Here is a 57671-nt window from a genome sequence, read left to right on the forward strand (position 1 = left end):
ACCACCCGCTACCTCATTCGCCGAGCCTGGACCCGCTACCGATGGGACACACGACCCCGCACACCCCGCATCCGATGACCTACTGGCGGACGCTCTAAGGTGACGGAGGTGTCGAGCGGCCTCGCTGCTCCGTTCCGGATCTTGCAGAGCTTCGCTCGCATCTCTGACGAGGCAGCCGACTCGATCGTCGCCTATGACACCTCCAAGTTCCCGGAGGAGCTCAAGCAGTTGGAGCAAGGGGTACGAGAGTTCCTCCAGCAAGCGAGCACGGCGCTGGATCGTGACGTCGACAGTTGACCGAGCGGTTGGCGAAGTCTCCATGACCCAGTCGAGCCTCATTGCCAGGGTCATGGAGCACCAGTTTGGAAGATCGCGTACGCGGATCCGGGCTGAGCTGGCGAGACGCTGACCTGTGCGTTTCCGTACTGATTGCCGTGACTCCCCGTCGTTCCCCGTCGAGCACCCGCTCTTCGGGCACGCGGGGGGCACGCGTGGCTCTCTGTTGCGTTCTCGGCCCTCTTGGGCCCCCAGCTGTCGCGCGTCCTGCTCGACCCTCACGTGGCACCCTGAGCCATCCCCGGCGCAAGTGCTGGTCGATCAGTAGCTGCAACCGCCGGGAGGCTGCATTACCGTGAGTGCTCGATCAAGCTCTTTCTGTTACGAGAGGGCGCGCCTTCGAGCACCGAGGAGTCAGATGGCCTCCCACCTGATCAAGCACTTGAGCGACGCGTCTTTTGACGCAGACGTACTAAAGTCTGAGGGTCCAGTGTTGGTCGACTTCTGGGCTGCCTGGTGTGGACCGTGCAAGATGATTTCTCCAATGCTGGACGACATCGCCTCGGCGTACGAGGGCAAGCTCACCGTGGGTAAGCTCAACATCGACGACCACCCGGAGACGGCGCCAAAGTACGGGATCCGAGGCATCCCTACCCTGTTGCTGTTCAAAGACGGCCAAGTCGCGGCCACCAGGGTCGGAGCGATCAGCAAGTCCCAACTGCAAGCATTCGTCGACGCGAATATCTAGCCCCACGGCCGCAGCTGTTCCTCAGCACACCACCCTCCCCAGCTCCCATCCCGTACGCCGTCGACCCACACACCGTGGAGCGGGCGTGGTTCATGGCGTCCAGGTGGAGCGCGCCACTGTACGAACGACCTGGACGCCATGGGCCGCGTCTGCTCGGCTCTGCCTGGGTCGATGGCGTACGGGATGGGAGCCTCCCGCGCACGCCCCTACGGATCCGCAGTCGGGAACGGCGCCCCCTCCATCCCGGTGCCGGCCGATCCCCCGCCGGAGGCACTGTTCTGACCGTCGCGCGGGGTAATCGACTCATGGCCCCTGGCCCTATCCACCAGTGGGCGCGCGTCGGCGCAGCGCGGGCGGAGCGGGCCGAAGGCAGGAGCGTCGCCCGGAGCGGAGCCGGGAAGCGCGCCCGGCGGAGCGGAGCGCAGCCGGGGCTTGATGAGGTAGAGAAACCTGTAACCAGCTAGGGGGCGGGATCGGGCCCCGAACGACTTGGGCAGGTCAGGCGGCTTCGAGAGCCTTCAAAACCGATTCAGGGTCGCCGTTGTAGACCATGTGCGGCTCGCCGGGCTCAGGAGGCACGAACCGGGTGCGGTAGCGCAGCAAGTCGCTTTCGGCGAAGTAGATCGAGTTCGGATCGGCTTCATGCTGAGCGTTCCGCTTGCTCACGCGCGACCACAGCTCATCGTGGCTGGCCTCCAGGTACACCAGGACCACGCTGGCGCCTGCTTCGGTCACGAGTGATCGCCAATATGCGCGGTCGTCCGGCGTCCAGAATCCATGGTCGACCACCACGTCTTGCCCGATTCTGAGCTGCTGCTGAAGCTCCACCGCGATCTCTTCGAGTACGGGTCGCTCAAGGGCTGGGAACGTTCCTCGCGGGAAGTCGACCCCGTAGACACCGTGGCGGCGATACATCTCCTCGTCCGGGCAAAGCCGCATGAAGCCTCGGGCCGTGAGCGCACGAGAAAGCGTGGTCTTACCCGAGCCGGGGAGCCCTGCCATCAGGACACAGAACGGTCGGCGGCTGTCGTCGGTGCTCGTCACTGGGCGACTTCCGATTCTGTCCGCCACGTGCGGCCGGGGCTTCCAAGGTCGACGCCGTACTCAACGGCTTCGCCCTCGCTGTCGATGAACTTCGCAGTCATCACGACTACAGGGTCTGTGAGCGGCCTCGACGGGTCGAGCTCCAGGAGCTCCGCGTCCTCTGGCGTCAACAGACGAGCCGACGCGGTGTCGATTCGATGGGTGATCGGTCGGCCGGTGGCCTGAGCGATGAGCTGAAGCGATGTTCCTCCGGTCAGACGCTCACTATTTGCCAGTTGAGCAATCAGCCGTCCGTATCGCGCGGGAATCCACGACGTGGAGTGCGCAACGATGCCGTGCCGGTCGCGGTATACACGACGTCGCCTGATCACCTCGGAAGCGGGTGCGATGTCCAGGGCTTCCGCCACGTCCGCGGGTGCCGGCACGACGGCGGCCTGGTGCGAGTCAGACCTTTCGCCAGAGCCCCAGCTCGACCCGGTGCGCCGTCCTCGGTCTAGGCGCTGCGACCCAGAAGACATAGGGGAGGGCCGGTCGAGAACCTCCGTGCCGATGCCGTGGATCCCTCTGACAAGCCCCTCGCCGCGCAGCTTCCGGATCGCCTTCTCGGCGGTCGCGGCGCTGACCTTCCAGTCTTTCGCCAGGCTCTTGATACTCGGCAAGAGCGTGCCTGGTCCCAGCTCGCCGGACGCGATCAGTTCCGCGTAGTGGGCGGCAATCTGCTCGTACGGCGCTCGATTGTCGGCCTGATCCGACATCCCGTCAGCTCCCTTGTCTCCGTTGGTACTTGCCTACTGTACCCCTTGACACCCTAAGGTGCCCTAGGGCACCTTAGGGATGTACCCGTCGATCGCAAGCGTCGACTGTGAACGGCGCCTCAGGTAGGGCGCTGATCGGCAAAAGTCCTGGTCAAACACAGCAAGGAGCGGCTTCCACCGCCAAGCAGATAGCCGCTCCCTGACCCTCGAAGGGCACATCCATCATGCCTGCTTCTCCTCTCGTCGTGACAATTACTCGCTTACGGGCCTGCCCCGCCTGCATGGACGCTCGGTGCGCCGACCCGGCCGAGTGTCTGTACTTCCTCACCTCGCGCCCCTGGGCCGACTGCACCATGTGCGAGGGGTCCGGCTGGGCAAGCGACGACGTCGACCCGATGCAGATCTTCTGCGACTACTGCGAGGGCTCGGGCCTGAACGAGTACGCGGTCGATCAGATCACTCCCGACCAGATCAGCACCCGAGCCAAGGAACGGCACGCCGCCTACGTCGCGGCCCTGCGCACCCGCATCGCATCCACCCCGAAGCGGGGGTTGCCCCGTTCGGCGTGCCCCGGCTGCGGCTCGGACCGCTTCCCCCTGTGGACCCGGGTCCCGGTCGACGGGCTGAAGATCCTCACTCACGACGGCGATGTGATCTGCCCCGGCGACCCGGTGTTCGGCGGCCTGACGGGTCCTCAGTCCCTGCCGGGTGTCGAGTCTGCGGGGGTGGCTGCGTGACGGTGTTCCCCCTCGCCCCGGAGGCCGTGGCTGGTGCTGCGGCCTCTTTGGGCACCGACCCGTTAACCCTCGCAGACCTGCTTCGGGTGGCGAACAGCCCTGGTTTCGACCGGTGGCAGGAACAGGTGCGCCGTACCGGTGGCTGCTCTCATCCGATCCGCCTGCGGGGCGAGACCGTCACCCGCGACGCCAAGTCCGGTGACATCCTCTACTCGTACAGCACCGCGAACGAGCCGGGTGGCATGCTCCGGGTGGCCTGCGGCAACCGCCGTGCGTCCCGCTGCCCGGCCTGCGCCTGGACCTATGCCGGGGACACCTACCACCTGATCCGGGCCGGGATCACGGGCGACGAACACAAGGACGTCCCGGCCACGGTGCGGGATCACCCCCGCGTCTTCGCCACCCTCACCGCTCCCTCGTTCGGCCCGGTCCACAACCGGCCCGACTCAGGCCACTGCCGCTGCGGTGCCCTGCACGCCGAGGATGACCCGGCCCTGGGCACGGCCCTCGACCCGGAGCGCTACGACTACGCGGGCGCGGTGCTGTTCAACAACTACGCCGGGGACCTGTGGCGGCGCTTCACCATCTACCTGCGCCGGGAGATCGCCGCCCGCGCGGGCCTGACTCAGGCAGAGCTGAAAGAGGTGTGCCGGGTCTCCTTCGGCAAGGTGGCCGAGTTCCAAAAGCGCGGTTCCGTCCACTTCCACGCGGTGGTGCGCCTCGACGGTCCCGACGGGCCGAACACGGCTCCGCTGGCGTGGGCCACCGTCGCTCTCCTGGACGATGCCATCAAGGCGGCTGCCGCTCGCGTCTCCGTCCCGGTGCCCGCCTCCGGTGACCGCCCGGCCCGTACCCTGCGCTGGGGTTCCCAGGTCGACGTCCAGCCCATCGGTGCCCTCGGACATGAGGAGCTGACGGAACAGGCCGTGGCCTCCTACGTGGCCAAGTACGCCACCAAGGCGGCTGAGACCACCGGCACCGTCGACCACCGCATCGGGGAGCTGTCCGAACTCGACAAGCTTCCTCTGCCCGCTCATACCCGGCGCCTGATCGAAGCCTGCTGGCACCTCGACAACGCCTACCCGGAACGGATGCTGGCCCGCTGGGCTCACATGCTCGGCTTCCGCGGCCACTTCTCCACCAAGTCCCGCCGCTACTCCACCACCCTCACCGCCCTGCGCCAGGTCCGCGCCGACTACCGCGCCCGGCAGGAACGCCGCGAACGCGGGCTCTCCGAAAACCTCGACGACACGGAGGGCTCCACGCTCGTGCTCGCCCACTGGACCTACGCCGGACAGGGCCACACCCCTGGTGAGTCCTGGCTCGCCGCAACGATCGCGAAGGAGATCCGACTGAACCGAGAGACAGCACGCGAAGCGCTCGCCGACATGCCGGATCCGGACGACTGGGAGGTGTGCGTATGAAGCGGCTACCTGACCAGTATCTGACCCCGGAAGACCTCGTCATCATGCTGCGTCTGCCTAGCGTCGAGACCGTGTACCAATGGCGTCGCAAGGGCACCGGGCCCCGTGGCTTCCGCGTCGGCCGGCATCTTCGCTTCGACCCGGATGACGTCCGTGCCTGGGTGCAGTCTCTGATGGAAGAGGCTGCCTGATGGCCGGACACATCCAAGACCGCTGGTACAAGACCGAGACCGGACCTGACGGCAAGACCGTCAGGGTCAAGACCGACCGACACGGCACCGGCATGCGCTACCGCGCCCGGTACATCGCGCCGGACGGCACGGAGAGGTCCAAGAGCTTTCCGGATCGCCGGAAGCGCGAGGCTGAGCAGTGGCTCGCCAACCTAGAGGCCGACATGGCTCGCGGAGCCTACGTCTCGCCCCAGGCTGGACGGATCACCTTCCAGCAGTTCGCCGAAGGGTGGATGGCGAGCCAGGACGCTGATCCGCTGACGCGTGAGTCCGTCGAGTCCCGGTTGCGTCTTCACGCCTTCCCACACCTCGGGCAGCGGCCGATGGCGTCATTCACTCCGTCGCACATGCGGTCCTGGTTGCGGACCCTAGAGGAGATCGGCCTTGCTGCCGCATATCGCAGGGTCATCTTTGCTCACGTCTCGACCGTGTTCACCGCTGCGGTGGAAGATCGAATCATCCATGAGAACCCCTGCCGCGCGCGTTCGGTGAAGGCACCGCGCCTTGCCCCACGGAAGGTTGTCCCCTGGTCGTACGAGCAGGTGCGGGCCGTGCGGACTGCGCTCGATGACCGCTACCGGGTGCTTGTCGATCTGACGGCCGGTTGTGGGCTTCGGCAGGGTGAAGCCTTCGGGCTCGGAGTGGATGATGTCGACTTCGAGAGTGGCACGCTGCACGTGGTGCGACAGGTGAAGCTCCTACGGGGGCGTCCGATCTTCTCCTTGCCTAAGGGCGGCAAGGCAAGAGACGTGCCCCTGCCGGATTCGGTGGCTGCGTCCTTGACGACCCACCTGACCCGGTGCCCTCCTGCGGACGCCAAACTGTCGTGGCGGACGCTGGATGGTCCGGTTGTTTCCGTACCGCTGATCTGCCGATCTCCGGCTGGTGCGGCAATCGATCGCAATTCGTTCAACAAGCAGTTTTGGCGACCGGCACTCGTGGCCGGCGGAATGACCCCTGGGCCTGGAAACGGCATGCACGCGCTACGGCACTTCTATGCGTCGGTCCTGCTCGACGCCGGGGAGAGCATCAAGGCCCTGAGCGAGTACCTCGGTCATGCCGACCCGGCATTCACGCTGCGCACGTACACACACCTCATGCCCAGCAGTGACAGCCGGACCCGGTCCGCCGTGGATGCTCTCTTCGGGGAGCCTTCCCGCCTTGACGGCCCGAGCACGGCCCCGGATGCCTCTGAAGGTCGGTGACCTGCTGCTGCACCAGAGGAACAAGTTCGCGAATGGCAGAGAATTACCGAGAAGCGAGCTGACGTATGGACAATTTCCGGATTCCGGACCTCTACATACCCGTACCGGCAGCGCTCAATCCGGAACTACAGGCAGCCACGACGGACGTTGAGGCGTGGCTGGACGAGTTCGGTCTGGTGCCCACCGAGGAGGCACGGCGGCACGTGCACCGCACCCGCGTGGACCGGCTCACCGCGTGGCTGTGCCCGAACGCCTCACGGGAGGCACTGACGCTGATCACCCATTGGAACGCATGGCTGTTCCAGCTGGACGACCAGTTCGACGACGACCCGGTGCGCGGTTACCAGCCCGAGCGGTGGCGGGAGGCGTTCGGGCCACTGTTCGCCGTCTTCGACGGAACCGTTGCGGCCGGGCGACTGGCGCGCTCCCTGGCCGATCTGTGGCGCCGTACGACGGCTGTCCGTTCTTCCACATGGCAGCGACGATTCATCCCGCACCTACTGTGGTATTTCGACAGCTACCGGGCCGATATGATCCATCGGGAGGAAGGGCGCGTACCCGGCCTGCAGCAATATCTCGCCCACCGCCGCGCCTCGTTCGCGTTCGACGCCGTTCTGGACCTGATGGAAATCGGTACCGGTGTCGACCTGTCCGACCAACTGCATGCGAACCCGGCCTTCGCGGACATGCGAGAGGCGGTGATCTACGCGAATGCCTGCATCAATGATCTCTACTCGCTACCCAAAGAACTCGCGCATGACTATGCGTTCAACGCCGTCACGGTGATCTGCCATCATCACCGGTGCAGCCTCCAGGAGGCGGTGGAGCGAGTGGCCGTGATGCAGGCCGGATACGTCCAGCGCATCCTCGATCTCGAACAGGTCCTGCCCGAACGGCTGCGTTCCGGCCTCCTCGACGACGTCGTCGATGAGGCACTGCGCTGCGTCAGGGACTTCCACGCGCTCACCGCCGGGAACGTCGCTTGGTCGAAGGAGACCGGGCGGTATGCCGAGATAGAGGCCAAACCGACCTACCTGGCGGACTTGTTCATTCCGTAGGCACGGTCACCCCGTGGCCGCTCCACAGGGCGCGCAGGGCGCGCCGCGCTGAGGCATCGGCCGGGTGGAAAGATTTCCGCGCACGCCTCTTGACCACTGATAACTACCGGTCAGTACGCTCACGCCACCCTCGATGACACCGGTGTCCTCTCCCCCGTGCGGCCACGCGAACCGGCCCCTCGACATGCCGCCGCACGCCTGTAGGCACAGCTCCCGCAACCCGGGAAGCGCCTCAGCGCTGTCCTTTGTCAGAACGCGCCTTCGAGCGCTGTCCCGAACCCCACCGGGAGTCCGTCGTGAACAAATCCCTTGCCAGTGCAGCCGTCGCCGCGACCGGCGCCCTTCTCGCCGTACAGGCCGCCCTTCCCGCCCAGGCGTCAAGCAGCCCCACCTTCAACTCGACCAGCAACCCCGTTTTGTTCGTCCACGGCTACACCGGTGACGCCAGCAACTGGAACACCATGGCAGGCCGCTTCAGAACCGACGGCTGGCCATCCACCTACCTCGACCAGTGGTCCTACGACTGGCACCAGTCGAATGCCACGACCGCCCAGCAGCTGTCCACCGAGGTCGACCGTCTTCTCACGGCCACCGGCGCCACCAAGGTCGACATCGTCAGCCACTCCATGGGAGGGCTCTCCTCGCGCTACTACCTCAAGAACCTCGGCGGGACCTCCAAGGTCGACTCCTGGGTGTCACTGGGCGGACCGAACCACGGCACCGACAGCGCCAACAGCTGCTTCGACACCTCCTGCACCGAGATGCGTATCGGCTCCAGCTTCCTCGCCGCCCTCAACTCCGGCAACGAAACGCCAGGCTCACCCCGTTACGCCACCTGGTGGTCGCCCTGCGACACGGTGATCAACCCCGACAGCTCCGTCTCCCTGTCCGGCGCCGCCAACACCAAGACCGCCTGCCTCAGCCACACGGGCCTGCTCACCGACGCGACGGTCTACGCCCAGACCCGGGACGTGATCAACAACTGACCGCTCCCCAACAGCTGGCAGGGGCCGCTCGCCGCGGCCCCTGTCACCGTCTCCAGTCCGGCCACAACAGTCCACCCGCGCCACGGTGACCGTGGACAGCTCGCGGTCTCCTCCCAAGGGCTCGCAGCCATCCCCAAGGTGATCCAGGCGGAGCGACTGTTGGGCACCCCCAACTACCTGCTGCGCGTGGTGACCGCAGATCTTCTGGCTGACAAGCCTGCAGCGGGTGGTCACGGCAATCCGCCGGACCTCGGACGCTCGGGCAGCGGCGCTTGGTTGACCACCGCGAAGATCGTCGCGCCGTCCTCACGGGCCATTGCCGGCCGAATGATCGTGCGAGCGCCGCGGTACTCGACCGTCGGCCGCAGGCGCTGCTCTGCGGCGTGTCGGGGACGCGGCAGGGCGCTTCATGCGTTGCGGATCGTGACTGAAGTGGGTTGGCCACCCAGCCTGGGCCGGTCGAGACGGCGTACCAGCTCGGTCAGCGCGATCCGGGCTTCGCGCCAGACGAGTGGGCCGCCAATGCAGAGGCGGATGCCGCTGCCGAACCGCCAATCAGTACTGCGCCTCCTCCCAAAGAAGAAAGGCGCGCTCAGACCCACTCCACCTCGGAGACGACCTGCGGGGCTTTTCCAGGAACCGGCAATGGCGTCCGGGATCGCGCCGCCAGCACCAGAGGACGAGGACGCGGAACAGCGAGCTCAGACAGCGCCGCAGCCACCGCGTCCTCGCCCGCCCCCGCCAGCGCCTCCATCACCCGATCGAGTGCCTCGCTCACCTCAGTGCGTGTGACCACTCGAAGTCGGCGTCGGGCCTGCGTTCTTGACCGTCAGAGGCAGCAGCTTCTTGCCGGTCGGGCCGATTTGTATGGCCGTGTCCATCTGCGGGCAGACGCCGCAGTCGAAGCACGGGGTCCAGCGGCAGTCCTCGACCTCGGTCTCGTCGAGGGAGTCCTGCCAGTCCTCCCAGAGCCAGTCCTTGTCGAGGCCGGAGTCGAGGTGGTCCCAGGGCAGGACCTCCTCGTAGGTGCGCTCGCGGGTGGTGTACCAGTCGACGTCGACGCCGAAAGGCTCCAGTGCCTTGTCGGCGCAGGCCATCCAGCGGTCGTACGAGAAGTGCTCGCGCCAGCCGTCGAAGCGGCCGCCGTCGTCGTACACCGCGCGGATGACCGCGCCGATGCGGCGGTCACCGCGGGAGAGCAGGCCCTCGACGATGCCGGGCTTGCCGTCGTGGTAGCGGAAGCCGATCGAGCGGCCGTACTTCTTGTCGCCGCGGATCTTGTCGCGCAGCTTCGCGAGACGGGAGTCCGTCTCCTCCGCCGACAGCTGCGGCGCCCACTGGAACGGGGTGTGCGGCTTGGGGACGAAGCCGCCGATCGAGACCGTGCAGCGGATGTCGTTCGAACCCGAGACCTCGCGGCCCTTCTGGATCACGTGCGTCGCCATGTCGGCGATCTGCAGGACGTCGTCGTCGGTCTCCGTCGGCAGGCCGCACATGAAGTACAGCTTCACCTGGCGCCAGCCGTTGCCGTAGGCGGTGGCGACGGTCCGGATCAGGTCCTCCTCGGAGACCATCTTGTTGATGACCTTCCGCATGCGCTCCGAGCCGCCCTCGGGGGCGAAGGTCAGGCCGGACCGGCGGCCGTTCCTGGTCAGCTCGTTCGCCAGGTCGACGTTGAAGGCGTCGACGCGGGTGGACGGCAGCGAGAGGCCGATCTTGTCGTCCGTGTAGCGGTCCGCCAGGCCCTTGGCGATGTCGCCGATCTCCGAGTGGTCCGCGGAGGACAGGGAGAGCAGGCCGACCTCCTCGAAGCCGGTCGCCTTCAGGCCCTTGTCGACCATGTCGCCGATGCCGGTGATCGAGCGCTCGCGCACCGGGCGGGTGATCATGCCTGCCTGGCAGAAGCGGCAGCCGCGGGTGCAGCCGCGGAAGATCTCGACCGACATCCGCTCGTGGACCGTCTCCGCCAGCGGCACCAGCGGCTGCTTCGGGTACGGCCACTCGTCCAGGTCCATCACCGTGTGCTTGGAGACGCGCCACGGGACACCGGACCTGTTGGGGACGACCCGGCCGATGCGGCCGTCCGGGAGGTACTCGACGTCGTAGAACGCCGGGATGTACACCGCGCCCGTCTTCGCCAGGCGGAGGAGGACCTCCTCGCGGCCGCCGGGGCGGCCCTCCGCCTTCCACTCGCGGATGATCCGGGTCATGTCGAGGACGGCCTGCTCGCCGTCGCCGATGATCGCCGCGTCGATGAAGTCGGCGATCGGCTCCGGGTTGAAGGCGGCGTGGCCGCCGGCCAGGACGATCGGGTCGTCGACGGTGCGGTCCTTGGACTCCAGCGGGATGCCCGCCAGGTCGAGGGCGGTGAGCATGTTGGTGTAGCCCAGCTCCGTGGAGAAGCTGAGGCCGAACACGTCGAAGGCCTTCACCGGGCGGTGGCTGTCCACCGTGAACTGCGGGACGTCGTGCTCACGCATCAGCGCCTCGAGGTCCGGCCACACGCTGTACGTGCGCTCGGCGAGGACGCCCTCCTGCTCGTTGAGGACCTCGTAGAGGATCATGACGCCCTGGTTGGGCAGTCCCACCTCGTAGGCGTCCGGGTACATGAGCGCCCAGCGGACGTCGCACTCGTCCCAGCGCTTGACGGTGGAGTTGAGCTCACCGCCGACGTACTGGATCGGCTTCTGCACGTGCGGGAGCAGAGCTTCGAGCTGCGGGAAAACCGACTCGACAGGCATCTCGCGAACCTTCATGAGCTGACAGGGGTGACCATTCAGCGTAACCCGCCCGACGGGCTCCCCCGTACGCTCAGCCGGGCACCGACGAACCGATCTTCTTCCACAGGCCGGGCAGGTCCTCCTCCGTCCTCGTCGCCCGGGCCTCCTGCCTGCCGTGCAGCAGGCCGTACGTGAACGTGTTCTCCCCCGCCGCGTGGGCCACCGCGGACAGCTCGCGGAGGGTGTGGCGGGCCATGACGCTGTCCTGGTGCTCCCCGAGGAGGCTGGTCAGGGACTTCATGGACTTGGCCAGGGAGCCGGCGGGGCCGCCAAGGGCGGGCGTGGCGGCCTCGGCCGCGTAGCGGGTGCGCTTGGCCTTCTTGCGGGCCTCGTGCAGGGCGTGGTCGCGGTCCTCGCCGGGCGACAGCTCCATCGACTGCTCCACCAGGGCGGAAACCTTCGCCAGATCCTTGCGTACGGCCTTGCCGAGCGCCTTGCGCGGCTTCTTGCCGGCCGCCTTACGCAGAGGCGGGTCGGCGAGGAGCCGGTCCAGGGTGTCCAGCAGGGTGAGGTAGCGGCGGGAGTCGAGGACCCCGGTGAGGTGGCTGTGGGCGCCGCGGTGGCGGGCTTCCGCCCAGCCGGTGATCCGCTCGCGGACCGGCCCGGTGACCAGGGCCGGGGGGACGTCGTCGAGGGCCTTGGTGAGGCGGTCGGCGAGCACCTCCTGGTCGCGGTCGATGCCCAGCTCGCCCGCGAGCCACTTCAGCTCGGCGACGAGGGGATCGGTGGCGCCGCGGTCGAGGACGTTGCGGAAGGTGCGCAGGGTGCTGCGGGCGCGGCGGGTGGCGACCCGCATGCGGTGCACGGAGTCGGGCACGTCGCGGCGGACGGCGGGGTCGAGCTCGACCACTACGTCCCGCTGGGCGCGGAGGTAGGCGAGGACGTGGTCGCCGGCGGTGACCGGCTGTGCGGGCTTCGTCCTCCGGCGGCGGCGGGGGGCGGTCTGTTCCAGGGCGCGGGCCAGTTTGGACGGTGACGTGGAGGGGCGCACGCCCGACTTGCGCAGTCGTTTCTCCACCCGGTCGAGGAAGGCGGGGTCTCCGTCGTCGGCGAGTTCCACCTCGATCTCGGTCCACTGGGCGGCTCCGCCCTTGCCGTTGAGCCGCTCGGCGGTGACGGTGTCGACGCTCGCCTCGGCGAGCAGGGTGCCGTCGGCGTCGACCAGGTGGCGCACGTCGCGGGCGGAGCGCAGCCGGACGAGGGGGATCAGCTCGTCGTCACGGACGCGGGAGCGGACGAGGGCGGCGATCTCGTCGGGGACGGTGTCGGAGAGGGGGGCCCGGATCTCGTCGCGGACCCCGGGTGCGACGGGGAACTTCAGGTGCCAGCCGGCGTCGGCGCCCCCGGTGCGGCGGCGCAGGGTGAGTGAGGCGGTGGCCAGGCGTTCGTCGACGGTGTCGTAGTAGGTGGCGTCGAGCTCGACCACGCCCTTGTCCAGGACGGACGCCACCCCGCCGACGCCTGTCAGGTCGGGCAGCCCGCTGTCGTCGGATTCGTACTTGCGCTCGATCTCGCGTTTCTCGTCCGCCATGGATCGAATCTAATGTCCGGGGCGCCGTTTCGGCAGTGGGCACCGGCGCCGGTCAGACCCGGGTACCCGTCCCGGGGTCGGGTACCCGTGGCCGGCCTCGCCCCGCCGGCGCCGGGCGGGCGAGGGCCTACGCCGACATCGGCCGCTGCACCTTGATCGACTGCAGGAGTCCGATCGCCACCCATACCGCGAACATCGACGAGCCGCCGTACGACACGAACGGCAGGGGGAGACCGGTGACCGGCATGATGCCGAGGGTCATGCCGATGTTCTCGAAGGACTGGAAGGCGAACCAGGCGACGATTCCGGCGGCGACGGTCGTCCCGTACAGCTCGGTCGAGTCACGTGCTATCCGGCAGGCGCGCCAGAGGACGACCCCGAGCAGGAAGATGATCAGGCCCGCGCCGAGGAAGCCCAGCTCCTCCCCCGCGACCGTGAAGACGAAGTCCGTCTGCTGCTCGGGCACGAACTGGCCGGTGGTCTGCGATCCGTGGAAGAGGCCCGCTCCGGTCAGGCCGCCGGAGCCGATGGCGATACGGGCCTGGTTGGTGTTGTAGCCGACGCCGGCGGGGTCCAGGTCGGGGTTGGCGAAGGCCGCGAAGCGGTTGATCTGGTACTCGTCCAGGATGTGCAGCTGCCAGATGGCGATGCAGCCGATCACACCGGCGATGAGCAGGCCGAAGACCCAGCGGTTGGAGGCGCCGGAGGCGAGCAGCACCCCGAGGATGATCGCCACCATGGCCAGCACCGACCCGAGGTCGGGCATGAGCAGCAGGATGAGGATCGGGACGGCGGCCAGGCACAGGGCCTGGAACACGGTCCGGTGATCGGGGTACGGCTTGTCGCCGGCGTCCACCCGCGCGGCGAGCAGCATCGCCATGCCCAGGATGATCGTCACCTTGAGGAACTCGGCGGGCTGGAGCGAGAAGCCGCCGATGACGAGCCAGTTGCGCTGGCCGTTGATCGTCGCGCCGAGCGGGGTGAGGACCACCAGGGCGAGGGCCACGGACAGGCCGTAGAGGATCGGCACGGCGTTGCGCAGGGCGCGGTGGCCGAGCCAGAGCGTGCCGATCATCAGGGCGATGCCGATGCCGAGGTTCATCAGGTGGCGGACCAGGAAGAAGTACGGGTCGCCCTGGTTGAGCTCGGTGCGGTTGCGGGTCGCGGAGTAGACGAGCAGCGAGCCCATGAGGGACAGGGCGGTGGCCGCGAACAGGATCGGCCAGTCCAGGCGGCGGGCGAGCGAGTCGCGGGCGAAGATCCTGGTCCAGCCGGCCCGCTCGGGGCCGTACCCGGAGACGGAGAAGCCGTTCGCGCCGGTCATGAGGGCATCCTCCGGCTTCCCCTGCGGCGAGGCCGCCTGCGGGTGTCACGGTTGCGCGTGGTGGGCGAGGGTGTGGTGGCCGGCTGCTGGTCGTCGCCGTTGGTCGTGTTGTCCTTCTGGGCGGCCTCGACGTCCTTGGCCGGATCGCCCTTGACCTTCGGGTTGACGATGGTGCCGTCCGTGCGGACCTTGGGCAGGCCCTTCTGCGGCTCGGGCAGCAGCGCCTTCTTGTTGTCGACGGAGCCGTCGCCCTTGACGCCGTAGAGGGCGCTGTAGATGTTGCGCACGGCCTCACCGGAGGCGCCGGAACCGGTACCCGCCTGGGCGATCGTCATGATCACCGTGTAGTCCTTGGAGTACGTGGCCAGCCAGGAGGTGGTCTGCTTGCCGTAGACCTCGGCCGTACCGGTCTTGCCGTGCAGGGCGATCTTGTCCTGCGGCCAGCCGCCGAACTTCCAGGCGGCCGTACCGCGGGTGATGACGCCCGCGAAGGCGTCGTTCATGCCCTTGAGGGTGGCCTGGCTGACCGGCAGCTTTCCGTTCTTCTTGGGCTTGATCGGCGTGACGGTCCGGCCGTCGGCGCTGATGATCGCCTTGCCGATGGTCGGCTGGTACATCGTGCCGCCGTTGGCGACGGCGCCGTAGATCACGGCCTCCTGGATCGGCGTGACGAGGGTGTCGCCCTGGCCGATGGAGTAGTTGATCTCGTCACCCTCGCGCATCTTGTTGCCTTCGAGGCAGTTCTCGTACGCGATCTTCTCGACGTAGGTGCCGTCCTTCTTGCCGGACTTGCACCAGGCGTCCTTGTTGGCCTTCCAGTAGTCGAGCTTCCACTGGCGGTCGGGGACGCGGCCGGTGACCTCGTTGGGCAGGTCGACGCCGGTCTCCTTGCCGAGGCCGAACTGGTGGGCGGTCTTGAAGAACCAGTCCTTGGGCTGGCCCTTCTTGGGGTTGATACCGCCGTCCCTCTTCCATTCCCGGTCGGCGAGGCCGTAGAAGACGGTGTCGCAGGAGACCTCCAGCGCCCGGCCGAGCGAGATCGGGCCGAAGCTCTCCCCCTCGAAGTTCTTGAAGACCTGGCCGCCGACGGAGTAGGAGCTGGTGCAGGGGTAGCCGCCGTCCCAGACGTAGCCCGCCTGGACCGCGGCGGCCGTGGAGACCACCTTGAACGTCGAGCCCGGGGCCGCCTGACCCTGTATGGCCCTGTTGAGCAGCGGGTAGTCGGAGTTCTTGCCGGTGAGGGCCTTGTAGTCCTTGGCGGAGATGCCGCCGACCCAGACGTTCGGGTCGTAGGTGGGCGCGGAGGCCATGGCGACGATCCGGCCGGTCTTGGCCTCCATGACCACGACGGCGCCGGAATCGGCCTTGTAGTTCTCGCCGGTGATCTTGTCGTACTGCTGGCGGGCGACCTTCATCGCCTTGTCCAGTTCGTACTCCGCGACGCGCTGCACCCGGGAGTCGATGCTGGTGACCAGGTTGGAACCGGCCTCGGCGGCGTCCGACTTGGCCTTGCCGATGACCCGGCCGAGGTTGTCCACCTCGTAGCGGGTCACGCCTGCCTTGCCGCGCAGCACCTTGTCGTAGGTGCGCTCGATGCCGGAGCGGCCGACCATGTCGGAGCGCAGGTAGGGCGAGTCGGTGTCCTTGGCCTTCTGGATCTCGGAGTCGGTGACGGGCGAGAGGTAGCCCAGCACCTGGGCGGAGTTGGACTTGCCGGGGCCGGCGTAGCGGCGCACGGCCTCGGGCTCGGCGGTGATGCCGGGGAAGTCCTCGGAGCGCTCGCGGATCTGCAGGGCCTGCCGGGCCGTCGCCTCGTCGGTGATCGGGATCGGCTGGTAGGGCGAGCCGTTCCAGCAGGGCTGGGGGGTCTTGGAGTCGCACAGCCGGACCTTCTGCATGACGTCCTGCGGCCTCATGCCGAGGACGCCGGCCAGCTTGGTCAGGACGGCCTTGCCGTCGTCCTTCTGCTTGAGCAGGTCGGTGCGGGAGGCCGAGACGACCAGACGGGTCTCGTTGTCGGCGAGGGGGACGCCCCGGGCGTCCAGGATGTCGCCGCGCACGGCGGGGTCGACGACCTGCTGGACGTGGTTGCCGGACGCCTCCTTCTGGTACGAGGCGCCCTCACGGATCTGGAGGTACCACAACCGGCCGCCGAGCGTGCCGAGGAGGGAGAGGACGAGAATCTGGATCACGACGAGCCGGATCTGGACCCGTGGGGTCCGGCCGGTCTCGGGGATGTTGGTCACTGCGGCTGTCTCCCCCTCTCAGTGCGCGGATGTCTGCGCGCGGAATGCCTGTGCGGGCACTGCCTCTGCTTGCCCTGCCTGTGCTTGTCCTGCGTGTGTGCGAGCCGCCTGCGTGTGTACGCATGATGAACGACCGGTCTGTGAGCCCCGGTTCCGCGGCATCCGACTCGTTCGGGTGAACTCCCCCGCCGTCACAGCCGCTTGACCCCCTTGATGCGACCGACCCGGGTGGAGCGGGTGCGCGCCTTGGCCTTCAGGGCGCCGAGACCGCCGCGCTGGCTGCCGATGCGCAGGCCGGTGCCGGAGGAGAGCCAGCCGGAGGAGATGTCACCGGCCTTGGCCGCGGGGCTGCTCTCGGTGAGCGGGTCGTTGTCGGCCTTGCGGGCGAGCCACATGATCCCGGGGACCACGAACGGGGCGAGCAGCAGGTCGTACAGGGCGGCGGAGATCAGCAGGCCGGTCAGGCCGACGTGGCGGGCGGCGGTGTCGCCGACCAGGGCGCCGACACCGGCGTACAGCAGGGTGGAACCGACGGCGGCGGCGACCACGACGGCCATGGGCCCGGTCGCCGACTTCAGCCGGCCGCTCTCCGGTTTGACGAGCCCGGCGAAGTAACCGATGACGCACAGCACGAGGGCGTAGCGGCCGGCGGCGTGGTCGGCGGGCGGGGCCAGGTCGGCGAGCAGCCCCGCGCCGAAGCCGACGAGGGCGCCGCCGACATGGCCGTACACCATCGCGAGTCCGAGGACGGTGAGCAGCAGCAGGTCGGGGACGGCGCCCGGCAGGTGCAGCCGGGCGAGGACGCTGACCTGGATGACCAGGGCGACGACGACCAGCGCTGAGGAGAGCAGGATCCGGTTGACACGCATGGGGATTCAGCTCCTACTGCTGCTGGTCGGTCGTGTTGGCGTCGGCCGACGGGGTCACCGTGACGGTCACCGTCGGGGTCGGCGTGGGCTTGGGGTGGGCCGGGAGCACCGTGTCCCGCGGGTCCTTCTTCGGGGCCTCGACGACCACGCCGACGACGTCCAGCTTGGTGAAGCTGACGTACGGCGTGACGTAGAGGGTGCGGGTGAGGCCACCGCCGGAGGGGTCGACGCGGGAGATCACGCCGACCGGGACGCCCGGCACGAACGGCTTGTCGGCCTGCGAGCCGAAGGTGATGAGCCGGTCGCCCTTCTTCACCTCCGCCTTGCCGTTGAGCAGTTCCACGCGTAGCGGGCGGTCTCCCTGGCCGGAGGCGAAGCCGAGTTCGTCGCTGCCCTCCATGCGGGTGCCGACGGTGAAGTCGGGGTCGTTGGCGAGGAGCACCGTGGAGGTGTCCGGGCCGACGGTGGTGACGCGGCCGACCAGCCCGTCGCCGTTCAGCACGGTCATGTCCCGTTTGATGCCGTCGTTGGCGCCCGCGTCGATGGTGATGGTCCAGGAGAAGCCCTGTGCCGAGCCGATGGCGATGACCTGGGCGCCCTTGATGCCGTACTGGCCCTCGCCGGCGATCTTCAGCATCTTGTCGAGCTGTGCCAGGCGGCTGCGGTTGCGGTCGTCGCTGCCGAGCTTCGCCTTGAGGGCCGCGTTCTCCTTCTCCAGGGCGGCGAGCCGGTCGTGCCGGCTGCCGGAGTCACGGATGGCCGAGACGGCGTTGCCCACCGGATCGACCGCCGAGGACAGTCCGTTCTCGACGGGGCCGAACACCGCTGCCGCGGCCTGCCGGGCTCCGTCCACCGGGGAGTTGCGGCCCCCGCGGATGTCCACCGTGATCAGCGCGAACGCGATGGCGATCAGCAGGACCAGGAGCAGCCGGCTCTCTTTCGTGTCCCTCACGTGCGGCGGCCGTGCCCTTCCTCAAGTCGGAATGGTGCGGGCCCTGGAGAACGCGAATGGTGCGGCGCAAACCGAAGCGGCCCATTTGGGGGAGCTTATGCCTCTATACCAACGATCCGCCGCACGAGAGGAGAACGTCTCGTGCGGCGGAATCGAAGAGTTACGTCATCTGCGCGGCTGGGCGTCCAGGACCTGCTGCAGCGCCTCGAACTCCTCGACGCACTTGCCCGAGCCGAGAGCGACGCTGTCCAGCGGGTCCTCGGCGATGTGGATCGGCATGCCGGTCTCCCGCCGCAGCCGCTCGTCGAGCCCGCGCAGCAGTGCTCCGCCGCCGGTCAGAACGATTCCTCGGTCCATGATGTCGCCGGACAGCTCCGGCGGGCACTTGTCGAGGGTGGTCTTGACGGCGTCGACGATCGCGTTGACCGGCTCCTCGATCGCCTTGCGGACCTCGGCGGCCGAGATGACGACGGTCTTGGGCAGTCCGGAGACCAGGTCCCGGCCGCGGACCTCGGTGTGCTCGTCGCTGTCGAGGTCGTACGCCGAACCGATCGTGATCTTGATCTGCTCCGCGGTGCGCTCACCCAGGAGAAGGCTGTACTCCTTCTTGATGTACTGGATGATCGCGTTGTCGAGTTCGTCGCCGGCGACGCGGATCGACTGGGCGGTGACGATGCCGCCGAGCGAGATGACCGCGACCTCCGTGGTGCCGCCGCCGATGTCCACCACCATGTTGCCGGTGGCCTCGTGCACCGGCAGGCCCGAGCCGATGGCGGCCGCCATGGGCTCCTCGATGATGTGCACCTGGCGGGCACCGGCCTGGGAGGACGCCTCGATGACGGCGCGGCGCTCGACGCCGGTGATGCCCGAGGGCACGCAGACGACGACGCGGGGCCTGGCGAGATACCGCCGCTTGTGGATCTTCAGGATGAAGTAGCGGAGCATCCGCTCGGTGATCTCGAAGTCGGCGATCACACCGTCCTTCAGCGGGCGGACGGCGACGATGTTGCCCGGCGTCCGGCCGATCATCTTCTTCGCTTCGGCGCCGACCGCGAGGATGCCGCCCGTGTTGGTGTTGATCGCCACGACGGACGGCTCGTTGAGCACGATCCCGCGACCCCTGACGTACACCAGCGTGTTGGCGGTCCCGAGGTCGACAGCCATGTCACGGCCGATGAACGACATTGAGTTCCCCATCCGGATTCATCGGGCCTTCCCGAGCTTTTGAGGGCATGTCAGGTCGGCGAGGCGGGTGCTGTGACGTGAAGGCTTCCATCGTAAACGCGCCTGCACGAACACTGCGCGAGGGTCTCCGCCATTGTCACCAGATGGCGGGCCGCCCCGCTTGTGGAGACGGTCCATCGGAGGAAGGCGTTCCCCCGATCGGCAAGGCATATGCCAAAGGACGGCCGAAAACGCACGACCGCCCCTGGTCAGGCACGCGGACCGAACTGACGCCCGGTCAGAAAATTTAGCGAGAATTCGCCACGCGGCTCAGGCGCGGCCGGGGAAGAAGATCTTCACCTCGCGCTCGGCGGACTCCTCGGAGTCGGAGGCGTGGATCAGGTTCTCGCGGACGATCACACCGAAGTCGCCGCGGATGGAGCCGGGGGCGGCGGCGATCGGGTCGGTCGGGCCGGCCAGCTGGCGGACCCCTTCGATGACCCGCTCGCCCTCGGCGATCAGGGCGACGACCGGGCCGGAGGACATGAACTCGACCAGCGGCTCGTAGAACGGCTTGCCGACGTGCTCGGCGTAGTGCTGCTCCAGCGTGGCGCGGTCCAGGGTGCGCAGTTCCAGCGCGGTGATCTGCCAGCCGGCCTTGCGCTCGATCCGGCCGATGATCTCGCCGGTCAGGCCTCGACGGACGGCGTCGGGCTTGAGCAGGACGAGGGTGCGCTGCGTCACGACGTGCTCCTTTTCAGCGTGTGCGGTGGGATGAGGCTACAGGGCCGCCCCGCGTCTCCGTCACGCAGTGTCAACTTGAGCGGGGCGGTGAACCCGGAGGCCACCGGTGCGGGGACCTCGCGGGCCGCCGCCGTCGTGACCGAGAGCTGCCGTCGCCGGCCGGGGACCCGGCCGGCGGATGCCGTCAGGCGCCGGAGGGGGTGTTCTCGGCGGCTTGGGCCGCGAAGCGGGCCTTCGCCTCGTCGATCTTCCTGCCGTAGTGGACCGAGGCCCACCACAGGGCCGCGAAGATCACGCCCATGAAGTACATGGTAGGGACGAAGACGCCGGAGGCGACCAGGGCGATCTGCAGGACCCAGCCGAGGGCGATCCCGCCGGGCCGGGTCACCATGCCGCACAGCAGCACGCACAGCAGCATGGCGATGCCGCTGACCAGCCACACCGTCGAGGTGGACAGGTCCGGTTGCTTCATGGCGACGAGCCCGGCGAAGCCGATGACGAAGAACTCGCCGATGAGAGTCGATGAACAGAGCGTACGCACGGGAGACCTCAGCCCTTCCCCAGCAGCAGCCGGGCCTCGCCGACCGTGATGACCGAACCGGTGACCAGGACGCCACCGCCCGCGAACTCGCCCTCCTCCTCGGCCAGCGTGATCGCGGCCTCCAGGGCGTCGGGCAGCCGCGGCTCGACCTGCACCCGCTCCTCGCCGAACACCTCGACGGCGATGGCGGCGAGCTCGTCCGAGTCCATGGCGCGGTGGCTGGAGTTCTGCGTGACGACGACCTCGGCGAAGATCGGCTCGAAGGCCTCCAGCAGCCCCCGCACGTTCTTGTCGCCGCTCGCGCCGACGACCCCGATCAGCCGGGTGAAGTCGAACGCCTCCCGCACGGCCTCCGCGGCGGCCGCGGCGCCCGCCGGGTTGTGCGCGGCGTCCAGGACGACCGTCGGCGACCGTCGTACGACCTCCAGGCGGCCCGGGGAGGACACGGCGGCGAAGGCCTTGCGGACCGTGTCGATGTCCAGCGGCTCCGCGCGCTGCGCGCCGACGCCGAAGAACGCCTCCACGGCGGCGAGGGCGACGGCCGCGTTGTGCGCCTGGTGTCCGCCGTGCAGCGGGAGGTACACCTCGGGGTACTCGCCGCCGAGACCGCGCAGGGTGAGCAGCTGCCCGCCGACGGCGACCTGCCGGGCGACGACCCCGAACTCCAGGCCCTCGCGGGCCACGGTGGCGTCCACCTCGACGGCCTTCTTCAGCAGCACCTGCGCCGCGTCCACCGGCTGCTGGGCCAGGATGACGGTCGCGTCCTGCTTGATGATGCCGCTCTTCTCGGTGGCGATCTCCGCGTGCGTCTCACCGAGGCGGTCGGTGTGGTCCAGGTCGATCGGGGTGACCACGGCGACGTCGCCGTCGATCACGTTGGTGGCGTCCCAGGAGCCGCCCATGCCGACCTCGACGACGGCGACGTCCACGGGCGCGTCCGCGAAGGCCGCGTACGCCATGCCGGTGAGCACCTCGAAGAAGGACAGCCGGTACTCCTGCTGCCCGTCGACCATCTCGACGTACGGCTTGATGTCCTGGTACGTCTCGATGAACCGCTCGGCCGAGATCGGGGCGCCGTCCAGGCTGATCCGCTCGGTGATCGACTGCACGTGGGGGCTGGTGTAACGGCCGGTGCGCAGGTCGAAGGCGCCGAGCAGGGCCTCGATCATGCGGGCGGTGGAGGTCTTGCCGTTCGTGCCCGTGATGTGGATCGAGGGGTACGAGCGCTGCGGCTCGCCGAGGACGTCCATCAGCGCGGCGATCCTGCTGACCGAGGGCTCCAGCTTGGTCTCGCCCCAGCGGGTGGCCAGGTCCGCCTCGACCTCGCGCAGGGCCCTGTCGACCTCCGGGTCCGCCGGCCGCGCGGGTACGTCGGCCTGCGGCGGGCCGCCCTGGGTGCGCAGGGTGCGGCTGCCGGCCTCGATCACCGCCAGGTCGGGGTCGCGGTCGGTCTCGGCCTCGATCATCTCCTCGAAGCTGTCGAGGGGGTCGGGAGTGTCGCTGTTGCCGGGGTGGTCGCTCACGAGGCCAGTCTACGGAGCGAGGGGGCGCTTCGCGGCGCCGGTATGGGAGGGCTTGTCTCACCGGGTCCCGACGGGGGTTCGGGGCGTCGGGGGGCAGTCCGCCAGGTGCGGGTGCGTCGTGGCTTGGCGCGCAGTTCCCCGCGCCCCTGAGGGGACTGCCGGGGCCTCGGCCGTCGGGTGACTGGCGTCGACGGCGCAACCGGAGGGCCGGGACCGTCGATCGGGTGCGGGCACGTCGTGGCTTGTCGCGCCGTTCCCCGCGCCCCTGAGCCGGTCACGGCACCGGAGTCTTTGCGGTCGGCCGGGGCCCCGGCGCCTTTGAGGTGCCGGGGCCTTCTGGGCCGTGTCGCGGATTACGCCTGCGGCAGCTTGTCCAGCTGGGCCTGGATGCGGGCGATGTCCTCCTCCGCCTTGGCCAGGCGGGTGCGGATCTTGTCGACCACGTTCTCCGGGGCCTTCGCGAGGAACGCCTCGTTGCCGAGCTTGGCCGTGGCCTGGGCCTTCTCCTTCTCGGCGGCGGCCAGGTCCTTCGCGAGGCGCTTGCGCTCGGCGGCCACGTCGATGGTGCCGGAGAGGTCGAGGGCGACCTCCGCACCGGCGACCGGCAGCGTCGCCGTGGCGGTGAACGACTCGCCCTCCGGCTGCAGGCGCAGCAGCTGGCGGATGGCGGCCTCGTGCGGGGCGAGGGCGGTGCCGTCCAGCGTCAGTCGGGCCGGGACCCGCTGACCGGGCTGCAGGCCCTGGTCGGCGCGGAAGCGGCGGACCTCGGTGATGACCGACTGGAGGGTCTCGATCTCGCGCTCGGCGCCGCTGTCACGGAAGCCGCTGTCGGCCGGCCACTCGGCGATGACGACCGACTCGCCGCCGGTCAGCGTCGTCCAGAGCGTCTCCGTGACGAACGGCACGACCGGGTGCAGCAGCTTGAGGGTGACGTCCAGGACCTCGCCGAGGACCCGCTTGCCGACCTCGGCCGGCTCGCCGCCCGCCTGGAAGACGGTCTTGGACAGCTCGACGTACCAGTCGAAGACCTCGTCCCACGCGAAGTGGAAGAGGGCGTCGGACAGCTTCGCGAACTGGAAGTCCTCGTACAGGGCGTCGACCTCGGCGACCACCGAGTTCAGCCGGGACAGGATCCAGCGGTCCGTCGCCGACATCTTCGACGGCTCCGGGAGCGGTCCCTCGACCGTGGCGCCGTTCATCAGCGCGAAGCGGGTGGCGTTCCAGATCTTGTTGGCGAAGTTGCGGGAGCCCTGGACCCAGTCCTCGCCGATCGGCACGTCGACACCGGGGTTGGCGCCGCGGGCCAGCGTGAACCGGAGGGCGTCGGAGCCGTACTTGTCCATCCAGTCCAGCGGGTTGACCGCGTTGCCGAAGGACTTCGACATCTTCTTGCCGAACTGGTCGCGGACCATGCCGTGCAGGGCGATGGTGTGGAACGGCGGGGTGCCGTCCATCGCGTACAGGCCGAACATCATCATCCGGGCGACCCAGAAGAAGAGGATGTCGTAGCCGGTGACCAGGACGGAGTTCGGGTAGAACTTCGCGAGTGACTCGGTCTGTTCGGGCCAGCCGAGGGTGGAGAACGGCCACAGGCCGGAGGAGAACCAGGTGTCGAGGACGTCCGTGTCCTGCTTCCAGCCGTCCGCCTCGGTGCCGGGGGGCTCCTCGTCGGGGCCGACGCAGACGACCTCGCCGTTCGGGCCGTACCAGACCGGGATGCGGTGGCCCCACCACAACTGCCGCGAGATGCACCAGTCGTGGAGGTTGTCGACCCAGTCGAAGTACCGCTTCTCCATCTCCTGCGGATGGATCTTGACCTTGCCGTCGCGGACGGCGTCGCCGGCCGCCTTCGCCAGCGGGCCGACCTTGACCCACCACTGCATGGACAGGCGCGGCTCGATGGTGGTCTTGCAGCGCGAGCAGTGGCCGACGGAGTGGACGTAGGGCCGCTTCTCGGCGACGATCCGGCTCTCGGCGCGCAGCGCGGCGACGATGGCGGAGCGGGCCTCCAGGCGGTCCATGCCCTGGAAGGGGCCGTGGACGGTGATGACGGCGTGCTCGTCCATCACGGTGATGGACGGCAGGTCGTGCCGCTGGCCGATCTCGAAGTCGTTCGGGTCGTGGGCCGGGGTCACCTTGACGGCGCCGGTGCCGAACTCGGGGTCGACGTGCGTGTCGGCGACGACCGGGATGGAGCGGTCGGTCAGCGGCAGCCTGATGAGCTTGCCGACCAGGTGCTTGTAGCGCTCGTCGTCGGGGTGGACGGCGACGGCGGTGTCGCCGAGCATCGTCTCGGCGCGGGTGGTGGCGACGACGATGGCGTCGTCCCCGTCGCCGTACTTCATGGAGACGAGCTCGCCGTCGTCGTCCTGGTACTCGACCTCGATGTCCGAGATGGCCGTCAGACAGCGCGGGCACCAGTTGATGATGCGCTCGGCGCGGTAGATCAGCTCGTCGTCGTAGAGGCGCTTGAAGATGGTCTGGACGGCCTGGGAGAGGCCCTCGTCCATGGTGAAGCGCTCGCGGGACCAGGCGACGCCGTCGCCCAGGCGGCGCATCTGGCCGCTGATCTGGCCGCCGGACTCGGCCTTCCACTGCCAGACGCGCTCGACGAACGCCTCACGGCCGAGGTCGTGCCGGGACTTGCCCTCCTTGCCCAGCTCGCGTTCGACGACGTTCTGCGTGGCGATGCCGGCGTGGTCCATGCCCGGCTGCCACAGCGTCTCGTGGCCCTGCATCCGCTTGCGGCGGGTCAGGGCGTCGATGAGCGTGTGCTCGAAGGCGTGCCCGAGGTGCAGGCTGCCGGTGACGTTCGGCGGCGGGATGACGACCGTGTACGGCGGCTTGTCGCTCTTCGCGTCCGCCTCGAAGTAACCGCGCTCTACCCAGCGCTCGTACAGCGGCCCCTCTACATCGGCCGGCGCGTACTGGGTCGGCAGTTCGGAGTCGGGCGCGGGTGGCTGCTGATGAGCGTTCTCGGTCACGGGGGTCAGTTTAGAGGTGTCACGGCGTGGTCCCGAAACACGTTTGTTCTGTAACGGTGCGGCCCCCGGTGCCGTGCCTTTCCCGGGCCTGGGCCAGGATGTCAGGAACACATAAGCATCTGGAGGGGAACCCAGTAATGAGCAGCAACCAGCCGGGCCCGTACGGCCAGCAGCCCCAGCAGCCGGGTCCGTACGGCCAGCCGGGGCAGCCTGGGCCGTACGGCCAGCCGGGCCCTTACGGCCAGCAGCCGCAGGCTCCGCAGCCCGGCTATGGCTACCCCCAGCAGGCTCCCGCGGCTCCGCCGCAGCCGGGTTACGGCTACCCGCAGCAGGGTGTGCCGCAGCAGCAGGCGCCGTACGGCATGCCCCAGGCGCCGCAGCCGGCCGGCGGGAAGAAGAAGACGGGCCTGATCCTCGGCGCGGTGGCCGTGGTGGCGGCCGTGGCGGTGGGCGCGTACTTCGTGCTCGGCGGGAGCAGTGGCAGCAGCGACGTCGCGGACGACGGCCCCCACAAGCTGACGACTCCGGCGACGGTGCTGACGGAGTACAAGAAGTCCAAGAGCGACAGCGGCTCCATGACGGACAAGGACCTGAAGGACGCCGAGAAGTGGGGCGTGCAGGACCCGCACGACGTCAGCGCCTCCTACGCGTCCGGGGACCCCGACAACCCGCTGAGCAAGAAGGGGATCAACTTCGGCGGCGTCTACGGCACGATCGACGACCCCGGGAAGGCCGTGGACGCGATGTTCGCGTACATGAAGAGCGAGTCCCAGAAGGACAGCGACAGCGGGGCCTCCCTGAAGGGCGAGCCGACCGCGTACACGCCGGACGGGCTCGACGGTGCGGTCCTCAAGTGCCAGCAGGCCTCGGCGCCCACCGGCAGCAGCAGCGGCGGCCCGAAGGACGTGACGATGACCATCTGCATCTGGGGTGACCACAGCACCCTCGGGTTCGTCATGCCGATGGACTTCGCGAGCCTGGTGGCCGGCAGGAGCAGCGACCCGGCGGCCGACGCCGCGCTCGTCGCCAAGTTCCGCAACGAGGTCCGCGTCAAGGCCTGACCTTGCCGCAGGACGTGCGAAGGGGCCCCGGTCGGTGACCGGGGCCCCTTCGCATGGTTCGTGCGTTACGCCGTCTTCTGCTCCCCAGAGCCCCGGCCCCGGGCGTCGCGGGGGATCAGGGTGGGGTTGACGTTGGAGAGGACCACGTCGGCCGTGATGACCACGCGGGCCACGTCCTTGCGGGACGGGACCTCGTACATCACACCCTGGAGGACCTCCTCCATGATGGCGCGCAGGCCGCGGGCGCCGGTCTGGCGCAGGATCGCCTGGTCGGCGATGGCCTCCAGGGCCTCACGCTCGAAGTCCAGCTCCACGCCGTCGAGTTCGAAGAGGCGCTGGTACTGCTTGACCAGGGCGTTGCGGGGCTCCACCAGGATCTGGAGCAGGGCCTCGCGGTCCAGGTTGTGGACCGAGGTGATGACCGGGAGGCGGCCGATGAACTCGGGGATCATGCCGAACTTGACCAGGTCCTCCGGCATGACGTCCTCGAAGACGTCCTTGGCCTCCAGCTCGCGCTTGGAGAGGATCGTCGCGCCGAAGCCGATGCCCTTGGCGCCGGCCCGCGCCTCGATGATCTTCTCCAGGCCCGCGAAGGCACCGCCCACGATGAACAGGACGTTCGTCGTGTCGATCTGGATGAACTCCTGGTGCGGGTGCTTGCGTCCGCCCTGGGGCGGCACCGAGGCCGTGGTGCCCTCGAGGATCTTCAGCAGGGCCTGCTGGACGCCCTCGCCGGAGACGTCCCGGGTGATCGACGGGTTCTCGCTCTTGCGGGCGACCTTGTCGATCTCGTCGATGTAGATGATCCCGGTCTCGGCCTTCTTGACGTCGTAGTCCGCGGCCTGGATCAGCTTCAGAAGGATGTTCTCGACGTCCTCGCCGACGTAACCCGCCTCGGTGAGCGCCGTGGCGTCGGCGATCGCGAACGGGACGTTCAGCATGCGCGCCAGCGTCTGCGCGAGGAGCGTCTTGCCGGAGCCCGTTGGGCCCAGCAGAAGAATATTCGACTTCGCCAGCTCGATGGCGTCGTCACGGCCGCTCGCGCCGCCGTTCTCGCCTGCCTGGACCCTCTTGTAGTGGTTGTACACCGCGACGGAAAGCGCCTTCTTGGCCGCTTCCTGGCCGACCACGTAGCCCTCGAGGAACTCGTAGATCTCGCGAGGCTTGGGCAGTTCCTCCCAGCGGACCTCGCTCGTCTCCGCGAGCTCTTCCTCGATGATCTCGTTGCAGAGATCGATGCACTCGTCGCAGATGTACACACCGGGCCCTGCGATGAGCTTCTTGACCTGCTTCTGGCTCTTGCCGCAGAACGAGCACTTGAGCAGATCGCCGCCGTCACCGATGCGTGCCACGGTGTGCTTCCCCTTCGCCTGGGAGACGCCTGGACGTCACGAGTCCAGCGGCTCCTGGTGCTGCCTTATGTCCGACGGTACCTTGCCGGGCCCGGTGTTCGGGCCCCCCTTGGCAGGGTTCACTTTGACGTGCACGGTGCCAAGAGGGGCAGAGAGCGTACCTCTCCGGGTCAGCGGACCTCGGAGTTGTTCAGCTTGCGGGTGGAGATGATCTGGTCGACGAGGCCGTACTGCAGCGCCTCCTCGGCCGTGAGGATCTTGTCGCGCTCGATGTCCTCGCGGATCTTCTCGAGCGGCTGGTTCGAGTGCTTGGCCAGCATCTGCTCCAGCTGGTCACGCATCCGGGTGAACTCCTTCGCGATGATCTCCAGGTCGGAGAGCTGACCGCGGCCGGTGGAGCCCGCCGGCTGGTGGATCAGGACGCGGGAGTTCGGCAGCGCCATGCGCTTGCCGGGGGTGCCGGCGGCCAGCAGGATGGCCGCCGCGGAGGCCGCCTGGCCCATGCAGACCGTCTGGATGTCCGGCTTCACGAACTGCATCGTGTCGTAGATCGCCGTGAGGGCGGTCATGTCGCCACCGGGGCTGTTGATGTAGATCGAGATGTCCCGGTCCGGGTCCATCGACTCCAGGCACAGCAGCTGCGCCATGACGTCGTTGGCCGAGGCGTCGTCGATCTGGACGCCCAGGAAGATCACGCGCTCCTCGAAGAGCTTCGCGTACGGGTCGTACTCGCGGATGCCCTGCGAGGTGCGCTCGACGAAGCGCGGGATGACGTAGCGGCTGTCCGGGCGGGGCCCTTCGTACATGCCGCTGGCGGCGCCGTGGAAGTTGCTCATGGGGTGTTCACCGTCCTGGTGGCGTTCTGGGGGCTGGGGTCTCGGCGGTGCGTGGCGTGGCCTGGCCGGTCAGGCACCGGTGCCGCCGCCTCCCGGAACACCCGAGGCGTGCGTGATGATCTCGTCAATGAGACCGTACTCCTTGGCCTCTTCCGGGGTGAACCAGCGGTCGCGGTCGCCGTCGCGGATGATCGCCTCGACCGTCTGGCCGGAGTGCTCCGCGGTCAGCTCGGACATGCGCTTCTTGGTGCGCAGCAGGTACTCGGCCTGGATCTTGATGTCCGAGACGGTACCGCCGAGGCCCGCGGAGCCCTGGTGCATCATGATGTCCGCGTGCGGCAGCGCGAAGCGCTTGCCCGCGGCGCCACCGGTGAGCAGGAACTGGCCCATCGAGGCCGCCATGCCCATGGCGATGGTGACCACGTCGTTCGGGATGTACTGCATGGTGTCGTAGATCGCCATGCCGGCCGTCACCGAGCCACCGGGGCTGTTGATGTAGAGGTAGATGTCCTTGTCCGGGTCGGCGGCAAGGAGCAGCAGCTGTGCGGTGATCTTGTTGGCGATGTCGTCGTCAACCTGCTGGCCGAGGAAGATGATCCGCTCGTTGAGCAGCCGGTTGTAGACCTGGTCGCCGAGGCCACCACCGATGGAAGGCTCGCCGGCGGCTGAAGGCATCAGATTCGTCACGTATCCACCTGCTCGTCTTACGACGGCGCCGGGCCGTCTCACGTCGTCCTGCCGGAGGCTTGGCTGGGGGTCTCAGGAGACTCCCCTGCCCCCGTACTCATGGACCCTAACGCGCGGGTCCCTTCGGGGAATCCCGGAGATGGGAGTGTTCGCCGGGGGCGTAGCGGAGGGCTCCGCCGGGGGCCGGACGCGGATCGGGGGAGCCGGCGCGGATCTCCGCCGGGCCCCGGGGCCGGACGCGGCTCGTCGCGGGGTCCCCGCGGGCCCGGGGCCGTCCGCGGCGGGTACGGCACGGGCCCCCGGGGAGACACACTCCGCGGGGGCCCGGTTACGCCGTCAGGAACGCCGTGGGGCCGGTCAGGCCTCGGTCGTCTCCTCGGAGGTCTCCGACGCCTCGGCGGCCTCGGTCTCCTCCTCCTCGTCGTCCAGGTCGACGATCTCGCCGTTGGTGTCCTTCACCGTGGCGGCCTCGACCACGACGGCCAGGGCCTTGCCGCGGGCGACCTCGCCGACGAGGAGCGGCACCTGGCCACCCTCGACGACGGCCTGGGCGAACTGGTCGGGGGACATGCCGGAGGAGGCCGCACGCCGCATGAGGTGCTCGGTGAGCTCCTCCTGGTTGACGTTGAGGTTCTCCTTCTTGACCAGCTCGTCGAGGACGAACTGGGTCTTGATGCCCTTGACCGCGGCCTCGCGGGTCTCGGTCTCGAACTCCTCGGCGGTCTTGCCCTGGATCTCCAGGTACTTGTCGAGGTCCAGACCCATCTGGCCGAGCTGGTGGTGCTCCAGGTTGTGCTTGCGGGTGTTGACCTCGTCCTCGAGCAGCTTCTCGGGGACCGGGACCTCGACCAGCTCGAGGAGCTTCTCCAGGACGCGCTCCTGGGCCTGGGTGGCCTGGTCGAACTGCTTCATGTTCGCGAGGCGCTTGCGGCTGTCGGCACGGAGCTCGTCCAGCGTGTCGAACTCGGAGGCGAGCTGCGCGAACTCGTCGTCCAGCGAGGGCAGTTCGCGGGCGGCGACCTGGGACACCTTGACGACGACCTCGGCCTCCTTGCCCGCGGCGGAGCCGCCCTTGAGCTCGGAGGTGAAGGTGGCCTCGCCACCGGCCTCCAGGCCCTTCACGGCGTCGTCGATGCCGTCGAGCAGCTCACCGGAACCGATGGTGTACGAGACACCCTCGGCGATGCCGTCCTCGAGGACCTCGCCGTCGACCTTGGCCTGCAGGTCGATGGTGACGACGTCGCCGTCCTCGGCCGCACGCTCGACCGGGGAGGTGGAGGCGAAGCGCTCGCGCAGCTGCTCGACCGACTTCTCCACGTCCTCGTCGGTGACCTCGACGGCGTCGACCTCGACCTCGATGCCCGAGTAGTCCGGGATCTCCAGGGCGGGGCGCACGTCGACCTCGGCGGTGAAGTTCAGCGTCTCGCCGTCCTTCAGCTCCGTGATGTCGACCTCGGGCTGGCCCAGCGGGCTCAGCTCGGCCTCGTTGACCGCCTCGGTGTAGAACTTCGGAAGCGCGTCGTTGACCGCCTCCTCCAGGACCGCACCGCGGCCGAACCGCTGGTCGATGACGCGGGCCGGGATCTTGCCCTTGCGGAAGCCCTTCACCGTGACCTGCTGGTTGATCTTCTTGTACGCCGCGTCGAGGCTGTCCTTGAGCTCCTCGAAGGGCACCTCGACAGTGAGCCGAACCCGGGTCGGGTTCAGGGTCTCCACGGCGCTCTTCACGGTTCGGTCTCCTTGTGGCTGACTTCTGGGTTTCTGCCGGAGCCAGACTGGTCCGGCGGATTTCGCCGCCCGGAGGAGTTCGTAGGCCGAGTGGGCCGGGACACACGGGCGCGCAGCTTGCATAGTAACCGCAGCCGGTCAGCGCCCCAAAAGGCGATCTTCGCGACGTACGCGAGGCAATGGTCGGGGTGGCGGGATTTGAACCCACGGCCTTCCGCTCCCAAAGCGGACGCGCTACCAAGCTGCGCCACACCCCGTCTGGTGCGACACGTAGGGTACATGCCCGGGCCCGCCGGGGCCGCCGCATTCTTCCGGGCGGCGCGCGCGGGATCCGCGTGTCGCTACTCGTTGGCCTCGACGCCGGACGACCCGCTACGATGCCTGCAGTGCCGCGGTCACGGACCTGCGGCGCGCTCTTGCGGGCGTAGCTCAATGGTAGAGCCCTAGTCTTCCAAACTAGCTACGCGGGTTCGATTCCCGTCGCCCGCTCTGTACGGCTCAGGGCCGGACCGTGGATCTCTCCTCGGTCCGGCCCTGAGTGTTTTCCGTACCCGTGCGGTCACGCTCCGTACACGCCTTCCTCGGGCCGGGGACGCGGCCGCCCCGGGGTGCGAGGGGTCGACGCCCGCGCCCCCTCGCCGCCCTGAGCGCCCGGCCCCGCGCCCCGCGCTCCCGCGGGCGCCCCGGGCCGACTCAGAACTTGATCGAGTTGATGGAGTCCGCTATCGAGTTCAGGAACCGGCTGATGGACGGCGCCATGCCGGTCGACGCGAGGAAGAAGCCGAAGAGGATCGCGACGATCGCGGGGCCGGCCTTGATGTTCCCCCCTCGGATCAGCACCACCAGGATGATCGCCAACAGCAGCACCACGGACAGTGAAATGGCCACACTGATCACACCCTCGGTCGGTCCGCTCTCCCGGCCCGGAGGTACGGCCGCCGCACCCCCGCCAGAACCATCGTGCCACCAACCAGGCGTCCGTATGCGGCCCGTGACACAACGTCGGCTGACGACCCGGCACGCACGGTGCGCCGTGCGGTAATTCGACGGAGCTTCCGCAGGTGACCGCCCCGGGAATTGCGTGACTTCGTTTCCGTCTCCACACATGTCGTGCGCAGGTAATTCGAATTGATGATACCGAGACGCCGTATGCCCCATTTAGTCTGGATGAATCGGGACATCGAGGGTGAACTGACGACCCTCGTGTGGGCACCATCACGTCGACAGGGGTGGCAAGTTCTGTAAATCAGGGGGTACCCGAAGGCGATAACCAGGAATGACTGCGGGAGTTTTACGAAATCCCGCAGCCGACGCTAGGGTGCCTGAGATGTTTGAAGCCGCCTCGTCCCCCGGCCAGACCCGCAGGCCGCTCCCCCCGGCACAGTCGCCGGTGGACGGAGTGCCCGGACCGCGTACCCCGATGAGTGCGCAGAAAGGGCAGGCGAAGGCGGACAGACCCGGCAAACAACGCGACGCGTTCTTCGACAACGCCAAGTACCTGGCCATCGTGCTCGTCGCGATGGGGCACTCGTGGGAACCGCTCAAGGGTGACAGCCGGGTCGTGGAGACGCTGTACACCATCGTGTACACGGTCCACATGCCGGCGTTCATCATCATCTCCGGCTTCTTCTCGCGCAGTTTCGACATGCGGCCGGACCGGCTGAAGCGGCTGATCACCGGTGTCGCGGTGCCGTACATCCTCTTCGAGACGGCGTACCCGCTCTTCAAGAACCTCGTCGACGAGGGCTCCCACGAGCCCATCACCCTGCTCGACCCCTGGTATCTCACCTGGTTCCTGGTCGCCCTGTTCATATGGCGGCTGACCACGCCCATCTGGAAGCTGGTCCGCTGGCCGCTGCCCCTCGCCGTCGGCCTCGCCATGCTGGCGAGCGTCAGCCCGGACATCGGCGACGACCTCGACCTCCAGCGCGTCCTGCAGTTCCTGCCGTACTTCGTGCTGGGCCTGTGCATGAAGCCCGAGCACTTCAAGCTGGTGCGCCGCCGCTCCGTGCGCATCGCCTCGGTGCCGGTGCTGGCGGTGGCGCTCGTGGTCGGCTGGTGGGCGGCACCGCGCATGAACGCCTCGTGGTTCTACCACCGTGACGCCGCGCAGGAACTCGGTGCCCCGTGGTGGTGCGGCCCGGTGATGACGCTGGCGCTGATGGGCTGCTCGCTGCTGCTGACGGCCTGCTTCTTCTCCTGGGTGCCGGGCCGCAGGATGTGGTTCACCGCCCTCGGCGCGGGCACCCTCTACGGCTACCTGCTGCACGGCTTCCTGACGAAGTTCGCGGACTACCGGGGCCTGTTCGAACACCCCTGGCTGCACCACCCGGCCGGGGAGATCCTGGTGACCCTCCTCGCCGGCACCGCCGTCACCCTGCTGTGCACCAAGCCGGTGCAGCGCGCCTTCCGGTTCGCGATGGAGCCGAAGATGGAGTGGGCGTTCAAGCAGGACGCGGCGGAACTGGCCCGGGAGCGGCACAAGAAGGAGAAGGAGCGCGAGCGGGAGCGGGAGAAGGTCGGCGCCTAGCGCCCGGACCGGCCGCGCCCGGACCGACCTCCGCCGGGCAGCCACCCCGGGCCCGCCCGGCTGCTCACCGGCTCACCCCTGAACGAGACCGAGAAGCGCACGCATCCGCGTGTACTTCTCGGTCAGTCGTCTCCGGGTCGGCTCCGGCAGCACGGCCAGCCGCTCCGGGTCGGCGTTGTGCGCCAGGTCGGACTCCTTCACCAGCAGCGCGCCCGGGGTGGCGAGGATGCGGCGGGCGTACTCCTCCGGCTCCTCGCCCGGCCGCTTGGTCAGGGCGTCCACGATGGCCCTGGTGCGCGGGGTGAGGGCCGCCTCCGCCAGCCACTGGCGGCTGAGCGCGTCGTCCTCGACGGAGTCGTGCAGCCAGGCCGCCGCGATCTGGTCCCGGTCGCCGCCGCGGGCCCGGACGCCCTCCGCGACGGCCGCGAGGTGTTCGGCGTACGGCCGTCCCGCCTTGTCGGTCTGTCCCTCGTGGGCGGCACGCGCGACGGCCTCGACCTCGGCCGGGGAGAGCTGTGTCATGGCCCCAGTGTCTCCCCCGGCGCTCAGCGGCCGTTCGTCGCGTGCTGGCGGCAGATCAGCAGCAGGGCGCGATCGTCGTTGACGTCCTTGGCCACCGCCTCGATGAGGTGCCAGGCGGCGCCGTGGAAGCCGCCGGCGACATAGCGGTCGGCCTCGCCGGTGAGCCGGTCGATGCCCTCCACGATGTCGCGGTCGGACGTCTCCACCAGGCCGTCCGTGAACAGCATCAGCACGTCACCCGGGCGCAGCGAGCCCTTCACGGGGTCGAACTGGGCGCCGTCGTACACCCCCAGCAGGGGCCCTTCGGCCGCCTTCTCCTCCCAGCGGCCGCTGCCCGCGCTCAGCTGGAGGCCCGGTGGATGGCCCGCGGAGTACAGCTCGTAGTCCCCGGAGTCGAGGTCGAGGACCAGGTGGATGGAGGTGGCGAAGCCCTCGTCCCACTCCTGGCGGAGCAGGTAGCCGTTGGCGGCCGGCAGGAAGGCGTGCGGCGGGAGGGAGCCGAGGAGGCCGCCGAAGGCGCCGGACAGCAGCAGGGAGCGCGAGGCGGCGTCCATGCCCTTGCCGGACACGTCCGTCAGCACGACCTCCAGGGTGCGGCCGCCGTTCGTACGGGCCGCGACGACGAAGTCGCCCGAGAAGGACTGTCCGCCCGCCGGACGCAGCGCCATCTCGTGGTGCCAGCCCTGCGGCAGCTTCGGCAGCTTGCTCTGCACCCGGATCCGCTCGCGCAGGTCGAACAGCATGGTGCCGCCGCGCCGCCACGGCACGCCGACCCGGCTGCGGAACTGCGCGGTCAGCAGCCCGAAGAAGCCGCACGCGGCGACCACCAGGACCACACCGGGAGTGACCCGGGACGGTCCCTCGGTGTAGGGGCCGAGCCGTACCGACTCCACGATCAGGGCGGAGGCCGCCGCCGCGTACAGGCCGAGCAGGCTCGCCGGGCGCAGCAGCAGGCCGCCCGCGACGATCGGCAGGACCAGGGTGGCCGGGGAGCACCACACCGAGTCGGCGAGGGTCATGGCCGCGAGGACGGGCACGGCGAGCAGCAGTCCGGCGAACGCGATCCAGTCGGAACCGTCGCCGCGGAAGTAGTCCACGGCGCTTCTGCGCAGGCCGACCCGGGCCCGGTGCCACTGCATACGCCACCGGGCCGTGAACGTCTCGGCCTTGGCGCGCCGCTCTCGTCCTGCTGCCATTAGTTCGGGACCCTATCCATCGGACCGGCTGCTTGGCACGGGAGGTCCCACTTGTCCCCCGTGCGAGGCCCTGTTTCGTGGTGCGTCCTCACAGTGAACGGCACGCGCGGCCCTCGCGGCGCCGACCGGGAGAAATTCGCTGGCTCGTCCTGCAATGCCCTGGTAGGCATGGCTCATGGGGAATGACCGTGGGACCGAGTTGACGACGCTGCGCCCCGAGGACTTCGACCAGTGGTGGGAGCACCTGGTCCGTGCGTTCGGCGGCGGGCCTTCCTCGGCCGAGGAACGCGAACTGGACAAATCGCTCACCGAGTTCGACCGCTCGCTGGTCGTCCGGGACGGGGACGCGATCGTCGGCACGTCCGGGGCCTTCAGCTTCCGGATGACGGTGCCGGGCGGGGCGGTGGTGCCGACCGCCGGCGTGACCATGGTGAGCGTGGCCGCGACGCACCGGCGGCGCGGGGTGCTGACGTCGATGATGCGGCGGCTGCTGGACGACGCGCGCGCCAAGGGCGAGCCGCTGGCCGCCCTGTTCGCCTCCGAGCCCGCGATCTACGGCCGCTTCGGGTACGGCGCGGCGACCTCCCAGATCAGCGCGGAGATCGACACCGGCCGGGTCACCCTGGCGCTGCCCGAGGGCACCGACGAGGTGCGGGTGCGCTACGCGCCGCCCGCCGACGTGCTGCGGGAGTGCGAGGCGGTGTACGCGGCACTGGTGCCCCGGCGCCCCGGCATGCTGGCCCGCATGCCCGGCTGGGAGCGGGCCGGGCTGCTCGACCCGGAGAGCGAGCGCGAGGGGGCGTCGGCCCTGCAGTGCGTGGTGGCCGAACGGGACGGCGAGGTCACCGGGTACGCCCGCTTCCGCACCAAGTTGGGCTGGGGCCCGAGCGGGCACGACGGCACGGTGACGCTGGAGGAGCTGGCCGCGCTCGACCCGGCGAGCGGGGCCGCGCTGTGGCGGTTCCTGTTCGGCATCGACCTGATGACGACGCTGGAGGTGCGGGGCCGGCCGGTCGACGAGGCCTGGCAGCACCTGGTCTCCGACATCCGCCGCTGTCTGCCGCGGCTGCGGGACGCGGGGTACGTCCGTCTCGTGGACGTGGACGCGGCCCTGGCGGTGCGGACCTATCAGGCTCCGGTCGACGTCGTCCTCGAGGTGGAGGACGCCTTCTGCCCCTGGAACACGGGGCGTTGGCGGCTGACCGGGGACGCCAAGGGCGCGTCCTGCGAGCGTACGGACGACGCCGCCGATCTCGCCCTGTCCGTACGGGAGTTGGGCGCGGCCTATCTCGGCGGGGTGACGCTGCTGTCGCTGGCGGCGGCCGGACGGGTGCGGGAACTGCGCCCGGGGGCGCTGACGGAGGCGTCGGTGGCCTTCGGCTCACCGGTGGCCCCCTGGATCTCCCACGGCTTCTGACCCGGCGGACCGCCGGGGTGCGGTCACGGTTTCTGGCAGGCGGGGCACCAGAAGAGATTGCGGGCGGCGAGGCCGGCGGTGCGGATCTCGGTGGCGCAGATGTGGCAGGGCCGGCTGGCGCGGCGGTAGACGTACACCTCGCCGCCGTGGTCGTCCACGCGGGGCGGGCGGCCCATGGCCTGCGGGGTGTGCTCCGGGCGGACGGTGTCGATCCGGTTGTTCCGCACGCCCTCGCGCATCAGCTCGACGAGGTCGGCCCACAGGGCGTCCCACTCGGCCGGGGTGATGTCCCGGCCGGCACGGTAGGGGTCCACGCCGCGCCGGAAGAGGACCTCGGCGCGGTAGACGTTGCCGACGCCGGCGACGACCTTCTGGTCCATGAGCAGCGCGGCGATGGTGGTACGGCTGCGGGAGATCCTGCGGTAGGCGGCGCCCGGGTCGGCGTCCTCGCGCAGCGGGTCGGGGCCGAGCCGGTCGTGCACGGCCCGCTTCTCGGCGTCCGTGATCAGCGCGCAGGTCGTGGGGCCACGCAGGTCGACGTACGCGGTGTCGTTCGCGAGGCGGAGCCGGACGGTGTCCGCCGGCGGGGGCGCCGGGGCGTCGCCGAAGCCGACCTTGCCGAAGAGGCCGAGGTGGATGTGGACCCAGTCGGCGTCCCGGAACCGCAGGAACAGGTGCTTGCCGTGCGCCTCGGTGGCGGTCAGCTCGGCCCCGTCCAGCAGGTCGGCGGCGTCGGAGAACTTGCCCTGGGGACTGGTGACGCGCGGGGCCGTGCCCGAGAACCGGGCGGCGTAGTCGTGCGCCAGCCGGTGGATCGTGTGCCCCTCTGGCACGGTCGCCCGTTCCTTTCCGCTCCTCGGGGCCCGGTGTCCGCCGGGCCCCGAGGGAAGGCTCAGTCCTGCTGCGGGTGGTGGGCCGGGACCGGGGGCAGGTCACCGGTCGTCTCGTAGGCCGACAGCATGTCGATCCGGCGGATGTGGCGCTCGTCACCCGAGAACGGGGTGTTGAGGAAGACCTCGACGAACTTGGTCGCCTCCTCCGTGCTGTGCATACGCGCACCCACGGCCACCACGTTGGCGTCGTTGTGCTGACGGCCGAGCGCCGCGGTCTCCTCGCTCCAGGCCAGGGCCGCCCGCACGCCCTTCACCTTGTTGGCGGCGATCTGCTCGCCGTTGCCCGAGCCGCCGATCACGATGCCGAGGCCGTCCGCGTCCGCGGCCGCCTTCTCCGCGGCACGCAGGCAGAAGGGCGGGTAGTCGTCCTGGGCGTCGTAGATGTGCGGCCCGCAGTCGACGGGCTCGTGCCCCGCCGCCTTGAGCCACTCGACGAGGTGGTTCTTGAGTTCGTAGCCCGCATGGTCGGAGCCGAGATACACGCGCATGGGACGAGTGTGACACGCCCCCATCCGGGCAGCAGCTCCGGGTGTCGGCGCCGCGAGATGTGAGCCAAACCATAGAAGCTCAAGGGAACCTCAAGTAACAATCTGGATTCAGAGGTTCCCGAATCCATACACCTCGGATTCACTGGACCGCCTCGTACACCGCTCGTGCGAGGTCCCGTTCGCAGCCGCACAACGGCACCCCCCTCGGACGGGAATCGCTCCACCGGCGCAAAGGAAATCCGTCCCATGACCCCTGGTTCCGGACTTCAAGCAGGTCTCAAGAACCGTCACCTGACGATGATCGCCATCGGCGGCGTGATCGGTGCCGGACTGTTCGTCGGCTCCAGCTCAGGTATCGCCACCGCCGGCCCCGGCATCCTCCTGTCGTACGCCCTCGTCGGCACGCTCGTCGTCCTCGTGATGCGGATGCTCGGCGAGATGTCCGCCGCGAACCCCACCTCCGGCTCCTTCTCGGCCCACGCCGACCGCGCGCTCGGCCGCTGGGCAGGCTTCTCCATCGGCTGGCTCTACTGGTTCTTCTGGGTCGTCGTGCTCGCCGTCGAGGCGACCGCCGGCGCGAAGATCCTCGAGGGCTGGGTACCGGCCGTCCCGCAATGGGGCTGGGCCCTGATCGTGATGGTCGTCCTGACCGCCACCAACCTGGTCTCGGTCGGCTCCTACGGCGAGTTCGAGTTCTGGTTCGCCGGCATCAAGGTCGTGGCGATCGGCGCGTTCGTCGTCATCGGTCTGCTCGCGGTGTTCGGCGTGCTGCCGGGCGTCCACGCCGACAAGGCGAGCTTCTCCAACCTGACCGGCGAGGGCGGCTTCCTGCCGCACGGGCCCGGCGCGATCCTCACCGGTGTGCTGCTGGTCGTCTTCTCCTTCATGGGCAGCGAGATCGCCACCCTGGCGGCCGGCGAGTCCGAGGACCCGCAGCGCGCGGTCACCAAGTCCACCAACAGCATCATCTGGCGGATCGGCGTCTTCTACCTGGGCTCGATCCTCGTCGTGGTCACGCTGCTGCCGTGGAACGACCCGTCCATCGCGAAGGACGGCTCCTACGTCGCCGCGCTGAACTCCCTCGGCATCGCCCACGCCGGCGAGGTCATGAACGTCATCGTGCTGACCTCGGTGCTGTCCTGCCTCAACTCGGGCCTCTACACGGCCTCCCGGATGGCCTTCTCGCTCGGCCAGCGCGGTGACGCCCCGAAGGCGTTCGCCCGCACCACCTCCCGCGGTGTCCCGATGGCCGCGATCCTGTCCTCGGTGGTCTTCGGCTTCGTGGCGGTCTTCTTCAACTACCAGTACCCGGACAGCGTCTTCCTCTTCCTGCTGAACTCCAGCGGTGCGGTCGCCCTGTTCGTGTGGCTGGTCATCTGTTTCTCGCAGCTGCGGATGCGCAAGATCATCCAGCGTGAGGCGCCGGAGAAGCTCGTCGTGAAGATGTGGCTGTACCCGTACCTGACCTGGGCGACGGCCGCGATGATCGTGTTCGTCCTCGTCTACATGCTGTTCGACACCGAGCACGACGGCCGCGAGACGGTGCTGCTGTCCCTGCTGGTCGCCGCGGTCGTGGTGGCGATCGCGGTGATCAAGCAGACGGTCTCGGCGAAGCGCCCGGACCCCGCGGTCGAGGCCCCGGCCGACAAGGTGTCCGTCGGCTGACCCACTCCCCCGTGGCACCGGGCCGCATGACCTGACAGAAGTGTCGGGTCATGCGGCCCTCGTGCGTCCCGCGCCGGCCCCGGGGCCGACGGACCCTGTGCTCCCGGGTCGCACCGGACCCGGAGCCCAGGCGTCCGCGGGCGGAGCGACGCGCGTCGTGCGGGTCGGGCCTTCGTCCGCGGGGCGGGACCGGATGCAGGCGGTGCCGGACGCCGTAGCCGCGCCGAAGGCCGGCAGCCAACTCCGGTGGCCGCTCGGGCGCGACTGGAGACGTGCCCCCGGGCTGCACCGGCGCGGCGCCCTGGGCGTCCGCGAACGGAGCCGATACGCGTCGGGCGGCTCAGCCCTCCGGGCGGACCCTCGCCCACCCCGCGCCCTGACGCGACAGGCGCCCCGCCGCGAAGCCGGGGACCGCAAGCAGGCCCTGCCGGACCGCGTGCCCGCGCCGGGAACCGGAACGCTCGGGCCGGCGACCCAAGGAACGCCCCCGCGAGCGCACTGGGCCGGAGCCCCAGGTGTCCGCGAGTCGGGCAGGTCAGCCCCGCAGGCTAGGCGTTCGCGTGCCCCGCCCCACCGCCGCAGGCCCCCCGGCGCGGGTCGTGCCGGACGCCGTAGCCGTCTCGGTGGGCGGCCGCGCGGACCCCGAAACGCGCAAGAGGCTCGCCGGGTTCGGCGAGCCTCTTGCGTGATGACTTCCGCGTCAGCGCTTGTCCGCGAACTTCCAGGCCGTCGGCAGCACGCCCATGGCCAGGAGGGCCTTGAGGGCGTCACCGAGGAGGAACGGGGTGAGGCCGGCCGCGATCGCCTGGGAGGCGGACAGGTGGGCGGCCAGGGCCAGGTAGGGCACGCCGACGGCGTAGATGATCGCCTCGCCGAGGATCATCGTGCCCGCCGTGCGCAGCGGGGAGCGGTCGGCGCCGCGCCGCGCCAGGGCACCGACGACCGCGGAGGCGAGCAGCATGCCGAGGATGTAACCGAAGGAGACGGCGCCCCCGCCGGAAGTGCCCCCGGCGAACCACGGCACGCCGGCCACACCGGCGACCGCGTACAGGGCGAGCGAGAGGAAGCCGCGGCGGGCGCCGAGGGAGGTGCCGACGAGCAGCGCGGCGAAGGTCTGGCCGGTCACCGGCACCGGGGACCCGGGCACCGGCACCGAGAGCTGGGCCGCGAGGCCGGTGAGCACGGCGCCGCCGAGCACGAGGGCGGCGTCGCGGACACGGGACGCCGGCAGCAGGTCGGCGAGGACTGCACCGGGACGGGCGGTGGCGGTGGCGGTGCTCATGGGGACTCCGCGGGATGGTGTGGACACGTCGGGACATCGTGACGCTATCCCAGCGTCCGCCAGGTGATCACCGTCGGCGCTCGACAAAGCGGGGAACGGCGCCTTCGTGACCTTCGCACAAACCGTGCCGCCTACACGCGGTCGGGCGTGACACCGGTCACTGAGGCAGCGACGTTCCGCTCACTCCCCCGCACCGGCCACCGACTGTGGAATCCCACCAAACGCCGTCCGGGAACCGTCTCGCCCGTCGGTCGCCGTCTGGGCAGCGCGGGGGCCCTTTGCTAGCTTCGACCGCATGGTTGCCCAGGCCCGGTACCTCACGTCGCGTCGCTATGTCGACCTGCGACGCCAGGGCACGGCCACCTGTCGCCGCCCGGGGTAGGGGCGGGCTTCCCGGCACGCCTCGCCTTCTCCACCACTCCGAGACGTGTCGGCCCCGGTCCCGAGGACGGTCCTCCATGCCCAGCAGCACCGTATCCACCCTTGATTCCCCCGTTCCACGTGCCGCCGACCCCGACCGGCGGCGCACCAGTGCCAGCCTCGTACTGCGTTCCGTGCTGGAGCACGGTCCGGTGGCGCGCAGCACCGTCGCCCGGCTGACCGGGCTGTCCCCGGCGTCCGTGACCGAGCACTGCGCCCGGCTCGCCGGACTGGGCCTGATCCGGGAGTCGGCCGCGCCCCGCCGCTCGAACGGCGTCGGCCGGCCCCACGTGCCCGTCGACCTGGACGACTCCCGGTTCCTGGTCGCCGGCGTGCACGTGGCGGTGCCGTACACCACGGTCACGCTGCTGGACCTGCGCGGCCGGGTGGTGGCGCGGCGGGAGCTGAAGCACGGACGGACCGATCCGGGCCCGGTGCTGGCGCGGGCCGCCGACGGGCTCGCGGAACTGCTCGCGCGGGTGCCGGGGCGTCACCCGCTGGGTGTCGGGGTGGCGGTCGGCGGCTGGGTGGACCGGGAGACCGGCACCGTCGTCGAGCACGAGCTGCTGGGCTGGCGGGAGGTGCCGGTGCGGGACCTGCTCGGCGCCCGCACCGGCCTGCCGGTCCATGTGGACGGCCACGCACGGGCGTTGGTGAACGCGGAGCGGCTGTTCGGGCGGGCCCGGGGCAGCCGCAGCGTGCTGCACCTGTTCGTGGGCAACATGGTCGACGCGGCCTTCGCGACCAACGACGAGGTGCACCACGGGCCGCGTTCGGCGGCCGGGGCGATCGCCCATCTGCCGGTGCCGGGCGGCGGCGAGCCCTGCGCGTGCGGCCGTACCGGCTGCCTCCAGGCGGAGTTGAGCGAGCGGACGCTGTGCCGGCGGGCCCGGGCGGCCGGGGTGACCGGCTCGGACAACCCGATGCACGTGGTGGCCGCGGCGGCGGGCGGGGACGCGGTGGCGCGGCGGCTGCTGGTGGACCGGGCCCGTGCGACGGGGCGGGCGGCCGGGCTGCTGCTGGACGTGCTCAACCCGGAGACGGTCGTCGTCACCGAGGTCGGGGTCATGCACTTCGAGGACTGCCTCGGCGCGCTGCGGGACGCGGCCGGTACGGCCCGTTCGGCCGCCGTGCTCCCGACGAGTTTCCCGGACTCCGTGCTCGCCACGGCAGGCGGATCAGTGATGCTGGACGTGCTGTTCCGGGACCCGCTGAGTGCGTCACCTGAGGCTATTTAATTCAGAAACTCGGAATGTTGACAGGCCTCGCACCGGGAAAGGAACATGCTGGTCATGAGCCCTCTCACCAGCTGTCGCACCCTCTGTTGCTGACACATTGCCGCGCATGAAGCGCGTGTTTCCCGCTGCGTGAGTTCTCTTCTTCCGGCTCGTCTTTCCCGGAATTCCTCCTGCCTTTCCGCTCTTTTTCTCCCGGGAGTCCTCCCATGCACCGTCGTGTGTTTCTCACTTCCCTGCTCGGCGCGTCCGCCGCCGCCGCGGGACTCAGCGGATGCGCCAAGGGCGACGCGTCCGCCGCCGCCAAGGGGGCGGCGACCGAGCCGCTGGCCGACAAGGTGCCGGCCGGCACCGCCCTGAGGATCGCCTCGTACCAGGACGTGCAGCAACTGCAGTTCCGGCTGGCCAAGTTGCCCAGGCTGCCGTTCACGGTGTCCAGCTGGGTGAACATCGGCGCGGGACCCGACGTCATCAACGCCTTCCGCGCCAAGTCCCTGGACCTCTCCAACAACGCGGGCATCCCGCCGATACAGGCGCACTACCAGGGCTTCGACGCGAAGATCGTGGCGATCGGCCTCACCCGCAGGCCCAACTACCTCTTCGCCACCAAGCCCGGCAGCGACATCCGCACGGTGCGGGGCTTCAAGGGCAGGAGGCTCGCCTTCTCGCAGGGGCAGGCCCAGGGTGTCGTACTGCTGCGGGCGCTGAAGCGGGCGGGCCTGGAGTACGACGAGGTGAAGCTGGTCCCGCTGACCAGCAACCAGTTCCTGACCGCCCTGCAGTCCGGCCAGGTGGACGTGGCCCCGCTCGCCAACAGCCAGGCGCCCGCGTACCTGAAGCAGTACCGGGGCAAGGGCGCCCACACCATCGAGACCGACGTCGTCGACCTGCTCAACCTGCTGTGGGCGCCGCAGTCGGTGCTGAACGATCCGGCGAAGGCCGCCGCGATCGCCGCCTACATCCCCGCGTGGGCCAAGGGCCAGGTGTGGCAGTACGAGCACCCGGACGTGTGGAACGAGGAGTTCTACGTCAAGACGCAGAACCTGACCCCGGAGCAGGCGAAGTCCATCACCGAGCTCGCCAACAAGCCGCTGTTCCCGCCCAGCTGGGACGAGGCGATCAAGTGGGAGCAGGAGACCGCCGACCTGCTCGCCGAGGGCGGGTTCGTGAAGAAGTTCGACGTCTCCTCCCTGTTCGACCACCGCTTCGAGTCCCTCGCCGCCGAGGCCGTACCGGCGGAGTACCGGAGGTGAGCGCCGTGACCACGACGACGACCGCCGTGGCGGCGCCCGAAGCCGCCGAACTCCCCCAGGTGCGCCGGCGCCGGCGCCTGTCCCCCGGCCGGCGGCTGCCCGCCACCCGGCTCTCCGGCCCGCTGCTGCTGTTCGCCCTGTGGGCCGCGGCCTCGGCCGCCGGGACCCTGGACACGGGGGCGATCCCGGCGCCCTGGACGGTGCTGAGGACCGCCGGGCACCTGTGGACGGACGGCACGCTGCCCACGGATGTGCTGACCTCCCTGGAGCGCGCCGCGTACGGCTTCGCCATCGGCCTGACCGCGGGCGTGCTGCTCGCGCTGGCCTCCGGCCTCAGCCGGACCGGTGAGGCGCTGATCGACGGAACCGTCCAGCTCAACCGGGCGATCCCCACCCTCGGTCTGATCCCGCTGTTCATCCTCTGGCTGGGCATCGGGGAGACCTTCAAGATCGCCATCATCGCGATCGTCGTCTACATCCCGATCTACCTGAACACGCATGCCGCGCTGTCCGGCATCGACAGCCGCTTCGTCGAACTCGCCGAGGTGCAGGGCCTGTCGAGGCTCGCCTTCGTCCGCCAGGTCGTGATCCCCGGCGCGCTGCCCGGCTTCTTCGTGGGACTCCGGCTCGGCGTGACCGGCTCCTGGCTGGGGCTGGTGGTCCTGGAGCAGATCAACGCCACCAGCGGCCTCGGTTACCTGATGTTCCAGGCCCAGAACTACGGCCAGAGCGACGTCATCCTGGTCGGCCTGCTGATCTACGGCGTCTTCGGCCTGATCTCCGACAGCGCGGTCCGTCTCGTCGAACGGAGGGTGCTGTCGTGGCGCCGCACACTGAGCAGCTGACCCGGCCCACCGTCCGGATCCAGGGCCTGACCCGCTCCTTCGGGGGCCGTACCGTCCTCGACGACATCGACCTCGATCTGCCCGCCGGACAGTTCACGGCCCTGCTCGGACACAGCGGCTCGGGCAAGTCCACCCTGCTGCGGGCGATCGCCGGCCTGGACCACGGGGTCGCCGGCGACGGACGGCTCACCGCGCCCGAGCGGGTGTCGGTGGTGTTCCAGGACTCCCGGCTGCTGCCCTGGCGCCGGGTGCTGGCGAACGTCCTCCTGGGGCTCGACGGCAAGGACGCCGAGGAACGCGGCAGGGCGGCACTGACCGAGGTCGGACTGGGCGGCCGTGAGCGGGCCTGGCCGGGCGAACTGTCCGGCGGCGAGGCGCAGCGTGCCGCGCTCGCCCGCTCTCTGGTCCGCGAGCCCGAACTGCTGCTCGCCGACGAGCCGTTCGGCGCGCTCGACGCGCTGACCCGGATCCGGATGCACCACCTGCTGCGCGAGCTGTGGAAGCGCCACCGGCCGTCCGTGCTGCTCGTCACCCACGACGTGGACGAGGCGATCGTGCTCGCCGACCGCGTCCTCGTCCTGGAGAACGGCCGGATCGGCCTCGACCTGGCCATCGACCACGGGCGCTCGCGCGACGAGTACCGGTCGCGGCTGCTCGCCGCGCTGGGCGTCACGGAGGACGCCGGCTGACCGGCGGCCCCGCCCCCTCTTCCGCACCGGCTCCCGTACCGGCCGTGCCGGTCCGCCGGCCGGCGCACGTCGGCGCCGTCCCCACTTCCCCGCACCCGTCCGTAGCGAAGGACGCCCATGACCCGGCACCTCCATCTCAACGCGTTCCTGATGAACACCGGCCATCACGAGGCCTCGTGGCGGCTCCCGGAGAGCGACCCGTACGCCCACACCGACCTCGCGCACTACGTGCACCTCGCCCGGATCGCCGAGCGCGGCACCTTCGACTCGCTCTTCCTCGCCGACGGCCCCCAGCTGTGGAACAACCTCGCCCAGCGGCCGGCCGGCGCCCTGGAACCGCTCACCCTGCTGACCGCGCTGGCGGCGGCCACGGAGCACATCGGGCTGATCGCCACCGCCTCGACCTCTTACAACTCCCCCTACAACCTGGCCCGCAGGTTCGCCTCGCTGGACATCATCAGCGGCGGCCGGGCCGGCTGGAACATCGTCACCACCGCCGGCGCCGAGGCGGCCCGCAACTTCGGTCTTGACGCCGAGCCCGCGCACGCCGAGCGGTACGCCCGCGCCGCGGAATTCCTGGACGTGTCCCTGAAACTGTGGGACAGCTGGGAGGACGACGCGATCGTCGCCGACAAGGCGGCCGGTGTCTGGGGCGACGACGGCAAGATCCACCCGCCCCGGCACCGGGGCACGTACTTCAGCGTCGCGGGCGCCCTCAACGTGCCCCGCTCCCCGCAGGGTTACCCGCTGCTGGTGCAGGCCGGCTCCTCCGAGGACGGCAAGGCGTTCGCCGCCCGGTACGCGGAAGCGGTGTTCACCGCGCAGCAGACCCTCGCCGACGCGCAGGCCTTCTACGCCGACCTCAAGTCCCGCACCGCGCAGGCCGGACGCGATCCCGGGCGCATCAAGGTGCTGCCCGGCATCGTCCCCGTGCTCGGGTCCACCGAGGCCGAGGCGCGGGCGGCCGAGCAGCTGCTGGAGGACCACATCGTGTACGACCACGGGGTGGACCGGCTGGAGAGCCTGCTGCAACTGGAGCCCGGTTCCCTGGAGCTGGACGCCCCGCTGCCCGCCGACCTGCCGCCCGAGTCCGCCGTCGAGGGCGCCAAGAGCCGCTACACGCTCGTCGTGGAGCTGGCCCGGCGCGAACGGCTCACCGTACGGCAGCTGATCGGCCGGCTCGGCGGCGGACGCGGCCACCTCACCTTCGCCGGGACGCCCGAGCAGGTCGCCGACAAGATCGAGACCTGGTTCACCCGGGGAGCCGCCGACGGCTTCAACATCATGCCCGCCGTACTGCCCTCCGGCCTGGACGCCTTCGTCGAGCACGTCGTACCGCTCCTGCGCGCCCGCGGCCTGCTGCGCACCGGGTACGGCCCCCGCCGGACCCTGCGGGAGCGCTACGGCCTGCCCCGCCCCGCCAACCAGTACCTGACCCCCGCGTTCGCCTGATCCGCACGAGAGGAACCCGCATGTCCATCGAGATCACCAAGGTCACCGCACGCATCGGCGCGCAGGTCACCGGCGTCGACGTCGCCGCGCCGCTCGCCCCGGAGGAGGTCGCCGCGATCCGCGAGGCCCTGAACGTGCACAAGGCGCTCGTCTTCGACGCCGGCACCCTGGACGACGCCGGCCAGCAGGCCTTCGCCCGCCACTTCGGCGACCTGACCACCGCGCACCCGACGGTCGGCGCGGTCGACGACGCCCCGAACGTGCTGCCGGTCGACAGCGAGCGGGGCCGCGCCAACCACTGGCACACCGACGTCACCTTCGTCCTCAACCCGCCGCAGGCCAGCACCCTGCGCTCGATCACCGTCCCGCCGTACGGCGGCGAGACCCTGATCGCGAACGCGGCGGCCGCCTACCGCGACCTGCCGGAGCCGTTGCGGCGCCTCGCCGACACCCTGTGGGCGGAGCACACCAACGACTACGACTACGCGGTGCCGGACGAGGACGTCGACGAGGACAAGGCGGCCCAGCGGGCGCAGTTCACGTCCATCAAGTACCGCACCGCCCACCCGGTGGTGCGCGTCCACCCGCTGACCGGCGAGCGGGGACTGTTCATCGGCGGGTTCGCACAGCGGATCGCCGGCCTGTCGGTGGGCGAGTCCCGCAAGGTCCTCGACCTGTTGCAGGCGTACGTCACCCGGCCTGAGAACGTGCTGCGCCACCGCTGGTCGGAGAACCAGCTCGTCCTCTTCGACAACCGCATCACCCAGCACTACGCCATCGACAACTACGACGGCCGGCCGCGCCGTCTGCACCGGGTGACCGTCGCCGGTGACGTCCCGGTGGGCATCGAGGGCAAGGAGAGCTACGCGATCGAGGGGGACGCGTCCCACTACACGCCGGTGGCCGTCGCCGCGTAACCGGCCGTCCACGCTGCGTACGGCAGGTGTCCGGATACTGGGCGGCCCCTTCGCGTGAGCGGACGGGCCGCCCAGACTGTGGGCGATTTTGCCCTCTACTGCACTGGACGAGCCGCGCCATGCCCAGCAGCACGAAGACCGGGACGCCGCCGCAGCAGCGGGCCGGCGACTCCCTCTCCCACGGCCTCAAGCAGCGCCATCTGTCGATGATCGCCCTCGGCGGGGTGATCGGCGCGGGCCTGTTCGTCGGATCCGGTGCGGGCATCGCCGCCGCCGGCCCGTCCATCGTGATCGCCTACACGGTCTCCGGCCTCCTGGTGATGCTGGTGATGCGGATGCTCGGCGAGATGTCGGCCGCCTACCCGTCCTCCGGGTCCTTCTCGGCGCACGCCGAGCGGGCGATCGGCCCCTGGGCCGGCTTCGCGGCGGGCTGGTCCTTCTGGATCCTGCTGTGCACGGCCGTCGGCCTGGAGGGCATCGGCGCCGCGCACATCGTCTCCGGCTGGCTGCCCGGCACCCCGGAGTGGCTGTGGGTCGCGCTGTTCATGGTGGTGTTCTGCGGGACGAACCTGGCCGCCGTGAAGAACTTCGGCGAGTTCGAGTTCTGGTTCGCCGCGCTGAAGGTCGGCGCGATCAGCCTCTTCCTGGTCCTCGGCGTGCTGGCCATCGCCGGTGTGCTGCCGGGCACGGACGCCCCGGGCGCCTCGAACCTGACGGACTTCCTCCCACACGGCAGCAACGGCCTGATCATCGGCCTGCTCGCGTCGGTCTTCGCGTACGGCGGCCTGGAGACGGTCACCATCGCCGCGGCCGAGTCCGAGGACCCGGTCAAGGGCGTGGCGTCCGCCGTCCGTACGGCGATGTGGCGCATCGCGCTGTTCTACATCGGCTCCATGGCGGTCGTCGTGACCCTGGTCCCGTGGGACTCCGAGGAGGTCGTGGCGAAGGGCCCGTACGTCGCCGCCCTCGACCACCTGGGGATTCCCGGTGCCGGCCAGCTGATGAACGTGGTCGTGCTGGTGGCCCTGCTGTCCGCGATGAACGCCAACATCTACGGCTCCTCGCGCATCGCCTACTCGCTGGTGCAGCGCGGACAGGGTCCGCGGGCGCTGGGGAGGCTGTCCGGCGGGGTCCCGCGGATCGCGGTGCTCGTCTCCTGCGTGCTGGGCTTCGTCTGTGTGCTGCTCAGCTACTGGCGGCCGGACGACGTCTTCAAGTGGCTGCTGAACATGATCGGCGCGGTGATCCTGGTCGTCTGGATCTTCATCGCGGTCTCCCAGCTGCTGCTGCGCCGCCGGATCGAGCGGGAGGCGCCGGAGAGGCTGGTCGTGCGGATGTGGGCGTTTCCGTACCTCACCTGGGTGGCGCTCGCGGGCATGGTCGCGATCTTCGTCCTCATGGCCCGCCAGCCCGACACCCGGGTGCAGCTCTACTCCACGGGCGCCATGACCCTGGCGCTGGCGGCGGCCGGCTACGGCTGGCAGCGGGCCCGCGCCGTCCGCTGACCCCGCGTCCCGGCCACGCCGGCGAGGCCCCCACGTGCGACACGTGGGGGCCTTTCTGTTGCCTCGCCGCAGTTGTTGCTAGCGTGTACCTGCAAGTTATTTGCAATAAGCTTCCCGAGGGGGTCCCCCATGCCCGTCTACACGCTGCCCGACCTGCCCTACGACTACGCGGCGCTCGCGCCCGTGATCAGCCCCGAGATCATCGAGCTGCACCACGACAAGCACCACGCGGCCTATGTGAAGGGGGCCAACGACACGCTGGAGCAGCTCGCCGAGGCGCGGGACCGGGAGACGTGGGGCTCGATCAACGGGCTGGAGAAGAACCTGGCCTTCCACCTCTCCGGGCACATCCTGCACAGCATCTACTGGCAGAACATGACCGGTCCCAAGGAGGGCGGCGGCGAGCCCCTCGCGGCCGACGGCGTGGGTGGGCTGGCCGAGGCGATCAGGGATTCCTTCGGCTCGTTCGCCGCCTTCAAGGCACAGCTGTCCAAGGCCGCCGCCACCACCCAGGGCTCGGGGTGGGGGGTGCTCGCCCACGAACCGCTGAGCGGCCGGCTGATCGTGGAGCAGGTCTACGACCACCAGGGCAACGTCGGCCAGGGGTCGGTCCCGATCCTCGTCTTCGACGCCTGGGAGCACGCCTTCTACCTGCAGTACCGCAACCAGAAGGCCGACTTCGTCGACGCCATGTGGGAGGTCGTGAACTGGCAGGACGTGGCCCGCCGGTACGAGGCCGCCAAGTCCCGCGCGGACGTCCTGCTGCTCGCGCCCTGAGCGCCCGGAGCGTCCCCGAACGTCCTGCCTCGTGATCGTCTTCTCACCCTTCACGCGGGCAGGCGGAGAAAAGAGGGCCCCCGCGAGGACATGACTCGCGGGGGCCCTCCGTCGTACGGGCGGCGGCGGGACCCGGAAAGGGGGATCCGGCCCGCCGGCAGGGGCTCAGAGGTTGCTGAAGTCCGGGCCCTTGGTGCGGGACCGCTTGATCTCGTAGAAGCCCGGGACGGAGGCCACGGCGAGGGTGCCGTCCCACAGGCGGGCCGCCTCCTCGCCCTTGGGGGCGGGGGTGACGACCGGGCCGAAGAAGGCGATCTGCTCGCCGTCCGGGCCCGGGACCGCGATGACCGGGGTGCCGACGTCCTGGCCGACCTTCTCGATGCCCTCCTTGTGGGAGGCGCGCAGCTCGGCGTCGAACTCGAAGTCCTCCTGCTCGGCGTAGTCGATCAGCTCGGCCGGCAGGCCCGCGTCGGCGAGCGCGCCGGCGATGGCCTCCGGGGTCACGCCCTCGCCGTTGTTGTGGAAGCGCGTGCCGAGCGCGGTGTAGAGCGGGCCGAGCACGTCGTCGCCGTGCTTCTGCCAGGCCGCCGTGACCACGCGCACCGCCTTCCACGCCTTGGTGGTGAGCATCTCCCGGTAGTCCTCGGGCAGCTCGTCCAGCCGGTTCTCGTTGAGCACGGCGAGGCTCATGACGTGCCAGCGGACCTCGATGTCGCGGACCTTCTCGACCTCCAGCACCCACCGGGAGGTCATCCAGGCCCAGGGGCACAGCGGGTCGAACCAGAAGTCGACGGGGGTCCTGCCGGTCGAGGTCGTGGTCTCGGACATGGCTCTCCTCAGCACAGCGGTCTTTTGAAGCCTCAACGAGATCACTTCGGCCCGCATTCCCGGGTGCCTCCTGTCAGGAGCACATGGCAGGATCGGTCCTGATCCACCACCTATCACGCGACCACGAGGGAGTGCCGCCCGTGCCCGGTGAGAATCTGTCCCGCGACGAGGCCCGGGAGCGGGCCGCACTGCTGTCCGTCGACGGGTACGACGTGTCCCTGGACCTGAGGTCCGCCGTGGGCGACGGGGACGCCGAGCCGCGCACCTTCCGCTCGGTGACCACGATCCGGTTCCGCTGCAACGAGCCGGGCACGTCGAGCTTCGCCGACCTGATCGCGCCGAGCGTGACCGCCGTCTCGCTCAACGGCAAGGACCTGGACCCGAGCGAGGTCTTCGACGGCTCCCGGATCGCGCTGGAGGACCTGGCCGCCGACAACGAGCTGGTGGTGGACGCGCGGTGCGCCTACTCGCGCACCGGCGAGGGCATGCACCGGTTCGTCGATCCCGAGGACGGCGAGGTCTACCTCTACACGCAGTACGAGCCGGCCGACGCGCGCCGGGTCTTCGCGAACTTCGAGCAGCCCGACCTCAAGGCGCCCTACCGCTTCGAGGTGCGCGCGCCGGAGGGCTGGACGGCGTGGAGCAACGGCGCGGGCGAACTCGTGGACGGCGTCTGGCGGTTCGCCGAGACCAAGCCGATCTCCACGTACATCACCTGTGTCGTCGCGGGCCCGTACCACTACGTGACGGACTCCTACTCCCGCACCTTCGAGGACGGGACGAAGCTGGAGATCCCGCTGGGCGCGATGTGCCGCAAGGGCCTCGCCCCGCACTTCGACGCCGACGACGTCTTCCTGGTCACCAAGCAGGGCCTGGACTTCTTCCACGACCACTTCGACTACCCGTACCCGTTCGGGAAGTACGACCAGGCGTTCGTGCCCGAGTACAACCTGGGCGCGATGGAGAACCCGGGCCTGGTGACCTTCCGCGAGGAGTACATCTTCCGCGGGAAGGTGACGCAGGCGTCGTATGAGGCGCGGGCCAACGTCGTCCTGCACGAGATGGCGCACATGTGGTTCGGCGACCTGGTCACCATGGAGTGGTGGGACGACCTGTGGCTGAAGGAGTCCTTCGCGGACTTCATGGGCACGTTCGCCAACGTCGGCGCGACCCGCTTCCGGGACGCCTGGATCACCTTCGCCAACCGCCGCAAGGCGTGGGCGTACCGCGCGGACCAGCTGCCGTCCACCCACCCGATCACGGCGGACATCCGTGACCTGGAGGACGCCAAGCTGAACTTCGACGGCATCACCTACGCCAAGGGCGCCTCGGTACTCAAGCAGCTGGTGGCGTACGTCGGCCAGGACGCGTTCCTGGAGGGCGCCCGGCGCTACTTCAAGCGCAACGCGTACGGCAACACCCGCCTCGGCGACCTGCTGTCGGTGCTGGCGGAGACCAGCGGGCGGGACATGACCGCGTGGTCGGCCTCCTGGCTCCAGACGGCGGGGGTGAACTCGCTGACCCCGCAGGTGCTGCTGGACACCGAGGGCGGCCGGATCGCCGAGCTGGCCATTCTGCAGGAGGCCGCGGAGACGCACCCGGAGCTGCGCCCGCACCGGGTCGCGGTGGGCCTGTACCGCCGGACGCCCGAGGGCGCGCTGGAGCGGTACGCGCGCGTGGAGACGGACGTGGACGGCCCGCGTACGGTCGTGGCGGAGCTGGCGGGGTCCCAGGCGCCGGAGCTGGTGCTGGTCAACGACGACGACCTGACCTACTGCAAGATCCGTTTCGACGAGACCTCGCTGGCCACGCTGCGCACGCACCTGGGCGCGCTGACCGACCCGCTGGCCCGTGCGCTGTGCTGGTCGGCGCTGTGGAACCTGACCCGGGACGCGCTGCTGCCGGCGCGGGACTTCGTCGATCTCGTCCTGCGGTTCGCGGGCCGCGAGTCGGACATCGGCGTGCTGCAGATGCTGCACGCCTGGGCCGACTCGGCGCTGGTGCACTACGCGGCGCCCGGATGGCGGGAGACCGGCGGCCGGCTGCTGGCCGAGGGGGCGCTGCGGGAGCTGCGGGCGGCCGGCGCGGGCAGTGAGCACCAGCTGGCCTGGGCCCGGTTCTTCGCGTCCGTCGCGTCCGCCGAGCCGGACCTCGCGCTGCTGAAGGACCTGCTGGACGGGACGACGGCGATCGAGGGCCTGGCCGTGGACCAGGAGCTGCGCTGGGCGTTCCTGGAGCCGCTGGCCGCGCACGGGGTGGCCGACGAGCGGGTCCTGGCGGCAGAACTGGCACGTGACGACACGGCCTCCGGCAAGCGGCACCAGGTGCGCTGCCTCGCGGCCCGCCCGTCGGCGGCGGTCAAGGCGCAGGCGTGGGCGCAGGTGGTGGAGTCCGACGCGCTGTCGAACGCGCTGGTGGAGGCGACGATCGCGGGCTTCGGCCGGCCCTCGCAGCGGGAGCTGACCGCGCCGTACGCGCAGTTGTACTTCGCGGCGATCGAGCGGGTCTGGCGGGAGCGGTCGATCCAGATCGGCATGGACGTGGTCCGGGGTCTGTTCCCGTCCTACCAGGACCGTGCGGAGACGCTCGACGCGACGGACGCGTGGCTGGACGCGCACCGGGAGGCCGCGCCGGCGCTGCGGCGGCTGGTGCTGGAGGCGCGGGACGACCTGGCGCGGGCGCTGCGCGCACAGGAGTGCGACGCGACGGCCTGAACCCGATGAGCCTTGGCCTGAGCTTGCCCGGTCGGTGACCGTTACGAAATTCAGGCAAGTAGAACCGTAACCCCTGGTCCGCACCCGAGTGGACCAGGGGTTTTCGGTTCCTACTCGGCACCCGAACACCTGACCTTTAGTCCCGGCTTGTCCGCATTCCTCGACGGGCGTGTAACAGCGGTTACGAGCGGCACCGGGTGCGGGAAATTCGAGGCCATGACGCACAACACCCCGCTCTCCCCCCGCCCCCTCCGTCACCTCTCCGAGGTCCACCGCCGCGTCCTGACGGCGGCTCAGCTCCGCTCCCACGGCGTGACCGCGGCCGAACTGACCGAGCAGTGCCGCCCCACCGGCCCGTGGCGTCAACTGCTCCCGAACGTGGTCCTGCTGCACACCGGAGCGCCCACCGGCGAGGAGCGGCTGCACGGAGCCCTGCTGTACGCGGCCCGGGAGGCCGCGCCGGGCGTCCCGGCGCAGCCGACGGCCGAGGGACCGCACCGCCCGACGTACACGGAGGCGGTGATCACCGGGCTCGCGGCCCTCACCCTGTACGGGTTCTCCGCCACCCCGCAGCTGCTCTCGGTGGACCGGGTCGACGTCCTGGTCCCGCGGCTGCGCCGGCTGCGCTCGACGGGGTACGTGCGCATCCTGCGCACCGCCGCCCTGCCGACGCCCCGCGTGGTGGCCGGCCTGCCGGTGGCACCGGTGCCGCGGGCACTGGCCGACGCGGTGGCGGAGCTGACGGACGCGGAGGCGGTGCGCCGGCTGCTGACGGAGGCGGTGCGCGCCGGCCACTGCGAACCGGCCGCGGTGGTGCGCGAGCTGACGGCGGCGAAGCTGCTGACCCGGCCGCACGTGGTGGACGCGGTGGACTCGCTGCTGGCGGAGGGCCGTTCGATCGCCGAGGACCGCCTCTACCGCATGGTGCGGGAGCACGGACTGCCCGACCCGGTGTGGAACGTGGACCTGCGGCTGCCCGGCGGCCCGCACCTCGGCGGTCTGGACGCGTACTGGCCCGAGCAGGCGGTCGCGGTCGAACTCGACACCCGTGCCCCGCGCCAGGACGAGGACGCGCTGTGGTCGGAGTACGCCCGCAAGCGCGAGCACCTGGAGCGCCTCGGGATCACGGTCGTGTACATCACGCCGAGGAAGCTCAGGGACGCGAGGGAGCAGCAGGCGGCGGTGGTGCGGACGGCGCTGATGGCGTCCGGGGACCGCGATCCGGCCGCCTATGTCGTGGTGCTGCCCCGGTAGTGACGGACCCAGGGAGCGTCAGGAGGGGAGCGGAGGGGCCACCGGACCGGTTCCGGTGGCCCCTCCTCGTGCCCTTACGAGCCGGTGGTCCCGTCCAGCAGCTCCCGTACGACGTCGAGGTGACCGTTGTGCCGGGAGGTCTCCTCGATCAGGTGCAGCAGCACCCAGCGCAGGTCGGGGTGGCGGTCGTCGCGCATCGACCGCTTCGCCTGCGCGTCCAGGTCGGTGGCGGCGACCAGTTCCCGGTACCGGGCGCTCTGCTCCTCGTACTCGGTGAGCAGCTGCGCCAGCGGGACGTCGACGGCGATCCGCATCTCGCGGTCGGGGTCCTCGTCGGTCCACGGGCCCTCGTCCTCCTCGCCGAGGAAGACGACCTGGAACCAGTAGTACTCCACCCAGCGCAGGTGGTTGATCAGACCGCACAGCGTCATGAGCGGAGAGCCCGGCAGCGGCGCCCGGCGGGCGTCCTCCGGCGAGGCACCCTCGCACTTGGCGCGGGCGGTGGCCCGCGCGTAGTCGAGGAAGGTGGTCAGCTGGGTGCGCTCGTCCCAGGAGGGAGGCGTATCGGTTCGTGTCATCGACGGGCACCCTCCCCCATGGCATGCACACCGTCAACCGAATTGATCACAGGGCGGTCGGCGGGCCGTACGCCCCGGTGCGCGCGGAGCGAGAGGTGTGCACGCCGTCCAGCAGGGCCGCGTACGCGGCGATCATCCGGGTGCGGCTGAACCGCTCGCGGCTGCGCTCCAGGGCGGGCGTCAGCTCCGCGCGGCCCGCGGCCGCGGCCGTCCAGGCCAGGGCGATCGCGCCGGGGTCCGGCGGGGTGACGAACCCGTGCCCGGCGACGATCGACGCGCTGTCGCCGATGTCGGTGGCGACCGGGACGGCGCCGCACATCATGCCCTCGATCAGGCACAGGGGGGCCGCCTCGCCGGAGACGGAGGTGAGGGCGACGACGTCGGCGGCGGCGTACACGGCCTCCATGTCGTGCCGGACACCGAGCAGGTGCACCCGGTCGGCGAGTTCCCGCTCCCCGGCGAAGGCGCCCGCCAGGTCCGCCCGGAGCCCCGGGTTGTCCGCGGCCATCCCGGCCCCGCACATCACCACGTGCCCGCCGCCCTCGCGGCCCAGCCAGGCACGGGCCGCCCGCAGGAAGAGGGGGACGTTCTTCATCGGGGCGTAGCGGGCCGCGAGAACGACCACGGGGGCGCCGGCGGGGATGCCCCGCGCGGTGCGGAAGGCGAGCCTGGCCGCCGGGTCCGGCCGGAACCGGAGCAGGTCCACCCCGTTGGGGATCACGTGCAGCAGCTCGCGCGGGACGCCCGCGGCCCGGTACGCGGCCCGGGTGGACTCGGCGCAGCACACGCACGCCACCACCGTGCCGTCGGCGATGGCGGCCTTCAGCTCGTCCAGGGCCGGGCCCTGGTTCTCGGGATCGGAGCGGTGCAGGCAGACCACGACCGGGCGGCGGGGCAGCCCGCGCTGGTTCAGCAGCGCCAGCGGCTGCTCCTTGAGGGCGAGGACGACGTCCGCCGCCGCCGTCACCCGAGCGGTTTCGGCCAGCTCCGGGCCGCTGAAAACGTTCGCCGCGAGGGCGCCGTCGACCAGCCCGGCGGTGCGGCCGAGCGAGGTGACACCCACCCCGGCGGCCGTCAGCGCCCGGTAGCAGTGGTCGTCCTCCATCCGCTGCCGGGTGGCCTCGCGGTGGACCTCGCCATGGATGCTGAGTACCTGGTGGGACTGGCCGCCCTCGGCCAGTCCCCGTACGACGTCGCTGTGGACGATCCGGGCCCCTCCGGAGAAGAAGCCCTCGTAGACCGACAGCACACGCAGTCCGTGCTCTGCGCGCACACGACCACCCGCCTTGTACAGATCGAGCCAAACCCGTGAACAGCGGGTTAGCCGATATGAGGCGGTACGGACATTGCGTCCCGGTTAACGCACAATGACACGAATGGAACGTCGGCTAACAGAATTCCTTTTCGATCACCGCGTCCATGTCGCCCGTCCAGTCCCCGTTGAAATTCAGCGCGAGGGAATGCCGGCCGTCGGCCGTCGTCACCGCCGAGGAGGCGGAGCCGTGGATGCCGCCGTCATGGCCCCACACGTGAACGCCGCAGGTCAGCGTGCGGTCCATGAGCCCGAGACCGTAGCCCGCGTTCGGCACTCCCTCGATCTTCACCGTGGTCTTCATTTCCTTCAGCTGCCGGGGCGGGAGCAGTTTTCCGCGGAGCAGCGCGGAGTAGAAGCGGTCGAGATCCGCGGAATTCGAGATCATCTCGCCCGCCGAGGAGGCGAGGGAGGGGTTGAGGGTCGTGACGTCGTACGTCGGGCCCGTCGCCGTCTCGGCCAGTTTGGAGTAGGCCCGGCTGCTGGGCCGCGGGACGGTGACCCTCGTACCGGGCACGGAGGTGGCCCGCAGGTGCAGCGGGTCGAGGACGCGGCGCCGGATCTCGGTGGCGTACGGCCGGCCCGTCACCTTCTCGATCACCATGCCGGCCACGACGTAGTTGGTGTTGGAGTAGTTCCACGAGGCGCCCGGCGCGAAGTCCGGTGCGTGCTTCATGGCGATCGCCACCAGCTCGCGCGGGGTGAGGGTGTCGTAGCGGTGCCGGAAGAAGCCGTCCTTGAGGAAGTACCTGCGGCCGAAGTCCTCGTCGGAGGTGTAGCTGTAGATACCGCTGGTGTGGTTGAGGAGCTGCCGGACGGTGATGCGGCGCCCGTCGTGGCCGTGGCCGCGCACCAGCCCGGGCAGCCAGGTGTCGACCTTGTCGTCCAGGGAGAGCCGGCCCTCCGCCTCCAGCTGGAGCAGGACCGTCGCGACGAAGGTCTTGGTGATGCTGCCGACGCGGTAGCGGTCGGCCGTGGAGCGGGGCGCGCCCGTGCGGAGGTCGCCGACGCCCGCCGTGGTGGACCAGGTGCCGTGGCCGTCCACGGCGGTGGCGGTCACGCCGGGCACGCCCGCCTCGACCGCCGCCCGGACGGCCTCGCGGGTGCCGGTGTG

50 protein-coding genes and 2 tRNA genes (1 of these 52 running past the window's edge) are annotated in these 57671 nt (G+C 70.0%); 23 read left to right on the plus strand and 29 right to left on the minus strand.

Annotated elements, in window-relative coordinates; all coding sequences use genetic code 11:
* Positions 1-108 precede the first annotated feature (108 nt).
* Both ACF08B_RS19990 and trxA read left to right on the plus strand, forming a co-directional pair.
* Positions 109-297 (plus strand): hypothetical protein, encoded by a 189-nt coding sequence (locus ACF08B_RS19990; RefSeq protein WP_392318576.1) that lies wholly within the window; start codon positions 109-111, stop codon positions 295-297.
* 397 nt (positions 298-694) lie between these two features.
* On the plus strand, positions 695-1024 hold the full coding sequence (gene trxA, locus ACF08B_RS19995) for a thioredoxin TrxA (RefSeq protein ID WP_392318577.1): 330 nt from the start codon (positions 695-697) through the stop codon (positions 1022-1024).
* Between the two features lie 498 nt (positions 1025-1522).
* Here the strand turns inward: trxA and ACF08B_RS20000 are convergent, their stop codons facing one another.
* Together ACF08B_RS20000 and ACF08B_RS20005 are read right to left on the minus strand one after the other, a co-directional pair.
* Positions 1523-2068 (minus strand): AAA family ATPase, encoded by a 546-nt coding sequence (locus ACF08B_RS20000; RefSeq protein WP_392318578.1) that lies wholly within the window; start codon positions 2066-2068, stop codon positions 1523-1525.
* On the minus strand, positions 2065-2823 hold the full coding sequence (locus ACF08B_RS20005) for a GntR family transcriptional regulator (RefSeq protein ID WP_392318579.1): 759 nt from the start codon (positions 2821-2823) through the stop codon (positions 2065-2067). The genes ACF08B_RS20000 and ACF08B_RS20005 overlap by 4 nt, the downstream gene beginning before the upstream one ends.
* A gap of 281 nt (positions 2824-3104) precedes the next feature.
* Here ACF08B_RS20005 and ACF08B_RS20010 point away from each other — a divergent pair, with 281 nt between their 5' ends.
* The 6 genes from ACF08B_RS20010 to ACF08B_RS20035 all read left to right on the plus strand — a co-directional run bounded on the left by ACF08B_RS20010 (position 3105) and on the right by ACF08B_RS20035 (position 8463).
* Positions 3105-3560 carry a hypothetical protein gene (locus ACF08B_RS20010; RefSeq protein WP_392318580.1) on the plus strand — a complete coding sequence of 152 codons (456 nt, stop codon included), beginning with the start codon at positions 3105-3107 and terminating at the stop codon, positions 3558-3560.
* Positions 3561-3586: 26 nt separating this feature from the next.
* Positions 3587-4984 (plus strand): replication initiator protein RepSA, encoded by a 1398-nt coding sequence (repSA, locus tag ACF08B_RS20015; protein WP_392318902.1) that lies wholly within the window; start codon positions 3587-3589, stop codon positions 4982-4984.
* A complete protein-coding gene (locus ACF08B_RS20020; RefSeq protein ID WP_352083736.1) occupies positions 4981-5175 on the plus strand; it encodes a helix-turn-helix domain-containing protein in 195 nt (64 codons plus the stop codon). Before repSA ends, ACF08B_RS20020 begins: the two co-directional genes overlap by 4 nt.
* Positions 5175-6419, plus strand: coding sequence for a tyrosine-type recombinase/integrase (locus ACF08B_RS20025; RefSeq protein WP_392318581.1), 1245 nt, complete (start codon positions 5175-5177; stop codon positions 6417-6419). The genes ACF08B_RS20020 and ACF08B_RS20025 overlap by 1 nt, the downstream gene beginning before the upstream one ends.
* Before the next feature lie 65 nt (positions 6420-6484).
* The gene (locus ACF08B_RS20030; RefSeq protein ID WP_392318582.1) at positions 6485-7477 is read left to right on the plus strand and encodes a hypothetical protein; all 993 of its coding nucleotides are present in this window, start codon (positions 6485-6487) and stop codon (positions 7475-7477) included.
* Positions 7478-7773: 296 nt separating this feature from the next.
* Entirely contained in the window at positions 7774-8463 is a 690-nt protein-coding gene (locus ACF08B_RS20035; protein WP_392318583.1) for an esterase/lipase family protein, read from the plus strand.
* A 592-nt stretch (positions 8464-9055) separates the two neighbouring features.
* Here the strand turns inward: ACF08B_RS20035 and ACF08B_RS20040 are convergent.
* The 12 genes from ACF08B_RS20040 to ACF08B_RS20095 all read right to left on the minus strand — a co-directional run bounded on the left by ACF08B_RS20040 (position 9056) and on the right by ACF08B_RS20095 (position 25121).
* Positions 9056-9241, minus strand: coding sequence for a hypothetical protein (locus ACF08B_RS20040; RefSeq protein ID WP_392318584.1), 186 nt, complete (start codon positions 9239-9241; stop codon positions 9056-9058).
* 1 nt (position 9242) lies between these two features.
* Positions 9243-11204 carry a TIGR03960 family B12-binding radical SAM protein gene (locus ACF08B_RS20045; protein ID WP_392318585.1) on the minus strand — a complete coding sequence of 654 codons (1962 nt, stop codon included), beginning with the start codon at positions 11202-11204 and terminating at the stop codon, positions 9243-9245.
* 70 nt (positions 11205-11274) lie between these two features.
* Positions 11275-12774 carry a CHAD domain-containing protein gene (locus tag ACF08B_RS20050; RefSeq protein WP_392318586.1) on the minus strand — a complete coding sequence of 500 codons (1500 nt, stop codon included), beginning with the start codon at positions 12772-12774 and terminating at the stop codon, positions 11275-11277.
* 127 nt (positions 12775-12901) lie between these two features.
* Positions 12902-14098, minus strand: a complete 1197-nt coding sequence (rodA, locus tag ACF08B_RS20055) for a rod shape-determining protein RodA (protein ID WP_392318587.1) — start codon at positions 14096-14098, stop codon at positions 12902-12904.
* The gene (mrdA, locus tag ACF08B_RS20060) at positions 14095-16344 is read right to left on the minus strand and encodes a penicillin-binding protein 2 (protein WP_392318588.1); all 2250 of its coding nucleotides are present in this window, start codon (positions 16342-16344) and stop codon (positions 14095-14097) included. Before mrdA ends, rodA begins: the two co-directional genes overlap by 4 nt.
* A 191-nt stretch (positions 16345-16535) precedes the next feature.
* The gene (gene mreD / locus ACF08B_RS20065) at positions 16536-17213 is read right to left on the minus strand and encodes a rod shape-determining protein MreD (RefSeq protein ID WP_093477678.1); all 678 of its coding nucleotides are present in this window, start codon (positions 17211-17213) and stop codon (positions 16536-16538) included.
* Positions 17214-17226: 13 nt separating this feature from the next.
* Positions 17227-18165 carry a rod shape-determining protein MreC gene (gene mreC / locus ACF08B_RS20070; RefSeq protein ID WP_093477676.1) on the minus strand — a complete coding sequence of 313 codons (939 nt, stop codon included), beginning with the start codon at positions 18163-18165 and terminating at the stop codon, positions 17227-17229.
* Between the two features lie 165 nt (positions 18166-18330).
* Positions 18331-19350 (minus strand): rod shape-determining protein, encoded by a 1020-nt coding sequence (locus ACF08B_RS20075; protein ID WP_020940056.1) that lies wholly within the window; start codon positions 19348-19350, stop codon positions 18331-18333.
* A 309-nt stretch (positions 19351-19659) separates the two neighbouring features.
* Positions 19660-20073, minus strand: a complete 414-nt coding sequence (gene ndk / locus ACF08B_RS20080; RefSeq protein WP_073893946.1) for a nucleoside-diphosphate kinase — start codon at positions 20071-20073, stop codon at positions 19660-19662.
* A 184-nt stretch (positions 20074-20257) separates the two neighbouring features.
* Entirely contained in the window at positions 20258-20614 is a 357-nt protein-coding gene (locus ACF08B_RS20085) for a DUF4233 domain-containing protein (protein ID WP_093477673.1), read from the minus strand.
* 8 nt (positions 20615-20622) lie between these two features.
* Positions 20623-22080 (minus strand): bifunctional folylpolyglutamate synthase/dihydrofolate synthase, encoded by a 1458-nt coding sequence (locus ACF08B_RS20090; protein WP_392318903.1) that lies wholly within the window; start codon positions 22078-22080, stop codon positions 20623-20625.
* Positions 22081-22490: 410 nt separating this feature from the next.
* Positions 22491-25121, minus strand: coding sequence for a valine--tRNA ligase (locus ACF08B_RS20095; RefSeq protein WP_392318589.1), 2631 nt, complete (start codon positions 25119-25121; stop codon positions 22491-22493).
* A gap of 137 nt (positions 25122-25258) precedes the next feature.
* Between ACF08B_RS20095 and ACF08B_RS20100 the strand changes: the two genes are divergently transcribed.
* Positions 25259-26182 carry a hypothetical protein gene (locus tag ACF08B_RS20100; protein ID WP_392318590.1) on the plus strand — a complete coding sequence of 308 codons (924 nt, stop codon included), beginning with the start codon at positions 25259-25261 and terminating at the stop codon, positions 26180-26182.
* Between the two features lie 65 nt (positions 26183-26247).
* Here the strand turns inward: ACF08B_RS20100 and clpX are convergent, their stop codons facing one another.
* The 5 genes from clpX to ACF08B_RS20125 all read right to left on the minus strand — a co-directional run bounded on the left by clpX (position 26248) and on the right by ACF08B_RS20125 (position 31042).
* Positions 26248-27534, minus strand: a complete 1287-nt coding sequence (clpX, locus tag ACF08B_RS20105) for an ATP-dependent Clp protease ATP-binding subunit ClpX (RefSeq protein WP_030747560.1) — start codon at positions 27532-27534, stop codon at positions 26248-26250.
* Positions 27535-27704: 170 nt separating this feature from the next.
* The gene (locus tag ACF08B_RS20110; protein WP_073893953.1) at positions 27705-28370 is read right to left on the minus strand and encodes an ATP-dependent Clp protease proteolytic subunit; all 666 of its coding nucleotides are present in this window, start codon (positions 28368-28370) and stop codon (positions 27705-27707) included.
* Between the two features lie 69 nt (positions 28371-28439).
* On the minus strand, positions 28440-29045 hold the full coding sequence (locus tag ACF08B_RS20115; RefSeq protein ID WP_392318904.1) for an ATP-dependent Clp protease proteolytic subunit: 606 nt from the start codon (positions 29043-29045) through the stop codon (positions 28440-28442).
* 369 nt (positions 29046-29414) lie between these two features.
* Entirely contained in the window at positions 29415-30785 is a 1371-nt protein-coding gene (gene tig, locus ACF08B_RS20120) for a trigger factor (RefSeq protein ID WP_392318591.1), read from the minus strand.
* A gap of 180 nt (positions 30786-30965) precedes the next feature.
* A tRNA-Pro gene (locus ACF08B_RS20125) sits at positions 30966-31042 on the minus strand.
* 161 nt (positions 31043-31203) lie between these two features.
* On the opposite strand from ACF08B_RS20125, the gene ACF08B_RS20130 reads away from it, so the two are divergent.
* A tRNA-Gly gene (locus tag ACF08B_RS20130) sits at positions 31204-31274 on the plus strand.
* A gap of 204 nt (positions 31275-31478) precedes the next feature.
* On the opposite strand, the gene ACF08B_RS20135 is transcribed toward ACF08B_RS20130, so the two are convergent.
* Positions 31479-31673 (minus strand): hypothetical protein, encoded by a 195-nt coding sequence (locus ACF08B_RS20135; protein ID WP_093699101.1) that lies wholly within the window; start codon positions 31671-31673, stop codon positions 31479-31481.
* A 532-nt stretch (positions 31674-32205) separates the two neighbouring features.
* On the opposite strand from ACF08B_RS20135, the gene ACF08B_RS20140 reads away from it, so the two are divergent.
* Positions 32206-33315: an acyltransferase family protein gene (locus ACF08B_RS20140; protein ID WP_392318592.1), complete on the plus strand. Its 1110-nt coding sequence runs from the start codon at positions 32206-32208 to the stop codon at positions 33313-33315.
* Between the two features lie 72 nt (positions 33316-33387).
* Here ACF08B_RS20140 and ACF08B_RS20145 read toward each other — a convergent pair whose 3' ends face one another.
* Positions 33388-33837 (minus strand): HD domain-containing protein, encoded by a 450-nt coding sequence (locus ACF08B_RS20145; protein ID WP_392318593.1) that lies wholly within the window; start codon positions 33835-33837, stop codon positions 33388-33390.
* A gap of 23 nt (positions 33838-33860) precedes the next feature.
* Positions 33861-35033, minus strand: a complete 1173-nt coding sequence (locus ACF08B_RS20150) for a PP2C family protein-serine/threonine phosphatase (RefSeq protein ID WP_093477658.1) — start codon at positions 35031-35033, stop codon at positions 33861-33863.
* Positions 35034-35208: 175 nt separating this feature from the next.
* Here ACF08B_RS20150 and ACF08B_RS20155 point away from each other — a divergent pair, with 175 nt between their 5' ends.
* On the plus strand, positions 35209-36450 hold the full coding sequence (locus ACF08B_RS20155; protein ID WP_392318594.1) for a GNAT family N-acetyltransferase: 1242 nt from the start codon (positions 35209-35211) through the stop codon (positions 36448-36450).
* 23 nt (positions 36451-36473) lie between these two features.
* Here the strand turns inward: ACF08B_RS20155 and ACF08B_RS20160 are convergent, their stop codons facing one another.
* The gene (locus tag ACF08B_RS20160) at positions 36474-37283 is read right to left on the minus strand and encodes an Fpg/Nei family DNA glycosylase (RefSeq protein WP_392318595.1); all 810 of its coding nucleotides are present in this window, start codon (positions 37281-37283) and stop codon (positions 36474-36476) included.
* Positions 37284-37342: 59 nt separating this feature from the next.
* Entirely contained in the window at positions 37343-37831 is a 489-nt protein-coding gene (locus ACF08B_RS20165) for a ribose-5-phosphate isomerase (protein ID WP_073893965.1), read from the minus strand.
* Positions 37832-38077: 246 nt separating this feature from the next.
* Here ACF08B_RS20165 and ACF08B_RS20170 point away from each other — a divergent pair, with 246 nt between their 5' ends.
* Positions 38078-39496, plus strand: coding sequence for an amino acid permease (locus ACF08B_RS20170; RefSeq protein ID WP_392318596.1), 1419 nt, complete (start codon positions 38078-38080; stop codon positions 39494-39496).
* Positions 39497-40196: 700 nt separating this feature from the next.
* Here ACF08B_RS20170 and ACF08B_RS20175 read toward each other — a convergent pair.
* Complete coding sequence (locus tag ACF08B_RS20175) at positions 40197-40778, minus strand: biotin transporter BioY (RefSeq protein WP_392318597.1); 582 nt, start codon at positions 40776-40778, stop codon at positions 40197-40199.
* A 458-nt stretch (positions 40779-41236) separates the two neighbouring features.
* Here ACF08B_RS20175 and ACF08B_RS20180 point away from each other — a divergent pair, with 458 nt between their 5' ends.
* From ACF08B_RS20180 to ACF08B_RS20215, 8 genes are all read left to right on the plus strand, one after another.
* Complete coding sequence (locus ACF08B_RS20180; RefSeq protein ID WP_392318598.1) at positions 41237-42436, plus strand: ROK family protein; 1200 nt, start codon at positions 41237-41239, stop codon at positions 42434-42436.
* A gap of 206 nt (positions 42437-42642) precedes the next feature.
* Positions 42643-43686: an ABC transporter substrate-binding protein gene (locus tag ACF08B_RS20185; RefSeq protein WP_392318599.1), complete on the plus strand. Its 1044-nt coding sequence runs from the start codon at positions 42643-42645 to the stop codon at positions 43684-43686.
* Entirely contained in the window at positions 43683-44531 is an 849-nt protein-coding gene (locus ACF08B_RS20190; protein ID WP_392318600.1) for an ABC transporter permease, read from the plus strand. Before ACF08B_RS20185 ends, ACF08B_RS20190 begins: the two co-directional genes overlap by 4 nt.
* Positions 44507-45220, plus strand: coding sequence for an ABC transporter ATP-binding protein (locus ACF08B_RS20195; RefSeq protein WP_392318601.1), 714 nt, complete (start codon positions 44507-44509; stop codon positions 45218-45220). Before ACF08B_RS20190 ends, ACF08B_RS20195 begins: the two co-directional genes overlap by 25 nt.
* Positions 45221-45337: 117 nt before the next feature.
* Positions 45338-46672 carry an LLM class flavin-dependent oxidoreductase gene (locus ACF08B_RS20200; protein ID WP_392318602.1) on the plus strand — a complete coding sequence of 445 codons (1335 nt, stop codon included), beginning with the start codon at positions 45338-45340 and terminating at the stop codon, positions 46670-46672.
* A gap of 20 nt (positions 46673-46692) precedes the next feature.
* Positions 46693-47589: a TauD/TfdA dioxygenase family protein gene (locus ACF08B_RS20205; RefSeq protein WP_392318603.1), complete on the plus strand. Its 897-nt coding sequence runs from the start codon at positions 46693-46695 to the stop codon at positions 47587-47589.
* 119 nt (positions 47590-47708) lie between these two features.
* On the plus strand, positions 47709-49094 hold the full coding sequence (locus ACF08B_RS20210) for an amino acid permease (protein ID WP_392318604.1): 1386 nt from the start codon (positions 47709-47711) through the stop codon (positions 49092-49094).
* A gap of 129 nt (positions 49095-49223) precedes the next feature.
* The gene (locus tag ACF08B_RS20215) at positions 49224-49871 is read left to right on the plus strand and encodes a superoxide dismutase (RefSeq protein WP_392318605.1); all 648 of its coding nucleotides are present in this window, start codon (positions 49224-49226) and stop codon (positions 49869-49871) included.
* Between the two features lie 165 nt (positions 49872-50036).
* Here the strand turns inward: ACF08B_RS20215 and ACF08B_RS20220 are convergent, their stop codons facing one another.
* A complete protein-coding gene (locus ACF08B_RS20220) occupies positions 50037-50699 on the minus strand; it encodes a DsbA family protein (RefSeq protein ID WP_392318606.1) in 663 nt (220 codons plus the stop codon).
* A 140-nt stretch (positions 50700-50839) separates the two neighbouring features.
* On the opposite strand from ACF08B_RS20220, the gene pepN reads away from it, so the two are divergent.
* A complete protein-coding gene (gene pepN, locus ACF08B_RS20225) occupies positions 50840-53413 on the plus strand; it encodes an aminopeptidase N (RefSeq protein WP_392318905.1) in 2574 nt (857 codons plus the stop codon).
* Between the two features lie 216 nt (positions 53414-53629).
* Positions 53630-54667, plus strand: a complete 1038-nt coding sequence (locus tag ACF08B_RS20230) for a hypothetical protein (protein WP_392318607.1) — start codon at positions 53630-53632, stop codon at positions 54665-54667.
* Between the two features lie 74 nt (positions 54668-54741).
* Here ACF08B_RS20230 and ACF08B_RS20235 read toward each other — a convergent pair whose 3' ends face one another.
* The 3 genes from ACF08B_RS20235 to ACF08B_RS20245 all read right to left on the minus strand — a co-directional run.
* Complete coding sequence (locus ACF08B_RS20235; protein ID WP_392318608.1) at positions 54742-55245, minus strand: DinB family protein; 504 nt, start codon at positions 55243-55245, stop codon at positions 54742-54744.
* Between the two features lie 46 nt (positions 55246-55291).
* Positions 55292-56494 carry a glycosyltransferase gene (locus ACF08B_RS20240; RefSeq protein ID WP_392318906.1) on the minus strand — a complete coding sequence of 401 codons (1203 nt, stop codon included), beginning with the start codon at positions 56492-56494 and terminating at the stop codon, positions 55292-55294.
* 139 nt (positions 56495-56633) lie between these two features.
* Positions 56634-57671: the 3' portion of a serine hydrolase domain-containing protein gene (locus ACF08B_RS20245; protein ID WP_392318609.1), read on the minus strand. The gene runs 105 nt beyond the window's last position; the window shows 1038 of its 1143 coding nt (coding positions 106-1143); its start codon lies off the right edge, out of view — the gene reads right to left on this strand; the stop codon is at positions 56634-56636.

It is taken from the genome of Streptomyces sp. NPDC015139, from assembly GCF_043079785.1.
Classification (GTDB): domain Bacteria; phylum Actinomycetota; class Actinomycetes; order Streptomycetales; family Streptomycetaceae; genus Streptomyces; species Streptomyces albidocamelliae.

What these genes read in the sequence shown, in the direction of transcription:
- ACF08B_RS20235 (WP_392318608.1), bottom strand. Translation starts at nt 55,245, where the DNA reads ATGACACGAACCGATACGCCTCCCTCCTGGGACGAGCGCACCCAGCTG.
- ACF08B_RS20090 (WP_392318903.1), bottom strand. Translation starts at nt 22,080, where the DNA reads ATGATCGAGGCCGAGACCGACCGCGACCCCGACCTGGCGGTGATCGAG.
- ACF08B_RS20175 (WP_392318597.1), bottom strand. Translation starts at nt 40,778, where the DNA reads ATGAGCACCGCCACCGCCACCGCCCGTCCCGGTGCAGTCCTCGCCGAC.
- ACF08B_RS20020 (WP_352083736.1), top strand. Translation starts at nt 4,981, where the DNA reads ATGAAGCGGCTACCTGACCAGTATCTGACCCCGGAAGACCTCGTCATC.
- trxA (WP_392318577.1), top strand. Translation starts at nt 695, where the DNA reads ATGGCCTCCCACCTGATCAAGCACTTGAGCGACGCGTCTTTTGACGCA.
- ACF08B_RS20180 (WP_392318598.1), top strand. Translation starts at nt 41,237, where the DNA reads ATGCCCAGCAGCACCGTATCCACCCTTGATTCCCCCGTTCCACGTGCC.
- ACF08B_RS20025 (WP_392318581.1), top strand. Translation starts at nt 5,175, where the DNA reads ATGGCCGGACACATCCAAGACCGCTGGTACAAGACCGAGACCGGACCT.
- ACF08B_RS20230 (WP_392318607.1), top strand. Translation starts at nt 53,630, where the DNA reads ATGACGCACAACACCCCGCTCTCCCCCCGCCCCCTCCGTCACCTCTCC.
- ACF08B_RS20145 (WP_392318593.1), bottom strand. Translation starts at nt 33,837, where the DNA reads ATGACACAGCTCTCCCCGGCCGAGGTCGAGGCCGTCGCGCGTGCCGCC.
- ACF08B_RS20075 (WP_020940056.1), bottom strand. Translation starts at nt 19,350, where the DNA reads ATGTCGTTCATCGGCCGTGACATGGCTGTCGACCTCGGGACCGCCAAC.
- ACF08B_RS20205 (WP_392318603.1), top strand. Translation starts at nt 46,693, where the DNA reads ATGTCCATCGAGATCACCAAGGTCACCGCACGCATCGGCGCGCAGGTC.
- ACF08B_RS20050 (WP_392318586.1), bottom strand. Translation starts at nt 12,774, where the DNA reads ATGGCGGACGAGAAACGCGAGATCGAGCGCAAGTACGAATCCGACGAC.
- ACF08B_RS20115 (WP_392318904.1), bottom strand. Translation starts at nt 29,045, where the DNA reads ATGCCTTCAGCCGCCGGCGAGCCTTCCATCGGTGGTGGCCTCGGCGAC.
- rodA (WP_392318587.1), bottom strand. Translation starts at nt 14,098, where the DNA reads ATGACCGGCGCGAACGGCTTCTCCGTCTCCGGGTACGGCCCCGAGCGG.
- ACF08B_RS20200 (WP_392318602.1), top strand. Translation starts at nt 45,338, where the DNA reads ATGACCCGGCACCTCCATCTCAACGCGTTCCTGATGAACACCGGCCAT.
- ACF08B_RS20045 (WP_392318585.1), bottom strand. Translation starts at nt 11,204, where the DNA reads ATGCCTGTCGAGTCGGTTTTCCCGCAGCTCGAAGCTCTGCTCCCGCAC.
- ACF08B_RS20170 (WP_392318596.1), top strand. Translation starts at nt 38,078, where the DNA reads ATGACCCCTGGTTCCGGACTTCAAGCAGGTCTCAAGAACCGTCACCTG.
- ACF08B_RS20155 (WP_392318594.1), top strand. Translation starts at nt 35,209, where the DNA reads ATGGGGAATGACCGTGGGACCGAGTTGACGACGCTGCGCCCCGAGGAC.
- ACF08B_RS20185 (WP_392318599.1), top strand. Translation starts at nt 42,643, where the DNA reads ATGCACCGTCGTGTGTTTCTCACTTCCCTGCTCGGCGCGTCCGCCGCC.
- ACF08B_RS20165 (WP_073893965.1), bottom strand. Translation starts at nt 37,831, where the DNA reads ATGCGCGTGTATCTCGGCTCCGACCATGCGGGCTACGAACTCAAGAAC.
- ACF08B_RS20010 (WP_392318580.1), top strand. Translation starts at nt 3,105, where the DNA reads ATGGACGCTCGGTGCGCCGACCCGGCCGAGTGTCTGTACTTCCTCACC.
- ACF08B_RS20005 (WP_392318579.1), bottom strand. Translation starts at nt 2,823, where the DNA reads ATGTCGGATCAGGCCGACAATCGAGCGCCGTACGAGCAGATTGCCGCC.
- ACF08B_RS20110 (WP_073893953.1), bottom strand. Translation starts at nt 28,370, where the DNA reads ATGAGCAACTTCCACGGCGCCGCCAGCGGCATGTACGAAGGGCCCCGC.
- ACF08B_RS20220 (WP_392318606.1), bottom strand. Translation starts at nt 50,699, where the DNA reads ATGTCCGAGACCACGACCTCGACCGGCAGGACCCCCGTCGACTTCTGG.
- ACF08B_RS20210 (WP_392318604.1), top strand. Translation starts at nt 47,709, where the DNA reads ATGCCCAGCAGCACGAAGACCGGGACGCCGCCGCAGCAGCGGGCCGGC.
- mreD (WP_093477678.1), bottom strand. Translation starts at nt 17,213, where the DNA reads ATGCGTGTCAACCGGATCCTGCTCTCCTCAGCGCTGGTCGTCGTCGCC.
- ACF08B_RS20100 (WP_392318590.1), top strand. Translation starts at nt 25,259, where the DNA reads ATGAGCAGCAACCAGCCGGGCCCGTACGGCCAGCAGCCCCAGCAGCCG.
- ACF08B_RS20140 (WP_392318592.1), top strand. Translation starts at nt 32,206, where the DNA reads ATGAGTGCGCAGAAAGGGCAGGCGAAGGCGGACAGACCCGGCAAACAA.
- ACF08B_RS20030 (WP_392318582.1), top strand. Translation starts at nt 6,485, where the DNA reads ATGGACAATTTCCGGATTCCGGACCTCTACATACCCGTACCGGCAGCG.
- ACF08B_RS20150 (WP_093477658.1), bottom strand. Translation starts at nt 35,033, where the DNA reads ATGGCAGCAGGACGAGAGCGGCGCGCCAAGGCCGAGACGTTCACGGCC.
- ACF08B_RS20215 (WP_392318605.1), top strand. Translation starts at nt 49,224, where the DNA reads ATGCCCGTCTACACGCTGCCCGACCTGCCCTACGACTACGCGGCGCTC.